Consider the following 57,671-nt stretch of genomic DNA (forward strand, 5'->3'; position numbering starts at 1 on the left):
GAGCTCCGCGACAAGGTCACCAGCACCGATGGCATGCGTGCGCTCGGTTTCTGCGTGTCCGTGCAGCACACGCACTACATGGCCGAGGTCTTCAACGCCGCCGGTATCGCTGCCGTCGCCGTGTCCGGGCAGACGCCCGACGACGAACGTGCGGCCGCGCTGTCGCGGCTCAGGAGCCGCGAACTGAACGTGATCTTCGCCGTCGACCTCTTCAACGAAGGTCTCGATCTGCCCGAGGTGGATACGATCATGCTGCTGCGGCCTACCCAAAGTGCCACCGTCTTCCTGCAGCAGCTGGGCCGCGGGTTGCGCCGGGCCAAGGACAAGTCTGTGCTTACCGTGCTCGACTACATCGGCCAGCAGCGCCGTGAGTTCCGCTTCGACGCCAAGTACCGCGCCTTGACCGGGCTCAGCAGGAAGGCCTTGGAAAAAGCCGTCATCGACGAATTCCCGTTCCTGCCGTCCGGCTCGCAAATTGTGCTGGACCGGGTGGCTCAACAGATAGTGCTGGCGAATATCAAAGCCCAGCTGAGGTTCAACCGGGCCCAGCTCGTTACCGACGTGCGCTCGCATGCCGAACTGCTGCTCGAAGACTTCCTGCGCGAATCGGGCAATTCGCTGCAGGACGTGTACAGGAAGACCGGCGATTCCTGGACCGCGCTGTTGCGCGACGCCGGTCTGCTCGAGGACGGCCGGATGGCCAGTGGCGATCAGCTTGCCTACATCGACCGTCCGGTACCGGTTGCGGCTGGGCCCGAACGTTCCATTGCCGAAGAACTTCTTGTTCTCAAGCGCATGACCCAATTGCTCTGTATTGACGATCCCGAACGGGCCGATGCTTATACCCGGCTCACCTCGCCCGGCGCTCAACGCTACGACGACCTTGGACTGCGCGAACAGACCTTTGCCCGGATGCTCTTCTTCGCGCTCTGGCCCGAAGCCGGCGGCTTCACCTCCTACGACGAAGGCATTGATTATCTTCGCCAGTTCCCGCATGCCTGCGCCGAAATCCAGCAGCTGGCAGCGCTGGGTCTCAAGCGCTCGCGGTATGCGCCCAAGGGCTTGGGGCATGGACTTCAACACATTCCGCTCTACTCCCACGCCACCTATCGCCGTGAAGAGATCCTCGCAGCCCTCGGATTTTTGTCCGTGCATGGCCGGAAAGCCCGGCACCGCGAGGGCGTTGCCTGGAGCGCGGAGACCAAGACGGACGCGTTCTTCGTGACCCTGGAGAAGGACGTCAAGGACCGCGCCGCGTCCATCATGTACAAGGACTACGCGCTCAGTGAGGACCTGTTCCACTGGGAATCACAGAACTCCACCTCGCCCGAAAGTCCTGTTGGGCAGCGGTACCTGGACCACAAGGCATTCGGTTCCCAGATCCTGTTCTTTACCCGGGCCCGCGAAAACGACGACACTGGCATGACCATGCCGTACACCTGCCTCGGGCAGGTCGACTATGTGCAGCACTCGGGATCAAAGCCAATCGCCATCACCTGGAAGCTGCAGCGGCCGATGCCTGCGGACGTGTTTGTATCGGCGAGTGCGGTGGCCCAATGACCCATACAACTTTCACGTGTCCCATTTGTGGCGCGGACTTCGACGAGAAGAAACTCGCAAATGTGCTACCGCAACACCAGGGGAACGACCTTGGCGACTGTGCGCTGTCCGGGATAGGCATCGAAAGAATTCGAGGGGCCCTTGGCGGCCGCGCTCGACCCAAAGAGGTCGTCGTGGATGATCTGACGGCCGTGGGCCGGTGTCCGGTTTGCGGAAAAACCAAGGAGCTCGCCCACCATTCTAGGCGGGTGGCTAACCATATGTTGCCCAATGGGACTCTGTCTGGGCAGTAAGTGGGAAGCCGAGAACATACGCGTCCGTTAGCCTCGTCAACCTCCCTACGGCACCGTGAACCGGGCTCGGACAGCTGGCAAATACGGCGTGATGGTACGGGTAGTCCGGGTAGGTGGTACCGCTGGTTTCAGGGACCCGGTACTGGCCAGAAAGCGTCGTCGTGGGTTTCTGGCCAGTGCCCGGTTGTGACCGTCACCGGTCGGGGTGGTGGTGTTCCGCCGGGGTGTTGTTGCTATTCCCAGTGGTCTTTGGCGTCGCGGGCTTCTTGGGCGTGCAGGCGGCGCATGTCGATGACGCCGACGTTTATCCTGCGGTCCCAGGTGGCGAGTCGGTTCACGATTGAATCGGCAGCATTTTTTCCGGCAGGCTCTCGATCCAGTAGCCTGGTCCGGATTGGCTGGCGATCATGGTTGGCAGGCGTTGGTCGCGGTTGACCAGGACGGTGAACAGGTCGTTCGCTGCTGTCTCATCGATGCTGATGGTGAGGAAGGCATCTAATGTGAAGCAAAAAATTGTGCGAAGTTCAGAAGTCCTGGCCCGTCGCCAGGACACGAGTAGTTAGTTTCACTTCGCATAACTCATTCCTTTTCCGCCGCAGTTTGTCTTGGCAGGATGTCAAAACCGATTTGGAGGAATAGTTATGAGACAGAACATTGACGAGGTTGCTTCCCAGGCAGACCGATTGCTAGCTGAATGGGGTTACAAGATCGGTACGATCCAGCATTACAAAACAACGTGGACAAGATCAAAGGGTGGTGTTCCGAACGAGGCATTGAGTGCTTCGACACTGACCTAGAAAACCAAGTCATCGAAGACATGGGGCTGAATGATAACCCGCTTCGCGGCTTTGAGTGTAAGTGGATGGCGTAGCTCATTGAGACCAATCGATCGCGACGAGACCCACGGCCTCGTCATTTGAGCCCCTCCTTTTCGCTGGGTCACATTCCCGCAAAGCGCATCAGGTGCGCCCGAGCGTCATTGGACCGGAAGCCTATAGGTTGAGCTGTCCGCGCCGGAGTGTTCGACGACGCCGCCGCCACTGAGCGCGGCCAAAGTCGGTTCCGTGGTCGAGATCTCTCTGTGATGGAATCCGCTCCAGCCAGAGTGCCGCGCCTCCCGCGAACAGCAGGCTTCGCAGCGCGGATGTCCAACGTACCGGCCAGCACGGCGTCCGGGATGGCAACGCGTCCACAGTCACCGCGCCTCCTGTGCGTCCCTTCCATGCGGGTCATGGCGATGGCTGCTGCGATCTGACTTTGTGCTCGCGGACACGTTCTGCAGGGATCTGATTGAACGAGTAGGACCTGCGCGGTAATGCTGCCTATGGTTATTCAAACACCAAGGTCTTTTGTGCAAGCTAGGGGGTAGTAAGTGGATGCGTTCGAAACTCGCTACCAACTGATTGACGGCTACGGTCCTTCAAGGAGGGCTTTGTCGACGGCGAGGACGGACGCATCAGGGACGGTCTCCGGCATCCAGCGAAGGAGCAGACCTCATGAGTGAGACGCAGTGGAAAGAGTTCATGAGGTACGCCGCCAGGTTCGCCGGCGCCGTCGATCTGGATGGTGAAGAACGGAATTACAAACTGGTACTGGCCGAACGGCTGAAGTCCGCCCGTCAGCTGTTCCTGGACCACAACCCGGACTGGTTCGAGCGGCTCCGTAAGGATCTTTCGTCGACTAATTTGGTTAACCAGTACTTCATGATGAAGTTCGTCGATCTGGGCAGGAGCCGCCCGGACGATTTGTGGCGTGTCCTTGAAGGGCTCTGGGGTGGGGATGCGGACGCGGTGCGGCTCGATGCCTTTGTTGAACAGTTGCGGCCGTTCAATCCTGCCCAGTTCTCTGTCGGCGGCATCGTTGGCCTCGGATCACTGCTGCTCATGTCTGAGAATCCGTGCAGCTTTCCGCCATACCGTGCGAGGGCGGTCAAGAAGTTCCTCAAACTGGTTGGCTGGGATGATCGCGGAGCAAACGGAACCCCTTCGCGCCGCTACGAATTGCTGCTCGAAGCCATGGACGAACTGCTGCGGCTCGCTCCCTTCCACGGAATCGAGTTGCGGGACCGCCTGGGCGCTCAAGGATTGATGTGGCAGGTGCTGAACGCAGAACCACCGGAGGATTGGCCGATGAATGATCAAATTGAGTTTCGGGTGTGGAGGGGGGAGACGCCGTCGACGGCTGCGGAATCGAATCCGGCGAGTAGGCCGTTCGGGCCCAACCCGGAGTTGGAAGCCGCGGCGCGCGCCATACTCGATGCCGGGCTGCTGTCGCTGTCGTCCCCGTTGGGCGGCGGCGAGACGACGTGGACCTCCGAGAACGCCGCGGAGATACTACATCGGGTGCTGGACAACTACGACGGCGGCGAGGGCAGTTTTCTGAGTAAGCTGGAAAAGCAACTCCACGGGGCATCTCCGGCGGTCATCCGGCTCACCGGTGAGCTCATCGCCCTGCAATCCTTGCCTCTGGTCAATATCACTCCATCGACCAAAAAAGCACGCGTCGAGCGGGTTCTGAGTTGGCTGGACGAAGATCAGGAAATTCCGGAGGTCATTGCTTCCGGACTGGCTGCTCGCGGGGCATTCAACGGCGGCACGGGGTTCAATATGAACCAATGGCGGCATCTGCGCTGGCTGGCCAAGTTCGTGGCCCACACACGGGAGTCAGAAGAAGCAGCTCATCAGGCCTTGCGCACGCCCGAAGCCTTCATCGACCTCACGGCCTCAACACCGGACGACGTTCCCGCCATTCGGTACACCGTGGAGTACCTTGCCTGGCCGTCCTATTGCGAACCGGTGGTCAACAAGGAGCATCGCCGGCGGATCCGCAACGCTTTCGCGCAGGAAGTAGGCGGGGCTAACGGGGACAGCGAACAGGAAATCGCCCGGGATCTTAATTCCATCCGCACGGCACAGGAGGCCGGACTTGGGCACGACGTTGAGTGGTACGACGAGCCCTTCTTCAGTCAATGGTCCGGTGCGAGGCCCAGCGGCGTGCGGGCATGGCTCGTCCGGCAGAATCAGGGTGGCATTGCCATGCTGGATTCATGGCTGGACGGTGAATTTATCTCGACCCGGGCCCAGCATCTTGGTTCGCCCGCCCCCGGGAGCGGCTACGACGAAGTTCAGGCCGCCGTCAATGGTGGTTACCAGCACATTGACTATTCTGAGCGAAAGGCCCGGGCACAGGAATATTTCCGGTTCCTGAGTCAGATGAAACCCGATGATTTTATTGTGACCGCCCATGGCGAAGACCTCTACTTGGGTGTCGTGACCGGGAGCGCTGAATATGTAGAGGTCGAATCTTCGCGTCTACGCCGCGACGTCCTTTGGCGCAAGCAGCCCATCAGGAACCTTGACCTCCCCGCACCTTTGCCGCGCCTGCTCGAAGAGCAGGGTACGGTGGTGGACCTCACCGACGCTCTGCCAACCATTAGAGGCTGGTTCGCCCAGGAACTCGAAGACGCGGACCTTCCAATCGTCGTCGTGCCACCCCTGCCGCAGCCCGCCGTCGTACCTATCTTGAGGCCAGCCTCCGACGAGCTGGCCTCTCGACTGCATCTAAATCGCGAAGATATCCAAGAGGTCATCGACCTGCTTCAAACACGTAGCCAAATTGTTTTCTACGGGCCACCGGGAACGGGGAAAACCTACCTTGCCGGCAAAATCGCAAGGTTCTTGGCTGGTGAAGAACACGGCGACCACGTCAAGACTGTCCAGTTCCACCCGTCCTATGCGTACGAGGACTTCTTCGAGGGCTACCGCCCGGCTGAGACAGAGGGAGGCGCCGTCGGGTTCAGTCTGGAGCCAGGGCCCCTGCGTCAGATTGCCGGTGAGGCATCGGCCGAGGGGAACAGGGACAAGCCGTACTTCCTCATCATCGACGAGATGAACCGCGGCAACCTCGCAAAGGTTTTTGGGGAGCTGTACTTCCTGCTGGAGTACAGGGATCAGAGCATCAGCCTGCAGTACAACCCCACGAAAACCTTTGTGCTCCCACCTAACCTTTTCATCATCGGCACCATGAACACGTCCGACCGGTCCATCGCCATGGTGGACGCGGCCATCCGTCGGCGCTTCGCCTTCGTCGAGCTCCACCCGGAGGACGGCATGATTTCCGGACTCCTCGAACGCTACCTCGCAGCCAACCACAAGCCGATGCTGCGAGCCCAGCTGCTGAACGCCCTAAACGCGGAGATCGAGGCCACCAACCGCGACCTAATGATCGGGCCTTCCTACTTCATGAAGGATCATGCCGAGACCGATCGCGGGCTGGAGCAGATCTGGAAGTACGAGCTGCTGCCGTTGCTCGAGGAGCAGTACTTTGGACGGTTGAGCCGTCAGAAAGTGCATGAAAAGTTTGGCCTGGGCGCCATGCGGAAGACCGTTGAGAGGCAGCTCGCCGCCGTCGACTTGATTGCCGCAGGGTCGGCCGACGTCGAATTTGGCGATGGGCTCAATGCGACGAAAATGAATCCGACGGACGCTGAGGACGCGTCCTTCTGATGCTGCGGCATCTGGTTCTTGACGAACTTCAATCCGACTCGGTCACGGTGGAGCTGGACGAGGAAACGATGGCCAGTCTGAGGGACACCGGACTGGTATCCGTCGCTCCGGCTCGCGGTGGCCGTTGGGTGATACTGCCCTGCGGCCCGGTAGGCGCGGTTCAGGTCGGTGAACTTCTGGTCGAGGTGAAACCCAAAGCCAAAGTTGGGCTCAGCCGATTGCTGTTCCTGCTCGGCTACGCAAGAAATCCTGGTTTCCGGCCGGACGATGTGACAGGCCTGGAGGACAAGGACCTCTTCTCGGCACTGGCCGAGTCATTGGTGCGTCAGGCCGAACGGGCCTTTAGCCAAGGAGTCCTCAACGGCTATGTCTCCGTGGATGACGCACTGAGAACTGTCCGCGGACGGATCCGGGTCGGGGATCAGATGACCCGGCGCCCCGGGATGCTGATCCCGTTAGAGGTCTCCTACGACGACTTCACTGTGGACATCCCTGAGAACCGGATCCTCCGTGGTGCGATCCGACTGATGCTGCATCTCCCACGGCTATCTGGGGATCTGCAGGCGCGGCTGGGTCATCTCGATGCCAAGCTCGACGGCGTCGCACTGCTCCGTCCGGGGAGGGCCCGGCCAGTCTGGCGGGAGACTCGGCTGAACGACCGCTACGTCCCCGCCTTGCGCCTGGCGGAAATCATCTTGCAGAACATGTCCGCCGAAGCCGGGCTGGGGAGGCAGACGGTCACTTCATTCGTCGTCAACATGGCAACGGTATTCGAGGACTTTGTCACGACCGCGCTAACGGAGGCACTGTCCAAGTATCCCGGACAGACGATGGCACAGTATGAAACCTATCTGGATGAGGAGGACGGACGCCCTAATGCTAAGCGCGTACAGATGTACGTCGATGTTGTTCACGAAATTGAGCGATTGCCGGCGCTGATATTTGACGCCAAATACAAAGCCGCATCATTCAGCGGGTATCCGAACGCAGATCACTATCAGATGCTCGCATACTGCACGGCGTTGAGGCTTCCCGTGGCGTGGCTTGTGTATGCGGGTTCCGGTCCCTCGAGGACGAGGCGGATCCGCAACTCGGAAGTATCCATCGTTGAGTTTCCGATTGACGTTTCCCAGACGCCGGAGATGCTGTTGGTGCGGGTTCAGCGGCTTGCTGACTCAGCGTTGAGATTCAGGGTAGGTTCGGCGTTAGCGGAACCGGTCTTAATGGACTGATTGTCTCTTCCGGAACGACCGAGGCTCCTTGGCGCCTGCCCTCCATAACTTTGTCCTCCGATTGAGGCAAAAAAATTCTCATCAACTAATTCACCACTTATGGTGCGTGATTGAAGTGGCTCAAGTTCGGTTCTTCCTCGTGCACCACCGCCGAAGCCAGTGACGGAATGGTGCTGGCCGCCTGCGGCGCGTGAGGTGAGCTCAGAAAGATGGCAGCCAGCACTTACTGACCACGGCAATACGCCGATAGTCCTGTTGACGCGTTGGACGTCGCCAGTGCGGTTCAAGCGGCTGCACTGTGTTCTTCCCCAGTTGTGATTTCGACAGGGATTTCATCCTTAGGAGACGCCGTGAAACACCGCAGTCCCGCAGCTCCGCTGCTTTTGCCCATCATCACGTTCGGCATCTATGCAATTGTATGGCAGGTCAAAACGAAGAACGAGATGAACAGGGCCGGGGCTGCGATTCCTTCAGCTTGGATGCTGGTCGTCCCGATAGTCAGCATCATTTGGATCTGGAAGTATGCGAGCGGCGTCGAAAAGTTCACCGGCGGCTCCATGGGTCGGCACGCTGCCTTCTGGCTTCTCCTTCTGCTTGGCGGGATTGGTGCCGCAGTCGTACAGAATCAGTTCAACGTAACTTTGGGACGACCCGAGTCTGCTATGGCCACCGTATAAACTCTGGAGTCGGCGCCGCTGTGCTCGTCGAAGCGGCCCACGGAAGCCAGCCCGGGTATTGATAGGTCTCCCTCATCGTCGACCGATGAGTCGGCGGAAAGTGCGCCGTGCAGGAACCATGGCGGCCGGTGGGGTGTTCTGCCGGTGGGGCGTGCTGCCGGGGTTCGTGCGTTGGCGTCGCCGACGAGGACATTCCCGCGGGTCCGCCGGTCAGTTTCACACCGTATGAACCGTCGTCGACAGCATCGACACCGGTCACGTCTTCCCGTGCACCGGTCCCAGCCTCATCACCAGCACGATCCACGCCGCTATCGCAGCGGCCATGTCATCGATGGTCCTGCGGTGCTTTTAATTGAATTTGGCGGCTTCGGGGCCGGAGGTCGCTGTCCTCTCCAGCGTCTAACGAACTATGGCGCACGAACTGCCCGAAGGCCCGGTCAGCAGATTTTAACCGGACCGACCAACGATGAGGCGCGGACGATGAGCTCCGGCTCCAGCGATTCAGAGTCGACGCTCCGGCCGGCCATGCGGTCAGCCAGCAGCTCCAAAGCGCGTCGGCCCATTTGGTGCATGGGTGAGCGAACTGTGGATAGCGGCACCGGCAATTCCGCGGCCAGCGGGGTGTCGTTGTAGCCGACCAGGACGACGTCGTTTGGAACCGTGAGCCGATGGTCGCGGAGGGATCCCAGGGCGCCGATGGCGGCGAAATCGTTGGTGGCGAAGATGGCGTCCGGGTAGGGTCCTGAGCGGAGTAATTCATCCGCCGCGGCCCGGCCGCCTGCGGCGTCGAAGGCGCTGTGAACGATGCGCTGCACCGGAATTTCGATGTTCGCTTCCCGGAAAACGTCGATGACGCCACGGGTGCGGTCCCGTGAAGTGGAGGTAAACGCCAGGCCGGCCAGGATGGCAACATTTCGACGGCCGATGGACAGTAGATGTTCGCCCACTAGCCGACCGCCGGCATAGTCATTTCCGGTCACCGATACGTGGGTTCCGGTGTGCCGGCTCACCAGGACGAACGGGATGCCCTGCTCGGCGATTTCGTCGAGAAAAGGATCGTTGAGGTGCGCGTCTCCGAAAATCAGCCCGCCCACCCTGCGCTCCAGCATCATCGCGGTCCTCGCCCGCCGGTTTTCATCCCTGTCCAGTGAGTTGGTCACGAACGTGGAGAGGCCGTTTTCAATCGCAGCTTCCTCGATGCCTTCGTACACGGTGGCCAGGACGTAGTCCTGTAATCGCGGCACGATCACTCCGACCAGATTCGACCTGGCGGTCCGGAGGTTGGCTGCGTAGACATTCGGGTGGTAACCGCGCTCCTTGGCCAGCTCGCGAATGCGCTGGGCGGTTTCGGCTGCCGCCCACTTTGAAGCGTCAGCGTCGACGGAGTTGAGCACGCGGGAAACTGTGGAGGCGTGGATGCCCAGTTCGTCGGCGATCATCCGCAGCGTGACAGAACGACCCCGGCGTTCGGTCACTGTGGCCTCCTTCTAAATCCGCCAAAGATGTCGGCAGTCCTGAAAAGTCTAGCGTTGCGGAGCGGGTGTTTGGATCGCGACCAACAGGAACGGCCGCGAACCCCTGTGCGGAGGGCCGACGTCAGCCCAATCGTTTGGGTGAGCTACACAAACGATTGCGTAATCGTGTGATTGGTGCTACTTTTTTGCGTAACGGGAGTCACATGTCATCCCACCGGCCCGGCCAGATTGTCGATGGCGGCGCTCGTACGGACCCGGGTATTTTCTTACGTTTTTCGAGAAAGGCATTTCCATGTCCCACGGACGCGCAGAGGTTCCGTTGCCGTCGTCAGGCTCCTCGCCCGCGGCCGCCCCCTCCAGGCCTCGGCCGAAGGGCGGGTTCCGGCCCAACTACCGGTACACGATCTTCGCCATGGTGGTGCTGATCACCGTGATCAACTACGTGGACCGCGGGGCCATTTCCTACGCGGCGAATCCCATGATTAAGGAATTCGGACTCGACAAGGCCCAGTGGGGTGAGGTCCTGGGGTACTTCGGCTACGGCTACATGGTCGGCGCCCTGTTCGGCGGCGCGCTGGCCGACCGCAAGGGTCCGCGCTGGGTGTGGACCTGGGCGGTGCTGCTGTGGTCCGTCTTCGAAATAGGCATGGCCTTTGCCGGGAACATCGGCGTCGCACTCTTCGGCGGCTCCGCACTGGTGGGCTTCGCCGTTTTCCGTATTCTTTTCGGTGTATCCGAGGGGCCCACGTTCTCCACGATCAACCGCACCATGGCCAACTGGGCCACGGTAAAGGAGCGGGGATTCGCCGCATCTCTGGGCCTGCTGGGCACCCCGCTTGGCGCCCTGCTCGCGGCCCCGATCGCTGTCTTCCTGCTCACGGTCACGGGGCAGTGGCGCTGGATGTTCATCATTCTGGGTCTGCTGGGCCTGGTCTGGCTTATTTTCTGGCGCCGGGTTTTCACCAACCTGCCCGAAGAGAACCCAAAGGTCTCGCCCGAGGAACTGAGCGTGATCCGCAGCACCGAGGGCATGCTCGCCGATGAGCGGAGCCTGTCCACCGAGGAAGAGCGCCTGCCGTGGTGGTCGTTCTTCCAGAGCCGCACCCTGGTGTTCAACGCCATCGGCTACTTCGCCTTCCAGTACGTGAACTTCATGATCCTGACCTGGACACCGAAATATCTGCAGGACGAGTTCGGCTTTAACCTGGGCTCACTGTGGTACCTCGGCATGGTTCCCTGGATCGGTGCATGCTTCACGGTCCTGCTCGGCGGCAAGATCTCCGACTGGCTGCGCCGCCGCACCGGCAGCCTCTGGATTGCGCGCAGCGGTTTCGCCGCCGGCTCGCTGCTGCTGACCACTGTGTGCTTCTGCCTCATTCCCACTGTCCACAGTGCCGGGGCGGTGCTGTTGCTGATGGCGATCGGAAACGCACTGAACTCGCTGCCTAACGCGGTCTACTGGATCGTCGTCATCGACACGGCGCCCACCCGGGCCGGCACGTTTGGTGGCATCAGCCATTTCATCACCAATATCGCGACCATCGTTGCGCCGACCCTCACCGGCTTCCTCGTGGCTTTGCATGGCTACAACTCCATGTTTATCGCAACCGGCGTCGCAACGGCGGTCGGCATGCTGGCCATGGTCTTTGTCCGGCCGGGTGTGCGGCGGGGGAAGAAGTTGACGACGGGGGCCGCTGTATGAGTGCAGGCGCGCTGTCCGGTGCCGGCCCGTTCGGCGGGTTGGGCATTGCAGAGCTGGCCCGGCGGATCCGCAGCGGCGAGAGCACCGCCGTCGAAATCACCGAGCAGGCGCTGGCCGCAGCGCACAGCGTTGGGGCAGAGCTGAATTGCTTTGTGACGGTGGACGACGACGGCGCGCGGCGGGCGGCGCAGCTCGCCGATGCGGAACTTGTCAGCGGGTTGGACCGGGGGCCGCTGCATGGAATTCCGGTGGGTGTCAAGGACATGATCGCCACCTCGGGGCTGGCCACCACAATGGGATCCCGGCACTTCGCCGGGGACACTCCCGCACAGGATGCGTCCGTGGTCAGTTCGCTGCGGACCGCCGGCGCCGTGATTCTGGGTAAGACGCAAACCCATGAATTCGCGTATGGACCTACCAGCGATCGGGCAGCCACCGGGGCCGCCCGTAATCCGCAGGACCTCTCCCGCATGACGGGCGGTTCCAGTGGAGGCTCCGCCGCGGCCGTGGCCGCCGGCCTCATTCCGCTGGCACTTGGCACCGATACCGGCGGCTCCGTGCGGATTCCCGCCGCGCTCTGCGGAGCAGTGGGGCTCCGGCCCACCCAAGGGTCCATCGACATGATCGGTGCCTTCCCGCTGTCGCCCACGATGGACGTGGTTGGACCGATCGCAGGCTCCGTTGCAGACACGGCCCTCGGCTGGTGGGCACTATCGACCCGCCCCGAGAGCTCCGGAGCCCATTGGTCACTGTGGACCGCGCCCCGGATTCCTGAGCCCGGGCGGGTCCGGGGAGTGCGCATCGGGCAACCGGTCTGCGACCTGGTCGATCGGGTGGACCAGAGCGCCCGAGGCGGCCAACAGGCCGCGGCCGATGCGCTCGCCGCATCAGGGGCGGCACTGACCGAGCTGGCGCTGCCGGAACTGGATGAAACCTCCGGCCCCTATTACGACATCCAGTCCGCGGAGGCGTATGAGATCCACGAAGAAAGGGTCCGCCGCGCGCCCGAACTGTTCGATCCGGAAGTCCTGGAGAGGCTCGAGGCCGCAGCGCGCGTGCCGGGCTGGCGGTACGTCCGGGCCCTCGACGTCCGACGGCGTTTGCGCGCGGGGATGCTGGACAAACTTGCCGCAGTGGACATAGTGCTGATGCCGACGGTCCCGCTGGAGGCTCCCGTCATCAACCAACGCGACCTGGACCCGAACACGGGGTGGAGCGGGGTCCGGGAAGCGTTGCTGGCATTGACCAGTCCGTGGAGCCTGCTCGGCTTTCCGGCCATCAGCGTCCCCGTTCCCATGGGCGGTGAAACCATGCTCGGTTCCGTCCAACTCGTGGCCAAACCCGGCCAGGAACACCTGCTGCTCGACACTGCCGCCCTGCTCGAGAACAGCCTTCCGGGGAGCCCGAAATGGGGATAGCCAAATGGGAGTGCCAGAACCGAGAGTGCCACCATCTGTGGTGGTAACCGGAACCCAACCTAGGAAAGGACCATCCATGGTCCGCAGGCTCGCCATCCTGGACGACTACCAGTGCGTTGCCGCCGGATTCGCGCCCTGGCACGAGCTCGAGGACATCGGCATTGAGACCACGTTCCTCACCGCCCATCTCGGCGGCGAGGATGCCGTCGTCGAACGCCTCCGCGGTTTCGAGATTGAAGTCGCGATGCGGGAACGTACGCCGTTTCCGCGGGATGTGCTGGAGCGCCAGCCGGACCTTCGGCTGCTGGTCACCACGGGGATGCGGAATGCGGCCATTGATCTGGGTGGCGGCGCACGAGTTGGGCATTGCCGTGAGCGGGACGGCCGGCTCACCGGTGCGTGTGCTAAGCCCTGGTAGGGAGGGCTAATGGATATAGGCTGCTCCTTTGCGTGGCGCACCTACCCAGCCGTCTACCGAAAATTGTCGCATTGTGTGCATCTCTGATACCCAGCGCGTTGACAGACTACGACGGGGGGCGTATTCCTGAGTCCAGATCAAGGAGGTCGCCCCAATGGCCACCGTCAGCGTGCGCTACATCGTCGATGATGTCGATGCCGCAATCAACTTCTATTGCGACCGTCTGGCATTCACGCTCGTCATGCATCCCGCCCCGTCCTTTGCCATGCTCGAGCGCGGGGATCTGAGGCTTCTGCTCAGCGCTCCGAGCGGCCAGGGCGGCGGAGGCCAGAGCATGCCCGACGGCAGCAGTCCCGCGCCGGGCGGCTGGAACCGATTCACGCTGGAGGTATCCAACATCGCGGCAACCGTGCAGACCCTCCGCGACGCAGGGGTGCAGTTCCGCAACGACATCGTGACGGGGGTGGGCGGCAATCAGGTACTGATCGACGACCCGTCGGGCAATCCGATCGAACTATTCGAGCCGAAGATTCCCGAGGCGCGCCTCGCGGCCTCCTGATCGGGGATTTGCCAGAAAAAGTGCCGGACCGTCGATCGACTCGGCCCAACTCAGGACCGGATGAAGAGCCATCGACCACTCCCGTGCCAGTACACAACCGTCTCGACGAGCGGTAGCAAGCCTTTTCCTACTCAAGTAGCAGTAGATGATGAAGCTCAGTATTAGCCTGCCGGATGACGACGTTTCGTTACTTGACGAATACGCCCGGACACAGGGATTGCCGTCCCGCTCTGCGGCAGTGCGACAGGCCGTCCGTCTCCTGCGGCACGTCGGGTTGGATGCTGCGTACGCCGCAGCCTGGGAAGAATGGGAGACAACTGGCGAGCAGGCTGTCTGGGACGAAGCGACAGGAGACGGGCTGACGGATGCGGCGAGGTGAGGTCCGGCTGGTCGACCTCAACCCTGTCCGGGGTGGCGAAGCGGACAAGCGGCGTCCGGCGGTCATCGTCAGCAATGATCGCGCCAATTCGACGGTGGAGCAGCTGGGTCGCGGGGTGGTGACGGTTGTCCCCATGACCAGCAACGTCAGCAGGGTATTTCCCTTCCAGATGTTGCTTCCAGTGGAAGTGACCGGGTTGCGGGTCGATTCCAAGGCGCAGGCGGAGCAGGTCCGGTCGGTGGCAGTAGAGCGGCTGGGACCTGTCCTCTGCCAACTCTCAGCGGCGACCATGCACGATGTAGATGAGGCGCTTCGGCTGCACTTGCAGCTGTAGCTTTGGGAGCGTCGGAGCCCTTTAGCAAGCGGGGGTACCCGTCCGGGCGCTCATGGCGGCGCCTGCGCTGCCCACAATGATCCTGGAAGAACTCGTCCTGTCGGTACTCGACACCGACCCGGTAGGCGGGTACCCGCGGGTGGGCTGACCGGTTAGCTCAGGAAGTCCTGGCGCTGCCGCCCCAGCCCCTCGACCTCGATCTCCAGCACGTCGCCGGCTTTCAGGTACGGGAAGCGTCCGGATAGCCCCACGCCCTCGGGTGTGCCGGTGCAGACCAGATCGCCCGGTTCCAGCACCAGGTACTGGCTGAGGTCATGGATGAGGGTGTCGACGTCGAACACCATGCCCGCCGTCGTCGAATCCTGCCGGGGTTCGCCGTTGATCCAGCTGCGCAGCCGCAGATTGCCGGCGTCCACTTCATCGGGGGTCACCAGGTAGGGGCCGGCGGGGCAGAAGCCGGCGAAGCTCTTGCCTTTGGACCACTGGCCGCCGGAGATGTTGAGCTGGAAGTCGCGTTCGGAAAGGTCGTTGACGGTGACATAGCCGGCAATGTATTCCCGGGCAGCTTCCTTGGAGTCCAGGTAGGACGCGGTCTTCCCGATGACCACCCCGAGTTCCACTTCCCAGTCGGTCTTGGTGGATCCGTGCGGAATGGTGACGGGATCATTCGGTCCTGACACCGTGTTGGGGGTTTTCAGGAAGATGATGGGCTGCTCTGGCGGCAGGGAGCCGGATTCGGCGGCATGGGCAGCGTAGTTCTGGCCGATGCCGATGACGGCGGACGGGCGGGCTATGGGGGCGCCGTAGCGGACGCCGTCGGCGGGAACTTCGGTCAGTTCGCCGGCGGCCAGAGCGGCGGCGGCCTTGGCAGGGCCACCGGTGGCGAGGAAGGCGCCGTCGATGTCCGCAGTCAGGGATTGGAGCGAAAACAGCCGCTGATCATGGACCAGGACGGGGATCTCGGCGCCACGGGGTCCGACTCGTGCGAATTTCATCTGGCTTCCTTTGGTTGCTGTCCGGCAGTCGATGGCCCACGGGGGAGCGGTTTGTCTATCCCCGCCCCACTCTTTATGGGATACCAAAGTGTAGGCCGTTGGGGTGTGCGTATTGCAAGCCGTATGGCTATTGTGTCGCGCATTAAGTCGAATCCATGGGATCGGTCCTGGATGGTTGGAAGAAAAAACCCGCGATGCAAATTCTTTTTTCAATTTTTGATTGACAGTGATCCACACCACACCGTAGGCTCACTTTTTGGGATCCCAAATCTGTACCTCACCGTCGAGGCGACGGCACCCGTACTCCGAGCTGTCAGTCCATCTAAAGGATTTCTCCAATGACTATTAATGAACCCACCGTTCAGGTTGAGGCCCAAAGGCCACCTGCCGATGAACCACTGATCAAACGCAGGCCCACGAAAATACGCTGGAAGCTCTTCGTCCTGCTCCTTGTCCTGGTCACACTGAACTATGTGGACCGCGGCTCCATTTCCGTGGCCATGCCGCTGATTCAAAAGGAATTTAACCTTTCCCCTGAAGTAATCGGCCTGCTGCTGTCGGCCTTCTTCTTCGCCTATGCGCTCATGCAGGTCCCGGCCGGCTGGCTGATCGACCGCTTCGGTGCCCGCAAGATGGTCACGGCGTCGTGTGTTGGCTGGGGCCTGGCCACCGCCGCCTGCGGGCTGGCCTGGAACTTTGCCAGCCTCTTCACCGCCCGCGCCGCCATCGGCATCACCGAGGCCGGCATCATGCCTTCCGGCGGCAAGCTGAATGCAACCTGGATGCCGCAGAAGGAACGCGGCCGCGGCGCAACCATTCTGGACGCCGGAGCACCCCTGGGTGCCGGTCTGGGCGGTCTGATCATTGCCAGCCTCATCGCGCTGACCGGCGGCTGGCGCGGTGCCTTCATCGCCGTCGGCATCGTCACCGCCGCCTTCGGTTTCGTCGCCTGGTGGTACATCCGCGACAATCCCCGGCTGCACAAGAGCGTTAACGAGGACGAACTCGCCTACATCGAGGCCAGCCATGCCGAAGAGGATGCGAAGGCGGAAGCTTCCAAGGGCGCCGGCCGGCGTGGCCTGCTGCCGTACATGAAATACCGCTCCTTCTGGTCCATGTGCTTTGGCTGGTTCGGCTTCAACGGTGTCTTTTACGGCCTGCTGACGTGGGGCCCGCTGTACCTCTCCCAGGCAAAGCACTTCAATCTCGCAGCCGTCGGCTGGGGAACCTTCGCGATCTTCGGCGCCGGCTTCGTTGGGGAACTTCTGGGCGGTTTCATCGCCGACTGGTGGCAGACCAAGGGCGCCTCCGCCAACATGGTGATGCGGACGCTGCTGGGCATTTCCAGCCTGATCGTTGTCCTCGGCCTGGTGGGTGTGACGCTCGTGTCTGATCCGCTGACCGCCGTCCTGCTCCTCTCCGCCGTCCTGTTCTTCCTGCGCTGGGTGGGCCTGTTCTGGAGCATCCCCGCACTCCTGGGCGGCCGGACCAATGCCGGCATCCTGGGCGGAGCGATGAACCTGAGCGGAAACATCAACGGATTCATCACCCCCATCGTCGTGGGACTGATCGTCGGAGCCACCGGTGGCTACACCTGGGCGCTGCTGTACTTTGTCGGCTCCGCCGTCATTATGGCCGTCTCCGTTCTGACCATGGACTACAGCCGCCGCCTCCCGGTCTAAACCAGCCGAAGCGGCGACGCCCATATCAACCCTCTTTAGTGCAGACAGGTACGTGCCATGAAGATTCTGGTCATCAACCCCAATATCAGCGAGAGCGTATCCGCGCTGATCCGCGCCGAGGCGGAGCGTGCTGCATCCCCGGGCACCGAGATCATCGTCCGTACCGCCGCGTTCGGCGTGGAATACATTGAAACCCGGGTTGAGGCGCTGCTCGCCGGCAACGCCGTGGCCCAAATCATCGCCGAGGAGGACGGCTTCGTGGACGGCGTCGTTGTGGCGGCCTTCGGGGACCCGGGAATGCCCGCGCTGAAGGAACTCGTCGATATTCCCGTCGTCGGCATCACGGGGGCGGCCATTCATACGGCGGCCCTGCAGGGAAGCCGGTTCTCCATCGTTGCCATTTCCCAGCGGATCCAGGCCTGGTACCGGGAATGCGTGGAGCGCAACGGGATGGGCAGCAGCCTCGCCTCTATCCGTTCGCTGCAGGATTCACTCGGCAGCATCGGCTCCGTCCAGGAGGATTTCAGGGACAAGCTGCTGCAGCTGGCCCACGACGTCGTCGAAAAGGACGGGGCCGACGTCGTCATTCTGGCGGGTGCACCGCTCGCCGGCCTCGCGCGGGAGATCGGCGGCCAAATCCCCGTCCCTGTGGTGGACGGTATCTCCGCGGGAGTGAAGCAGTGCGAGCTGCTGATCAGCCTCAACGGCGGTACCCACCGGAAGGGCAGCTTTGCCCGGCCGCCGCACAAGACCAACGCAGGACTCTCTGCGGACATCACCCGCACCCTTGACCGGGGCGCCAAAACCAGCGAAGAAAGTTCGGTAGCACCATGACCGTGGATCTGCTCATTACCAACGCCATCATCGTCAACGCGGACAGCACCATTGAGGGCCATATTGCTGTCAGCGGCGGCCGGATTGCCGCTCTATACGACTCCGCCACGTCCGCGGAGCTCCTGCCGGCGGCCGCCCGGACGCTGGACGCCGCCGGCCGCACCGTTATTCCCGGCGGAGTGGATTCCCACGCCCACGTGGAACAGGTGACCGGCGCCTATAAGTCCTTGGACACCTACGAAACCGCCAGTATCGCCGCACTCTGGGGAGGCACGACGACGATCATGGACTTCGGTATTCCGGCGGACTTGAGCGAAACCCCCCTCGCGGCCGCAGAGAACAAGATACGGCTCGCCGAAGTCTCGCGCTGTGACGTGGCCCTGCACGGAGCCGTGATCGACTGGGACGAGACCGTCCCAGCCCAGTTGGACCGGCTGGCGGAACTCGGCATCCGCTCCGTCAAGATGTACACCACCAACCGCGGCTCCACCATGGCCAACGGTGACACCATCGTGAAGGTGATGCGGGAAATGGTGCGCTTGGACGGTCTCACCTACATCCACGCCGAACACGATCCGATCATTGTCGACTGCCTGGCGCAGCATGGCATTAATGAACACGGTGTCGCGGGGCCGGTTCCCGCCGGACGCCTGCACCATACCCGCCCGGAACTGGCGGAAGCGGCCTCCGTAGCCGAGGTCCTTTCGATGGCCGAATACACCGGGGCGCCCGTCTACTTTGTCCATCAGACCATTCCGGAGGCCGTTGCCTTGGTCCAGGACGCCCGGTCCCGCGGGCTGGAGGCCTACTCCGAGACGTGCCCGCACTACCTCACCTTGGATGAAGAGGTCTACGCGTCCGAATTCCCGGAAAGTTTTTCCTGCTGCCCGCCTATCCGCAGCCGTGAAACAGTCATGGCCCTGCTGGAGCGGGTGAGGGCGGGGGAAGTGCACACCATTTCCTCGGACCATTCCTGCTACGACCTGACGCAGAAGCAGTCCCGGAGCGAGGACGTGCGGTTCATGCCGCACGGTCTGCCGGGCATCGAAACACGGATGCCGGTGGCCTTCACCACGCTGGTGGTGGAGCAGGGCATGGCCGTCCAGCAGTTCGTTGAGCTTTTCGCCGCCGCGCCGGCGCGGATCAATACGTTGCCCGGCAAGGGCATTATCGCGCCCGGTTACGACGCGGACCTGGTCATCTTCGATCCGGAAGAAGTGCGGACTGTGGATGGCACAGCGCTGCACATGGGGACCGATTTTTCCCCGTTTGACGGGATGGAACTGGCCGGCTGGCCCGCCACCGTGGTCATGGGTGGGCGGGTGGTGCTGGATGGCGGTGAATTCACCGATCCGGGACCCACCGGCCGCTTCCTGAATCGCTATGACACAGGCAAAACTGCCGCTTTGGCCGGAAAGGCTCTCTAATGTCCACACGCCCCATACGAATCGGCATGATCGTACCGTCCTCCAACACCTGCCTGGAACCGCAGACCTACCGGATCCTTGGCGACCGAACTGACGTCACCGTCCATTCCACCCGGATCGGCGTCACGCGCATCGCCCTGGATTCCGGTTCCAACCAGCAGTTCGACTTCCGGACCATGCTGGACGCGGCCGAGCTGCTCAAAACCGCCGAGGTGGATGTGCTGGCGTGGAACGGCACCGCCGGTTCCTGGCTGGGAGCGGACCACGATAGGGAAATGGTCCGGCAGATTACTGCGGCCACTGGCATACCGGCAACGACGTCCACGCTGGCGTACCTGGATGCCTTTGCGGCCTTCGGGATCTCCCGGATAGGGCTGGTCACCCCCTACACCCAGGACGTCAACGATGCCGTGATCACCAGTTACCGCAGGGAAGGCATTTCCATCGTCGGCGAGAGGCACTTGGGCCTGAGCGTCAACGAATCCTTCGCCCGGGTTGATCCGGCCGAGCTGTTGGCACCGTCGAAGGAACTCCTCAGCGACGCCGGCGCCCAGCCGCAGGCGCTGATCTACCTGTGCACGAATCTTTACGGCGCACCCGTCGTTGCCCAGATGGAAAGTGACCACGGTGTTCCGGTCCTGGATTCCGTTGCCGTGACCCTATGGAAGTGCCTTTCCATGGCGGGGGCAGCCGGCCTGGATCCGCAGTGGGGGCGCCTGCTGTCGTGATCACACCCTCCCGGCGTACTCATCCACACGCGGCAGCACTGGACATGGCTAACATAAAGAGCAAAGGACACATCACTACATCGGTACGCCAGGACAGGACAGTTTTGCCATCTTTGAGCGAAGGCACCCTCCGCGAACAGCCGCTACGCGAAACCGTCCGGGACCAGATCCGGCAGCGGATCTACAATGGCCGGTACGCACCCGGCATCCGGCTGATCGAACGCGATCTTGCCGCGGAGTTCGATGTCTCCCGGCTGCCCGTCCGGGAAGCACTGCGGATGCTCCGCGAGGAAGGCCTGGTAACCGAACGGCCCACCCGTGGCCTCGTGGTGCGGGAACTGACGCGCGCTGACGTGGAAGAGCTTTTCGACGTCCGTGAAGCACTGGAAGGCATGAGCTGCCGCCTTGCAGCCCAACGGGCCACCGACATGGACCTGTCGGCCCTGAAGCAGATCCTGGACCAAGCGAAGGAAGCCACCGCGCGCAAGGACGTCGGCGCCGCCCGGGAAGCCAACGGCAAATTCCACGACGAAATCCCACGCCTGGCACACAACGAACTGCTCCGCAATATCCTGGAACCCCTCCACGGTCGCCTGCAATGGCTCTTCCGCCAGACGGACGATCTGGAACTGCTCTGCAGCGAGCACGAGCAGTTGCTGGACGCCATCGCCTCCGGGGATGCCGATTTGGCAGCCAGGGTAGCCGAGCAACACGTGCGCTCCAGCCGGCACCGGACCCTGCACGCGTTGTTTCAGCGGGCGCAGTAGCAGCGCCGTCGATAGGCGTCGGAGCGTTGTAGCCTGGCTGGGCGGTGGGCGCAAATGACTGGGACATGATGGTCTCCTTCGGGTGCCGTCTCCATGGAGAATTTTTGTAGATCCGTAATTGTCCCTGCCGGGCGGTACGTTGTCCCCATGGATAACCAACAGCAGGCGCGGCCGACGGTCCGGGCGGCGCGGATCCGGAAGTGTCCGTTGTGTGGTCATGAAAGCTGGCGTCTGGCGTACGGAGAGATCATGCCCAACGAACAGGCCCTGATGCCGCCCAACACCGTCTTTGCCGGCTGCTGCCTGGACATGGTGCAGCGGACCAATGCGGTTACGGGGGAGCCCGAAATGGGGATAGCCAGGTGGCAGTGCCAGAACCCTGAGTGCCGCCATCTGTGGTGGTAATGGGAACCCAACCTAGGAAAGGACCATCCATGGTCCGCAGGCTCGCCATCTTGGACGATTACCAGTGCGTTGCCGCCGGATTCGCGCCCTGGCGTGAGCTCGAGGACCTCGGCATAGAGCCCACTTTCTTTACCGAGTACCTCGGCGGAGAGGACGCCGTCGTCGAACGCCTCCGCGGTTTCGAGATCGTTGTCGCGATGCGCGAACGGACGCGATTCCCGCGGACGGTGCTGGAGCGCCTGCCCGGCCTGCAGTTGCTGGTCACCACGGGGATGCGGAATGCCGCCATTGACCTGGCGGCGGCGGACGAACTGGGCATCGCCGTTAGCGGGACCGCCGGTTCCGCCGGCGCCGCGGCCGAGCTGAGTTGGGCGCTGCTGATGGCCACGGTCCGTGGCATTCCGGCGCAGGACGCCTCGCTCCGGGCTGGTGGCTGGCAGCTGCTGCCGGGCATCGAGCTGGCCGGCCGCACGCTTGGCATTTTGGGTCTTGGCCGGATAGGCCGGGCGATGGCCGGCTACGCGCACGCCTTCGGGATGGATGTGCTGGCCTGGAGCCCGCACATGACGGCCGAGCGGGCGGCCGGGGCCGGAGTGCAGGCGGTGGACCGGCAGGAACTCTTCGATCGCTCCGACATTGTCAGCGTTCACCTGCGCCTCTCCGGCGAATACCGCGGCATTGTAAGCGCGGATGAATTGCGCCGGCTGGGCCCGCACGGCTACCTAATCAACACTGCCCGCGGCCCGCTGGTGGACGAAGCGGGGCTGGTTGCCGCCCTGGAGCAGGGGCTGATCGCCGGCGCCGGGTTGGATGTCTACGACCGGGAACCGCTGCCGCCCGGATCGGCGCTGCTCCAGGCGCCGCGCACGGTGCTCACCCCGCACATCGGCTACGTCACCGAGGAGGCCTACCGGATCTTTTACGGCGAGGCGTACGACGACGTCCGGGCCTGGGCGGCCGGCACACCGCTGCGTGTGCTCACCTGACGCCGAATCTTCCCCGGTGATCCACCTAAGACCCGAGATAGTCGCGGGGTTCCCACTGACGACCATCGGCAGGGTGGTCTACGGAGACGATGCGGGCATGCAGGTTTGTGCCGGGGAAGTATGTGGGAAGGCGGGCGGATATTGACTGTACAGGACGACTTCGGGGCTCGATGCCTAAGTCGACGCGTTGACTCCGGAACGGCCTTCCACGAGTCGCTCATTCCGTAGGATTTCACAAGGCAGGGGGGCGCCGCTCCGGAGGGCAGCGCCCCCCACTGTCATCTACTTGGAACTCGTGGAGCTCCCCGAGCAGGAGGCCATCGCCGCATTGCCCGTGCCACTGTTCTTGGTAATGCTCTTGCCATCCACCAGGATCTCGCAGGTCACGGTGCTCGGAGTGCTGATGTTACCGGTGACGCTCAGGGTGCTGAAATCAAAACCCTTTGCGGTGAGGTCCTTCTTCCAATCCGCCGTGATGTCCTCCGAGGACATTCCACTGGCGGCCGTGTAGGAGACATGCGCCGGACCCGTCGTGGTTACAACGTACTCGATTTGATGTTCTTTATTCAGCGAGTCGCTAACACTGGTGGCCGCCGTGGCCACTACCGCAGTGACGATGATGGCGATAATAACTGCCACCACGCCTAAGACGAGCCCAGCCACCGAGGTACCTTTTTTTGCGAACTTGCGGGTCAGGCCGACAATTGCGAAGATGACGGCCAGAGGCCCCAGCACGAATGCAAGGAAGCCAACAATGGGGATGATTGAGAAAACGACGGCCACGATGCCCAAGATCAGGGCAGTGAGGCCGAATGCGTTCCCCTTGGCAGGTGCCGGCGGAATGTTGGCCGGTGGCGCGGACTGGTAAACCGGGGCAGTTGGTTCTGACATGCTGATGTTCCTATCGGTTGCGAGTAAATACAGTCACCAGCTCCCCGAACATTGCGCGCACAATACCTTTGTTACGCCAAGACGGGGATCTGCCGGTGGCTTTTAAGCCAAAGGGCGCCCCCGACAAAGTGTAGGAGAACGGGCCCGGGGTGATCACAGGATCGTCCCCCTATTACCATCGGCCGCTAATACGCATTTGTAATGACAAGCTAACCGTGCCGGTTCGTTATTTGCCGTTCGAAGACGTCCGGGCCTGGGCGACCGGCTCACCGGCGCGCCTGCTCACCCACAGCGTGGAGCGGTAGTGGATACCCGCAAGCTCAAGTACGTTCTCGCCGCCATCGACCACGACGTCGTCAGCCACTCCAGGCGCCGATAGGCCAATGGCGAGACCTCGCAGATGATCTCCGGCAGGACGAAGATGGCGGCCGATGTGTCCGCCAATGACGGGGCGAGGAACCGCGCCAGAGCGGCGACGACGAAGCAAACGGTTCCGAGCATGAGCAGGAATGAGAGCCATCTGCGGAACAGGGTTGATCGGTAACCGAGCAGCCCAAGGGCGAACAGTCACGACCAAGTGAACTGGGCGATCAGGTAGCCGTAGTGTTGCAGGTCCATCAGGAGCAGGACCAGCGCGTGGGAGCCGTCCGCTCCCAATGCGGTGACGTAGGAACTTTGCGTCGCTCAATTGAACTGGGGTCGCGAGGCTCTCGGCCCTGCTGCACCGTGATTCAGGTGAAGAGGGCATCGCGCCGGACGGCGGCTTCCAGAAGGTCCGCCTACTGCCGGGGGCCGCCTTCAAAAACGGGGCGTTTGGAGGGTCCGTCGTCAGCCCCGGTCTGAGCTCACACGGACGTCAACTGGCAATCAAACCGCGTGTGGTTCGACCCCAAAATCGATTATCCAGAGAACCGCGGCTAGCTAGATCGAGATCGATAGCGGCTGGCCGCCGGCTTTATCACCTCGAATTGTGTAGGAGTCGAAGTCGAGCCTGGTGTAGGTCCTGAGCATGCTGATCGGGACGTCATCTTCCGATTCGACGAAGTGTTTGTCGACAATGATCCCCTTCTCGTCGTTCCATAGGTCGACGATCTGGTCGGCGGCCTTGTTCGCGTCGGCCCACGCCGAAGGGTCGGCGGCCACGTCTTGGAGGATAGTGAACAGCAAGGTGACTGTATAGACCTCGTCGTCTTTGAGCTCCGCGTCTGCCACGTCGATGTACACTCCCGACAGGCTTGAGCCAAGCCGCTTTAGGATATTGTTGACGCGTTTGGATGACGGCTGGCGGCGGTTGTTGAACGCATCCGGGAAGAATGGCCGGGAGTACCGGCTGCCCAACCACTGAGCGAACGTGCGGGCCGACTTCTTGTCCAGGCCCCCGGCAGGCGTAACGTTTCACGTTGGCCCGGTGCCCGTCGCTCACTTATGGTCCCGCCATAGCGGAAACGATCGGCGGGAACTTCCACTACTAGCCAGGGCCAGCTGAGCGGCTATCGTTACAGGCGCTGTTATGGGAATGGTCGGGATGTTCAAAGGTTCCTGTAGACCCCTCGTCCAAGGCATCCTTGGCGGGAAAATAGCCCTCGTACTCGTCCAAATGCTGCGTTAGTACACCATGGTCAGTGTTGATCCAGGCGGATGTTCATCTGCAGCCTGTGGTTATTCCAGGAAGTTGCCCAAAGCGCATTTGGCCTCATCCTACGGTTTCTGCATCCCCCTTTCTTCACGCTGCTCAGGATCAGCCGCAACCCTTGACAACGCACACCGAAGCAGGTTGACTGACGGCTACTAAATCGATTTAGTGAATTCAGTCACAACAGTAGCGCCCGAGGTAGGTGAGAAATTAGTGGCAGTCACGATCAGCGACGTCGCAAGTGCGGCGGGGGTGAGCAGAGGTGCGGTCTCCCTCGCCCTCAACGGCCATGCGGGCGTGGGGGACCAAACCCGGCAGCGGATTCTTGAAACCGCAAAGGCGTTGGGCTGGACGCCGAACCTGCGTGCCAAGAGCCTGAGGTCAGCGAAGGCGTACGCCGTGGGTCTAGTGATTGCCCGCGAGGCTAAGTTGTTGGGCTCGGATCCGTTCTTCCCGTCGTTCATCGCCGGAGTCGAGGTGACGTTGGAAAAGCATGACTACACACTGGTGCTGACGGTCGCCACCGAGCCGGGGGCTGAGGAGCGCAGTTACCGCAGGCTTGCCGACGGGGGCAGGGTGGACGGGGTGATCCTCAGCGACGTGCGCCATGACGATTCGCGCATCGCCTTACTCCGCGGGCTAGGGCTGCCGGCAGTGACGCTGAACCGACCGGATACACCATCGCCATTTCCCGCGGTCTGCATGGACGACGCCGTCGGCATCACCGCCGCCGTCGAGCATCTCATTTCACTCGGTCACACACGCATCGGACACGTTGGTGGGGAGCAGGTTTACCTGCACGGCCGCAGCCGACGCCGGGCCTGGCAAAGCGCGCTGACCGCAGCGGGGCTGGGGACGGACCTGTTCGCGGAGGCGGACTTTACGGCACCCGGCGGCGTTGCTGCGACCGCAAGGCTGCTGGCGCGCAAGGACAGGCCCACAGCAATCGTCTACGCCAACGATCTGATGGCCACAGCTGGGCAGTCCTACGCTCAGGCGCACGGAATGAATGTGCCCGGAGACTTGTCCATCACAGGCTATGACAATGCGCAGTTCGCGCGGTATCTAAATCCGCCGCTGACCACAATCGCTGCGGATCCGCTGGCATGGGGGCGGCTGGCCGCCGCCATGCTGCTGGGTCAGGTGAGTGGAACGCACGACGGCGGCGACTTGATTCTCGGCCCGCCGCGCCTTGTGGTGCGGAGCTCCACCGGGGAGGTACCGAAGCACGCGGTACCTGCCGTCGCCGTCGACCGCTACGAGGACCTTTCGACAGCAGAACTTAGCCAGGAATCAATCCATTGTCAGGAGAAGCAATGAAGCGCACCACAAGTAGTGTCCGGATACTGTCCATGGCGGCAATCGCCGTCCTGGCTGCAGGGTTGGCAGCCTGCGGTAGCGGGGGCGGCGGCGGTAACGCCTCCGCGGCCCTTACGGCCAAGGGCCCGATCAAAATCTGGTACTCAAACAACGAGTATGAGGTCAAATGGGGCAAGGAGATGGTGGCTTCCTGGAACGAGGCCCATCCGGATCAAAAAATCGATGCGCAGGAGATCCCGGCCGGAAAGAGTTCCGAAGAAACAATCGGCGCTGCCATCACAGCGGGCAACGCGCCGTGCCTGGTCTTTAACACCGCACCGGTGGCCGTGCCGCAGTTTCAGAAGCAGGGCGGGCTTGTGGCCCTGGATTCTTTCCCGGACGGCGTTCAGTACGTCAAGGACCGCACCGGAGACTTGGCCGACCAATACAAATCGGCGGACGGGAAGCTCTACCAACTGCCGTGGAAGTCCAACCCGGTGGTGCTGTTCTACAACAAGGACCTGTTCACCAAGGCGGGCCTGGATCCGGAGAACCCCAAGCTGGGTACGGAGTCCGAGTTACTGGACACGGCCCGCACGCTGGTGAACTCCGGAGCCGCCCAAAAGGCCATCTGGCCATCGCCGGCAGGGGATTATTTTCAGTCCTGGTTCGATTTCTATCCGTTCTACGCTGCCAATAGCAAGGGAACTCAGCTGATCGAAGACGGCAAGGCGACCTTTGACGACAGCCAGGGCAAGCAGGTCGCAGCCATGTTCGCGACGCTGTACAAGGAGAACCTGGCCTCCAAGGAGGTCTATCAGGGCGATTCCTTCGCCGAGGGCAAATCCGCGATGGCGCTCGCCGGCCCTTGGGCCATAGCGTCCTACAAGGACAAGGTGAACTGGGGGACCGTGCCGATTCCGGGGACGCAAAAGCAGGATAAGTCCTATACCTTCTCTGACGCGAAGAACGTGGGGTTATACTCCGCCTGCAAGAACCAGGCCACGGCGTGGGAGGTGCTGAAATTCGCCACCAGCAAGGATGAGGACGGCAAGCTGCTCTCCGAAACCGGCCAGATGCCAATGCGCAAGGATCTACCCACCACATATGCGGACTATTTCGCCGCAAATCCGCTGTACAAGGACTTCGCAGACCAAGCTAGCCGGACCGTGGAAGTTCCCAATGTGACCAACTCGGTGCAGATTTGGCAGACGTTCCGCGATGCCTGGAACAAGTCAGTAATTTTCGCCAACCAAAGCATTGACGACGCGTTCAAGGCAGCGGCGGACAAGATCAATCAACTCGCGGCGCAGAAGTAAAGGGTGATTGGCCATGTCACTTCGTTCCGCCAGCGGCGCATCCCGCCGGGACGGCGCCGTGCCCCCGCCCGGCCCGGAGTCGGGTGCGCCGTCCTCGGGTAATAAGCAGCCGGCAGGCAGGAAGCCACAGCGGCGCAGACCCGGCCGCCCGGAGATCAAACAAAAATTCCGGCCACTGGGTAAGCAGCCGCTGGGCCTGCTGTTCAGTGCACCATATGTGATCTTTATTCTTGGCGTACTGGCATACCCGCTGGGTTATGCCGTCTGGATCTCCTTCCATCGGTTCTACTTCACCGCACCCGGCGTGCAGGTGGAACGGCCGTTCGTCGGCATCGAAAATTACATCACGGTGCTTTCCGATCCAGCGGTGCAGCGGTCCTTTTTGAACATTCTGGTGTTCCTGGTGATCAACGTCCCGCTGACCGTGGGCTTGTCCCTGATCCTGGCAAATGCGCTGAACCGCATTACCCGGCTCAAGACGTTCTTCCGGGTCAGCTACTACGTTCCCTATGTCACGGCCAGCGTCGCCGTGATCGGCGTCTGGCTCTTCCTGTTTCAGCAAAACGGGTTGATCAACTCGCTGCTGGGCCCGCTGGCGCCGAACCCGTCCTGGCTGGTCAATTCCTGGCTGGCGATGCCGACGGTGGCGCTGTACGTGACGTGGAAGCAGCTCGGATTCTTCATTCTGCTGTATCTGGCGGCACTGCAGAACATTCCGGAGGAACTCTACGAATCCGCGTCAGTGGACGGCGGCAACAAATGGGTGCAGTTCTGGAACATCACGGTGCCCGGGGTCCGCTCCGCCAGCGTCCTGGTGACCCTGCTGGCGACCATTACCGGTGCCAATCTCTTTACCGAGCCCTATTTGCTCACCGGCGGCGGCGGGCCCGATGGTGCCTCAAGTTCCCCGGTGTTCCTGATGTACCAGAAGGGCATTCTGCAGGGGAATCCGGACGTGGCGGCGGCGCTGGGCGTGGTGCTGGTCATCGGCGTTTTGCTGATTGCCCTGATCCAGAACCGGCTCGTCGGCGGCAAAAGCGGGGAGGAATAACATGTCGATCACAGCGAAAAAAGCGTCGGTGGAAAAACGCCGGAATCTGAGCGTGGGCAGTTTCTTCCTGCTGGCCCTCGGTGCCTTCGTGTTCCTCTTCCCCTTCTATTACATGCTGATCGGCTCGCTGCAGACCTCCCCGGACACCTCCGTGGGCGGGGCGTTCCCGGAGCCGGGCAACATCACGGGCGAAAACTACGTCAACATCAACGGCTCCATTAATCTGTTCAAAGGGCTGCTGAATTCCGGCATCTTTACCGGTGGTGTCATCCTGGCCACGGTGGTTTTCGGCTTACTGGTGGGTTACGCGCTGGCGCAGATGCAGTTCCGCGGCCGCGGCGTGGTGTTTGGCATGATGCTGCTGGTGCAGATGATCCCATTCCAGCTGCTGCTCATCCCGCTGTATGTGATGATCGTCCGGGACTACGGCCTGGGCGATAACTATCTGGGCATGATCCTGCCGTTCGCGATCAATTCCACCGCCGTTTTTGTGTTCCGGCAGTATTTCATGCAGCTGCCGTCCACGCTTTTCGAGGCGGCACGGATCGACGGCGCCAGCGAACTTCGGATCCTGTGGCAGGTGGCCATCCCATTGGTCCGCCCGGCCATTGTCACCGCGATTCTGCTGACCTTTATTGGTCCATGGAACGAGTTCCTGTGGCCGTTCCTGGTTACCAAGGACCAGGCACTGCAGCCCCTGGCGGTGTCGCTTGCTAACTACATCTCCAACATTGCAGCCACGGCGTCCAACCCGTTTGGCGCCATTCTGGCCGGCGCCTGCGTCCTCGCGGCGCCCGCCGTCGTGCTCTTCATCTTCTTCCAGCGTCAATTCATCTCCACCAATCTCGGATCCAGCGTAAAGGGCTAATCAGCATGAGTTCCTCACAATCAGCGTTGCCGGCAGTCCCCTTCAAGCTGACCCGCGCCGGCGTAATTATGACTCCGCAGGACGGTAACGAATTCGAGACAGCCGGCGTGCTCAACCCTGCCAGCGGGCGCACCCGTGAGGGCGAGCTGTATTTGCTGCCCAGGCTGGTGGCGGCCGGCAACGTTTCCCGCGTCGGCCTGGCCAAGGTGATCATGGACGACGACGGCGTTCCCGCTTCCGTGGAGCGCGAAGGTATTGTGCTGGCACCGGATGAGGGCTGGGAACGGGGCCTGCAGAACGCCGGCACCGAGGACCCGCGCGTCACATGGGTTCCTGCGCTGGACAGGCATCTGATGACCTACGTGGCATATGGGCCGTTGGGACCGCGGCTGGCGTTCGCCTGGTCAGAGGACCTACGTACTTGGCACCGGCTGGGTCCGTGTTTTTTTGAGTATCAGGCAGATTTGTCCATGGATCTGAACCTGTTTCCGAACAAGGATGCCGTCTTCTTTCCGGAACCGGTCAACGACCCCGACGGTGTCCCGTCCTACGCGATGCTGCATCGGCCGATGTGGGACCTGGGCTGGGTCCGCGACGGCGAGGGGGAGCACCTGCCCGCCGGTCTGGCGGATAACCGGCCGGGCATCTGGATCTCCTACGTTCCGGTGGCTGAGGTGGAGCGGGATTTCCGCAATCTGGTGCATATGGCTAAGCACCGGCTGGTTGCGTTGAGCGAATTCCCGTTCGAGGAACTGAAGATCGGCGCCGGCCCGGCGCCTTTAAGGGTCGACGAGGGCTGGCTGCTGATCCACCACGGCGTTTCCGGGGAAATGGCGAAGTCGGACTTCGCCCTCCAGCAGAAGGTCAACTATGCAGCGGCCGCCATGATCCTGGACGCCCATGACCCGTCCACGGTGATCGCCCGCAGCGCTGAGCCGCTGCTGGCGCCGGAAACGGCGGATGAAAAGTCAGGGATTGTGCCGAATGTGGTCTTTCCCACCGCCATCGAAGAGGTGGATGGCCAGCTCTTCGTCTTCTACGGCATGGCCGACTCCAAGATCGGAGTCGCCAGGCTTGACCGCATCTGACCCGCCGTCCGCCGTCCGCCGTCCGCAGGCAGACTCACTACTTAGTATCCTTCTCAGGAGGCCGACATGGTCCGCATAGCCACTATTCCACGACGATTCATCAGACCGGTGGCTATCGTCGCCGCTTTGTCGATGCTGCTGCTCGGGGCGGGAACGGCCGCCGCGACGCCCCCGGCACCCCAGTTGACGGCCGCGTCACCGGTAACTGCGCCGCCGTCGTCCGTCCCGTTGACCAACCTGGCCCATCTGAATTTTCTGCTGGACACGGTCCCGCTGAAACCCGTGAGCGGGCACACCACGTACCAGTTGGAGCAGCAGCCATCCGCGCAGGCGCCGTGGACATATGCCAACAAGAACACCGACGACAGCTACACGCGGCTGGGAGGCGGTTCCCTTGACGATGCCACCAAGTACTGGAGCCAGGGGGCCTTCAATGCCGACGATATTGCCCGCACGGCCGTTGTCTACCTGCGGCACTGGCAGCAGACCGGCGATGCCGACAGCCGGGAGCACGCCTTCCAGACGCTGCGCTCACTGACGTATCTGCAGACCACAACCGGCCCGAACGCCGGCAATGTGGTGCTCTGGCAGCAGGCCGACGGCACGCTGAACCCGAGCGCCAAGCCGGTGGAACTGCCCGATCCTTCCGATTCGGCCGAGTCCTACTGGCTGGCCCGGACGGTCTGGGCCCTCGGCGAAGGGTACGCGGCGTTCAAATCGGTGGATCCGCAGTTCGCCGCGTTCCTGGCCGACCGGCTGCACTTGGCTTTGGCTTCCCTAAATCGGCAGTCGCTGGCGGAGTACGGGCACTTCGATGTAGCCGATGGCGTGCAGGTACCGGCGTGGCTGATCACCGGGGGCGCGGACGCTTCCGGGGAAGCGGTACTGGGTCTCGCCGCGTACGTCACGGCCGCTCCCGGGGATGACGGCGCCAGCACGGCGTTGCGCGAACTGACTGAAGGCATCGCGGGGATGTCCTCAGGCTCCGTTAGGCAGTGGCCGTTTGGCGCCATCCTGCCCTCGGTCACTTCCCAAACGCTATGGCATGCGTGGGGCGGCATGGCCCCAGCCGCCATCGCGACGGCGGCCCCTGTGCTGCACCGGCCGGATCTGCTCACCGCGGCGGTCAGGGACTCCGCGCAGTTCACACCGCAGCTGCTGGCTGCCGGTGGTCCGGACAATGCGTGGAGCCCGACGCCGGGAGAGGCGCAGATTGCCTACGGCGTGGATTCGCGCGTGGAGTCTCTGGTGGCGACGGCAAAGGCCGCTAATGCGCCCGGGCTGCTGGACGTGGCGGCGGTTACGGCGGCCTGGTTTTTCGGCGCCAACCCCAATGGTGCCCCGGCCTATAACCCGGCCACCGGTACCGCTATTGACGGCATCGAAACCGACGGCCGGATCAACCCGAACTCCGGCGCCGAATCCACCATTCATACGCTCCTGAGCATGCTCACCCTCGACGCAAACCCGTCGCTGAAGGCAAAGACCCTTGCCATCACTAAGACCGTCAGTACCCGAGGTCTTAGTGTGGTGGAGGCAGAAGCGGGCAGTATTGCCGGCGGAACTGTGGTGAGACCGGTCTCCGTCTGGACCGGGGAGGCAAATATATCCGGTGGCGCATATGTCGCGTTGACGGCCGGTGGCACTGTTTCCATTCCCGTTCCAGCTGACAACCAGGCCCGTAACGTCTACCCGATCGTCAACCGCAGCATCGCCCCGGCGGGAGATACGTCGTGGACTTCCGGCCGGACCGTGCTCGGCACAACCCCCAACGGCTGCGCCGGAGCCCAGGGAGTTACCGGCGCGGCGGGAATCCTCTACCCGTTCGCGCTGGCTTCGTCGCTGCCGGCTGGAAAACCCGCCGTCGTCGTTGGGGGTTCCAGCGGGGCCGCAGCCATTGATGCGCTGCTGCTTCAGCCGGAAATCTCTTCCGTATCCGTCAGCGGACCCGGTGGGGACTCGAGTCTGTATGTCAGTGCATCAGCGCGCACAGCTATCCAGCGTGTTGACCTGCCGAAGGGCTTTAAGCTTCAGCAGCAAGCGTTCGACTCCTCCGGCCGCCCTATCTCCGCCGGACCGAACGGCGACGGTGCCGACCACTCCGGACGGGTCGCGGTGGCGCCCGGTGGATTTACCTGGGTGACGCTGGTAAGAAAGTAGCGCCTCACCCTGCCGGAAAGGGCGCGGCAGGGTGACGTTCAGAGATCCCCGTCCCGAGGCGCTCCTCCCAGAGTTTTCCGAGCACGCAGTGCACAGGGATCCCGTGTTTGAACAAGCTGATAGCGTCCCTGATCCGGAGCTGGCTGCCCGCAGACGGTACCGTCGGTGTGAGTCGGTTCAGCGCTGCCAGTTCAGCCGCTGTGGCCTCCCAGCGCTGGGCGTGCAAGCGGACCTGCCCATCGGCGACGATGTTCTCGGTGGTGGCGGATAATGCTCGGTACAGGTTGGGCATGATGCCGAGGTGTCGGTGCAGGGTTGGGAGAAGCTCCGGGTTGACGTTCAATTGCCGGCACGTCTGCTGCACCATTTGCAGAATATCGGGGGCCAGGGCGTCTGGGGGAGCGGGCGGATCCAGCTCCGCTTCGGCGTTGGCAGGCAAATCCACGGACGTTTTGTGCTCCGCCGGGGAGGAGGCGTCATTCGTCCACTGTTGGGCGTTGGGGTTCTCCAGGTGGTGCTGCATGACCTGGAGTACCACTAGGTTCCTCGGGTTCGACCAGTTGTAGACGTGCAGAATTTCCAGGGCCCGGTGCCGGTCCTTGTCGTCCACCCCGTGCTGGTCCCAGTACTGCGGCGCCAGCGGCGGGAGCAGTGGAACGGGTGTGGCTGCAAGGGACTGCGCCGCAGGGTCCAGAAAAGCCTGGGCCTTGAGTTCCTTAACGATTGAAACGGCCCACGGCAGAGCGTCCGGTATGGTCGCGAGGTGGCGGTAAATGAGGTTTATGGTGCGGACCGGCAGCGCAGCCTTCAAGGCTTGGTAACAGTCCAGCGTTTCTCCTTCGGCCTCGCCTTCCGGGATCTCCGGTAACAAGGTCACGAGGACCGCCGGGCTGCCGCATGGGAGCGCAGGATCGCCCGGGACCGTTCGACGATTGGTTCGTCCACCATTTGTCCGTCGAATTCAACGGCTCCAATTCCAGCTGCAACAGCTGCGTCGAATTCCGAGAGCATCCGCTGTGCCCGGTCAACCTCCTCGGCGGTTGGCGAGAATCCCTCGTTGACGATGGGCACCTGGCTGGGATGGATACAGCTTGCGCCAACAAATCCCTGCTGCCGGGACGCTGTGACCACGTTCCGAAAGGCGCCTTGGTCCCGATAATTGGCAATGGAGCCCACCAGCCCCAGCGGCAACACCCCGGCGGCACGGGCGGCCAGCACGGTCATCTGGTTTGCCACCAGTTGCAGCTGCGGGTCCGGCGGGATCCCGGTGGAGGCGGCGAAGTCCTCCGAGCCCAGAGTCAGGGCCACGATCCGGGGTGAGGCAGCTGCGATCTCCTGCAACCGCCAAAAACCGGCCGCCGTCTCCACCATGGCGATGAACCGCACCGAACCGGAGGCCATCCCGGCAGCGGCCTCGATCTCGGTGACCACCTCGTCGATCATCCGCACGTGGTCCGCACTGGCTATTTTCGGCAGGGCCAGGGCGCGCACACCGGGCCGGACGGCAAATTCGAGGTCGCGCACCGCCATCCGCCACGGCCGGTTGATCCGCACCACAACATCCATCCCGCGCCCGGCCAACAAATCGACGGCCGCGGGCAGGGCCTGCCGTGCCTGGTCCTTTTCGCCGGGCGGAATGCTGTCCTCGATATCCAGCTGGATGGCGTCAGCCCCGCGGGTATGGGCCTTGTCCACAAATCGCCGCGAGGTGACCGGCACGTAGAGCAGGGACCGCCAGTTGATGTTGTCCGCAATTGACGTGGTATTCATCCGAACACTCCCTGTTTTTGCAGTTCTTCCCAGCGTTCGTGCGGCAGCAGTTCCTGCAGGATCTCCCTGCTGTGCTGCCCCAGCCCGGGGGCAGCAGCCGCAACGCTGCCCGGGGTTCCGTTGAGCCGCGGTACCACGTCGTGCATCGGAACCGAACCCATACCCTCCGGGCCCGGTCCGTCGATTACTACGCCGCGGGTCTTGAAATACTCGCTTTCCATGAGGTCGCCGATGTCCATTACCGGGGCAGCGGTTACACCGGCGGTGCGCATCGCAGAGAGGGTTTCATCGAGATTGTGAGCGCCGAAGTAATCCCCGAGAATGGCGTCCAGCTCCAGGACATGAGCCAGCCGGGCTGTGTTGTCCCGGAAGCGGAGGTCATCCACCAGCTCGGGCCGGCCGATCGTGCGAAAGATCCGTTCGGTCATCATCTGGGTAGAACCGGACAGAGCCAGCCACTGCCCGTCGGCGGTGGCATAAACATTGCGGGGGGCGGAGGAGGATGACCGGCTTCCGCTGCGCTGTGGCGCATCACCGGTGAGCCGGTAGGTGCCGGCCTGTGGGCCGAGCACCGAAAACAGCGGTTCGAAAAGGGACAGGTCGATGACTTGGCCCGGCCCACCCGCCTCGGCGTGCCGCACGGCCGCCAGTACGGAGAAGGCACCGTAGGTTCCGGCCACCATGTCAGCCAGTGCCCCCGGTGGCAGCACCGGTTCCCGGTCAGGAAAACCATTCATCGCCGCCAGCCCGGACATCGCCTCGATCAAGGTGCCAAATCCAGGTTCCTGCGACATCGAGCCGGTCTGTCCCCAACCCGAGATCCGGACCACCACTAGTTTGGGATTGCGCTCGTGCAGGGTCTCCGGGGACAGTCCCAGACGCTCCAGGTTTCCCGGCCGGAAACTTTCCACCAGAACGTCGGATTCCCCGGCCAGCCGAAGCAGCAGCTCTCTGGCCTGTTCGTTCTTCAGATCCAAAGCGATGCTGCGCTTGTTCCGGCCGTAGACCTTCCAGTACACCTCGCTGCCCTGCACCACCCAATTGCGCAGCGTGTCGCCGTGGCCAGGTTGCTCCACCTTAATCACGTCAGCGCCAAAATCCCCCAGCAGCATGGTCAGCTGATTTCCGGCGACCAACCTGGAGAGGTCCAGCACCCGGATGCCGGCCAGCGGGCCGCTCACAGCCCGTCCTCGACGTCGCTGGCCAGCCGTGATGGCGGGATGTCTTCAGCAAAGACGAACAACCCATCCTCCGGAACAATCAGCCACACCTGCTGTTCGTCGAGTTTGTGCTCACCCTCGGCGAAGATGAGCTGACCTGCTGCCATCAGCTCGAACTCGTAGCGGGCGCCCACGTAGGACGCCTTCTTCAAGTCCGCGGGAATGGCGTTGACGGAGATCGCCGGGACATCATCGCGCGGTTGGCTCACCTTCACCAGCTCGGACCGGACGCCAATTGTCACGTGCGTCCCTGCGGCGAACGCCGTAGCCGACGTGACCCGCAGTGTGCCTTCACCGTCGACCAGATCCACCACCAGGGTTCCCGCACCGGTCTCCAGCACTTTCGCCCGGAAAAAGCTGCACCTGCCAATGAAATCCGCCACAGCCAGACAATTCGGGTGATCGTAGATCTCGTTCGGCGTGCCCACCTGCAGCATCTTCCCCTCACCCATCACAGCCAGCCGGTCCGACAGTGACAGGGCCTCCAGCTGGTCGTGCGTGACATAGATCGTGGTGATACCAACGCTCTGCTGCAGTTCCTTCAGCCAGGCGCGGGCGCGGTCCCGAAGCTTCGCGTCCAGATTGGACAACGGTTCATCCAGCAGCAGGACGCTCGGCGAATACACCAGCGCCCGGGCCAGCGCGACACGCTGCTGTTGCCCGCCGGAGAGCTCGTGCGGGTAGCGCTTGCGGTAGGGCAGCAGGCCTACCTGGTTCAGCGCATCGCCAATGCGCCGGTTCTGCTCGGCCTTGGACGCCTTGCGGATCTTCAGCGGCATAGCCAGATTGTCTTCCACCGTCATGTGCGGCCACAGGGCGTAAGACTGGAACACCATACCCAGGTTGCGTTCCTCCGGGGTGAGGAAGCGGTGTTTTGCCGCATCGACAAAAATCTCCGGGCCTACCCGGATGATCCCTTTCGTGGGTGTCTCCAGCCCCGCGATGGTGGACAACGTCGTCGTCTTCCCGCAGCCGCTGGGGCCCAGCAGCGTAAAGAACTCCCCATCGTTGACGGTGAACGTGACGTCGTCAACAGCGGTTTGGCCGTTGAATTCGACGGATAATCCTTCAACGATCAGATCAGGCATATGAACTCACCTTGAGTACCTTTCCGGCAATGATGACGAAGACCGCGGTGATCGCAATCTGGATGCATGACAGTGCCGCCACCGCTCCGCTGTTGCCGTTGAGCCACAGCTGCAAGGTGGTGGTGCCGATGACCTGGGAATCGGCGTTGGCCAAGAACACCGCCGGGGTGTACTCCTTGAACATCTGCACGAACAACAGCACCAGCGCGGAGAACATTGCCGGTACGATCAGCTTGAACAGGATCCGGCTGAAGGTCCGCCACCAGTCGGCTCCCAAGGTGCGGGCGGCGTCGTCGAGCTCCTCGCCGATCTGCATCACCAGCGGGGCGATGGCGCCGAACGCTGCCGGCATGGATCGGGTACCGAACGCGATAATCAGCGCCAGCAGCGTGCCGTTCACAGCGTTCAGGGGCCCGATTAGGGCAAAGGCCCAAAAGAAGCCGATGCCGATGATCAGCCCGGGAATGACCTGCGGCGTCAGGGTCCCGAACTCGAGCACCTTGTTGAACCGGAACGTCGAGCGCCGGGCCACCAGCACCACCACCGAGACGAACAAGGTGGTCACGACGGCGCCGACCAGGGCGATGAACAGTGAGTTCCGGATGGACGCGGTGTAGGCCGGGTAATCGAACACCAGGGTGAAGTTGTCCAGCGTCAGCAGCGTCATTGGGTTCACCAGCGGGGTCAGCAGCTGAGTGAAGGCCCGCAGCAGCAGCCCGAGGATTGGCAGCAGCGGGCCGAAAATGATGTAGAGCACGGCGATCACAAACCCCACCCAGCGCAGGGCGCCGAGTTCAAGCAGCCGAGGACGGGAGGCCTTGCCCCGGACAGCGACGAACCGGCGCGCGTTGCGCAGCGAGACGCCCTGGATGACGATCAGGATGGCCATGACCCCCAGCGTCACCACCGACGCTGCACCGACCAGGCCGTAATCGGGGTTGGCCTGCGCCAGCCCATTAATGTAGATGAAGCTGGAAAACAGATTGATGCCGGCCGGCCGGCCGAGCAGCAGCGGAATGCTGAGCTCCTCGATCGAGGTGCTAAAGATCAGTAGGGCCGAATACAGGATCGCGGGTCGCACCATCGGCAGCACCACCGACCAGAGGATCCGAAGCGGCCGGGCACCGCAGGTCCGCGCTGCCGCCTCCAGCGAGGGGTCCGCGAGCTTGAGCGCACCGGAACAGTACAGGAACCCGATTGGCACCAGCGTGACGGCCTCGGCCAAAGCCATCCCGGGGATTGAATACAGGTTCCACGGCACCACGCCCAGCAGATTTTCGACGGCAATACTGACGAATCCGGCCGGTCCGTACATCAGGATGAAGCCGAACGCCATCACAAGAGGGGAAATGTAGATCGGCCAGAGCAGCAATGATCCCAGCGCCCGGCCGCCGGGCATCCGCACCCGGACCACCAGCACCGCCAGCAGCAGCGAGAGCACGACCGCAAAGACGGTGGTCAGGGCGGCGAAGTACAGACTGTCCAGCACCACTTTGCCAAAGCCTGCCGTGGTGAACAGCTTGACGTAGTTCTCCGGCGTCAGCAGGCCGCCCTCTGCGTAGAGCGGCCGGTCGATCAGTGACTGGTAGAGGGTGGGCAGCAGCGGGGCCAGGACCAAGGCAATGGCCGCGATGAAGATGGCATACTGGATCCACGTCGCTTTGCCGTGTCCGAACAGCCGTCGGTATTTGGGCGGCGGCAGTTCCTCGGTGCGCCTTGGCTGTGCTTTTGTCTCGGTGGTCACGCCCGCCGCCCCTGTTTCCCGGGGACGGCGGCCCGCAGCATGGAAGGCCACATGCTATTTCCCCATGCCGGATTTCCACTTGGCTTTGAATTCCTTGGCCTGTGCATCGGTGATCGGATCGTAGCCAACCGTGACGATCTTGTCCTTGCCTCCCACCTTCTTCACGATGGAGTTGTAGTTGCGCGGCGCCTCCTCGTCCGTGATATCGCTGCGGTACGGTGTGAATCCACCGTTGTACACCGCGATCTGACCACTGTGCGAGAGCAGGAAGTCCAGCATGAGCTTGGCGGCGTTCGGTGTGGGGGAGGTTTTCGGGATCGCCATCCCGCGAAGAAAGATCGGCATCCCGTCGTCAATGTAGCCCCAGCCAAGGATGGCGCCGGTCTTTTCGGCCTGCGGGATGACCACGGTGGAGGACAGGAAGAAGCCGGCCAGGTATTCGCCGGAGTTAATCTTCTCCACCATCGGCCCGGAGGACTGCTCCGCGCGGACAAAGGGCAGCAGCTTGTCCAGCGTGTCCCAGGAATCCGGGCGGGCATTGGCCCAGCTGTATTCGATGGCATAACCGAAGCTGTTCTCCACGTCGTAGGTGGTGATCTTGTTCTTGAACTTGCCCGGGTCGCTCTCCACCAGCTTGACCAGCGAGGCCAGCCCCGTGGGGTACTGCTCCTTCTTGAGCAGCGTTTTGTTGTAGCCCATCAGGATCGGGTCGGCGGAGAAGGTGTACAAACCCGGCAGCGGGTGGCCGAAATCGGGAAGTTTGTCCGTTTCCGGGGACTTGTAGTCGGAGGCGGACTTCTTGTTGATGAAATCTATCCAGCTGGTGGGATCACCGGAGACCATCAGCGCAGCCGGCGAGGTGCCGCTGGCGGACTCGGCGTAATACTTCTGAAAGACCTCGGCACTGTCGAGGTTGTTCGTCGAAACCGTCATCCAGGGGTACAGCTTGGTGAAGGCGTCGGAGATCGGCTTCCAGTTGTACTCGGCCATATTCGAGTAGATGGTGAGTTTCTTTTCCGCCTTCGACCCCTCGACTATCGAGTCGTAGTCGGAGGGGTAGTAGGAGGGTCGGGACTCCACCGGAACGGTCCCCTTTGCGTCGGAGGACCCGGAGGACCCGGAGGAGCTCCCGCAGCCGCTCAACGCGCCTATGCCAGCCAGCGAGGTCCCCGCCAGCAGGGCACCGCGCATGAAAATGCGCCGGTCAAATGCTGCCTGGATATCCGAGATGCTTCTCTTGCGTGCCGATTCCTCAATCATCAGGTTGCCTTTCGCTGCGGTCGTTCTGGCTGTGGTTGTACCAACGGTGCTTGCGGTGGGGACTTGGGGTGGTGCCAGCTGGAATGTGGAGTTATTGCCGGAGGCCCGACGGCGTCTGATTAGCCGGGCGGTGCCGTCCCCCCTGCGGTCTGGCCGACGACGGCGCCCGCTGGCCGTCGTCGTCGGACTTGGCGTGGGCCAACTGCCGAAGTCCGGGCGTCATGACCGGGGAGAGGGAGGGACGCGGGCGATCCGCGCGGGCGTCCTGCCCGATTGCTCCGGCTGCATCTCATGCACTGCTTCTCCCGCCTCACCTGCCGTCATTGGAAGGTGATCTACAGGAGAGACTTGTCCCTATTTTATAAAAAGTCAACGATTTAGTATCAAAAAAATAGACAGCGCTCCATCCCGACCTAGGCTATTGCCATGGCACTTGAACCGATGGTCGTCCGCACGAAGAGCGAGGCTGCCTACGCTGCGCTGCGCGAGGCGATCCTTGACCAGCGGCTGGCTCCGGGACAACGGGTGACTTTGACCAGCCTCGCCTCGGAGCTGGGCATGAGCCTGACCCCGGTCCGGGAGGCGCTGCGGCTGCTGGCTACGCAGGGACTGGTGCGTCAGGACGCGAACCGCGGAACCTGGATCACCGAGTACTCACCGGCCCGCGCCGAGGAGGTCTATCAGCTCCGCCTGCTGCTGGAGCCCTACGCCATGCAGCTGGTCGCGGTGGAGAGCACTGATCAGGACCTGGCCGACATCGACGCAGCGCTCGCCGACTTTGATCGGGCCTGTGCCGAGGAACGCTACAGCGAGCTGCCGGAGCTCAACGCCGCGCTGCACCGGCGTATCTACAGCGCCGCCAGAGCCGGTGTGCTGCTGGGTTTTATTGACCGGCTCTGGCAGAGCATTCCTTATCAATCCATGAACGTGATCAGCCATCACGACAGGTCCGCCGAGGATCATCACCAGATCGTTGCTGCCCTGCACCGGCGGGACGGTGCCGGAGCTGCGCGGGCGCTCCGGAATCATATTGAGCATGCGCACGCCGAGACCAGCCATCGCATGGAACGCTCTTCGGAAAACACCGGTTCCACCCCGCCAGCTGCCCGCGCGGGCAATCGACCGAAATGAGGATATTCAATGTCAAAGGTGACAATTGTCGGTGCAGGAGCCATGGGCTCTGTCTACGCCGGGCTCATGCAGGACGCAGGGCACGAGGTACATGGGGTTACGCACTGGCCCGACCATGCCGCCGCCGTCACCAAAAACGGTCTGCGGGTCCATGGCGCCAGCGGCGACCGCACCGTCCGGCTCGCATCTATGACGACGACGACGGACGGCATCGGACGCTCGGACCTGGTCGTCATTGCGACCAAAGCCTTCGACGTCGAAGCCGCAGCATTATCTGCCCGTTCCCTGATCGGTCCGCACACCGTGGTGCAGACCATCCAGAACGGACTTGGTTCCGCGGACCGGGTCGCGTCCGTGCTGGGCGCTGATCGGCTGGCCGTCGGCGTGGTCGGTGGCTTCGGGGCCTCCGTACCCACCCCCGGAACCGTGCACCACAATGGTATGGAAATGGTCCGGTTCGGCAGTTATTCGACCCTGCCCCGCGCGGAGCTGGCCGCGTCGGCCGAGGTCTGGACCTCGGCTGGATTCCAGGTCAGGCTCTTTGACGACATTGCGCAGATGGTGTGGGAAAAGCTCATTATGAACGTGGCCTTTTCCGGCACGTGCGCCCTGACTGAACTGACTATTGGAGGTGTGATCGCGGACCGGAACGCCTGGCAGGTGGCATCGGAATGTTCGCGCGAAGCCGTGGCAGTGGCGCAGGCCGCGGGCATCACTCTCGACGTCGGCGACCCTATTGAGCACGTACGCACCTTGGGCGGCAGGATTCCGCACGCCCGACCCTCCATGCTTATCGACGCTTCACTGCGTCGACGCGGCGAAGTCGACGCCATCAATGGCGCCATCTGTGCGCGGGGGAAGGAACTCGGTGTTCCCACACCGGCGAACGATACGGTGGTGGCGCTCGTCAAGGCGCGCGAGGCGGCGTACCTCTAACGCCAGTGGGGAACCAGAATGTCCACGTTCCGGCCCGCGGCACCAAGTCAGCGCAGGAGCCGCTCCAGCGCCCAATCCCAGCGGATGAGTTCCTGTTCCAGCCGGACGGCCGGGCCGTATTCATTGCTTCCCAGCGCCTTGTAGACGGCGGATTCGGCCTCGGTCAGCCGGGTCAGCGTGGCCCGCGAGGGGGAGGGCTCGTGTCCCCAGGCGTCGCGGTGGGCCAGCAGCGTCTCCTTGTCCATCAGGAGACTGACCACGTGTGGATGCACCGCCCGCAGCTGGTCCAAAATGCGGAAGCCGTGAGTGTCCAGGTCTCCCCAGTAGAGGATTCCGCAGTGCCTAAGCCATTGCGCTTCCCGCAGGGCCGAGAAGCCGTAGCCGCGGCCAAAGAGGGCAAGCGTCCCGGGGCGTTCGGGCAGGGCCAGGAAGTTCACCAGGTTTTCCGTGATTATGACGGTGTGCACGGGCAGGCGGAGGGAGGCGAAAGCGTCGGCCGTGACGGTAATGTCCCGCGCACTGCCCAGGGCGGGCATGCCGGGGTCCAGGACGCGGAAGCGGACCTGCTCGGGCGGATGCAGGAACCCGTGGCGGTCGGCGAAACGTGCTGCCGGGGTCCGCGCGGCTGAGTCTTCGAGGAGGGCATTTCCCGCGGGTTCGCAGGTCAGACCTGCACCGGTCAAATCTTCGTCGATAGCTTGCTCGCCGGTCACGTCTTCCCGCGCCCCGGTCACGTCTTCCCGCGTCCCGGCGTCCCCTTCCACCGCGTCAGCCCTCGCCAGCGCTGCGGCCATGTCATCGATGGTCCGGCGGTGCGTTTCGATGAATTTGGTGTGCACGCCGGGGAGGCTGAGCTGGCGGACGTAGATGCCGGGCGCGGGGTTGTCCCGCAGCCAGCGGGCGGCGCGGGCGGCAGTCAGCGCCGCGCCGTCGAGCTCCAGCAGCTGCAGCGGGCGCTTGGCACCCCAGCTGGCCAGCCCAGGATCGAGTTCGGTGAGCTCCGCAGCCAGTTTCCGGAACCGTACGGCGTCCTGGGTCCTGCCGGCGAAGGCGATTTCGTCCTCGACGGTGGCGAAGACAGCGGCGGAGGGGAGTGTGTTGGGCCCGATGGTGGTGCGCCCGGCCTCCGTGGTTTCCAGAGAAAATTTCCGGGCCGCGGCGAACAGCTCGGCGGCCCAAGTGCGGGCAGCGGGGTAGTCATTGCGCAGTTCGGTGGCCGTGGGCCGTTTCAGTGGGCGACGACGGGGATAGGCTCCGGTGGGCTCCACCAGTTCGCGCAGCAGTTGGCCTCGGTCCCAGGAACCCTCGGACAGGGCGCGCAGCCGGGCCACGGTGGTCCAGGAGTGCCGGGGTTCAGCCCGCATGTATGTCCTGCGCGGCATGTACGTCCCGGTCCGCCCGCTTGTCCCGCTCGGCACGGTATTCCTGGATGGTCATATTCCGCAGCTGGGAATCATTGCCGTTGGGATTGGCCACGAAGCCGACATGGGAGACGAACGGCTCAATTACGTGGATTTTCTGCAGCGGCGTGACGATCAGCAGCTGCAGCTTCATCCGCTGGAAGAGCTCCAGACCGTATCTGGCGGATTCGTCGGATCCGCGGCCAAAGGCCTCGTCAATGACCACGAAGCGGAAGCTGCGGCCGTTGTCCACAGCCCGTCCGGCGCCAGCCCGTCCGGCACTAGGCCGTCCGGCACCGGACCTCTTGCCCGCGCCGAGCCCGAATTGGAAGGCCAGAGCAGCGGCCAGGATGGTGTACGCCAGTTTCTCCTTCTGGCCCCCGGATTTGCCGCCGGAATCGGTGAAGTGCTCGTATTCCTCGCCGGTTTCCGTCCACTTCTCCGAGGCGGAGAAGGTGAACCAGTTGCGCACGTCCGTGACCTTGGCGGTCCACCTCTCGTCCAGGGTGGTGAAGCCGTCGCGCCCGCGGAACCGTTCGATCAGCCGTTCCACCTGCAGGTATTTCTGTTCCGAGTACTGGTCGTCGTCCCCGATGGTCCCTTCCGAACAGGCCCGCAGATCGATGCCGAACTGGCGCACATCAAGGTCCGTGGTGTTCTGGTGCTCCAGCTGGATGTGCCGGCCCGGGTTGTACTCGATGCCGGCCAAGGAGACATTGATTTCGCCGATCCGGTTCACGATGTCCTGCCGCCGGCTGTCCAGGAAGGCGTTGAAGGCCACCACCTCGTGGATGGTGTTCTGGTTCAGTGACTCCTTGAAGTGCGCCTCGAAACGGGGCAGATCGTTGCTGACCAGCTCTGCCAGGAGTCTGTTGAAGTCGCCGGCGGATTCCAGCGACGCGTCGATTTCCGTCGTTTCGTTCGGGTATTTGTTCCGGAAATCGGCCATTTGCCGCACCGTGCTCTCCGCTGCCCGGGCGATGCGTTTGGTCAGCGCATCGATGGTTTCCGTCAGCCCGGTCCGCACAGTACTCTCCACCGTTGCGGTGTTCCGATACGTGAGCGGCTTGCCGGTGAGTTCAGCGGCAGCAAGCCTGGCGACGGCGGCCAGCACGCCGCCGTCCTCCGTCAGGGGACTCGAGGCGAGGACCGTACGGCATTCCTCGATTGCCTCGGCAATGTCTTTGCCGTCTTTTTCGTTGGCGCCCAGGCGCTGCTGGATTTTCCCGGTCTGCTCTTCCAGCCGTCCCAGCCGGAGCAGGGTATCCGCTTCCTTGGCCGTCAGCTGTGCCAGGATATCGCTGGCGGATTCAAGCTGACGTTTTTCCTCCTTGAGTTCCTCGATGCGGCGGGCCGTGAGCTGCCAGCCGATCTCGTCGAAGTCCGCGACGGAGCGCAGGCTGCCGAGCTGCTGATTCGCCCGGCCAAGCTTCCCCAGCGACGCGTCCACCGTGGCCAGCTGCGCATCCGTGCCGGCCAGCTGGCCGGTGACATCGTCGAGTTCCGCGTGGAAGCGGCTGACCTTGTCGTGATTGTCCCAGCCGAGCACGAAGTTTTTGCGGTCCGCCAGGTCCTTGCGGTCATCCTTCTCATGCCTGCCGCGGCCGCCCTTGAGCTGGCCGTTGGCCGTCAGCGCCTTGGGATGACGGCGGAAATCCTCCATACTGGCGGCGCAGAAGTGGTCAAAGCGGCCGGAGAGTTCGTCGAGCAGGAAGTCGCGGAACGGCGTGCCTGCCTTAATGGCAATCTTGGCGGCGAGGGTTCCCGGCGCGGCGGCCTTGGGCGAGTAGGTGTCCTGGATCCGCAGATAGACCAGCCGGCCGCGCAGGTTGTTGCCGTCCACCCAGTTGCTGACGGCCGCGTAGTGCTCGTCCGGAACCAGCAGGGACAGGGCGAAGCCGCGCAGAGTTCGTTCCGCGGCGCCCTCCCACAGGGACTCGCCGTCGCGCACGCGCAGCAGCTCGCCGGCGTACGGTAGAGCGCTTTCGGTGATGCCGGTGCCCTCGGACAGCCGATGGCGGAGCTCCAGTTGGGCCCGGGGGAGCAGATTGGTTCGGGCCTGCAGGCTGGTCAGGTCCGCCGTAAGCTCCGCTGCCCGTCCGGCCAGTTCCGCCCGGGTGACGGTCAGAGCGGTGCGGCTGCCGTGCAGTTTTGCCGTTTGGCCGCCCAGGTCCGCCTCCACCGCCTCCAGCCGTGCGCGGTTGGCGTCGAAGACGACACGGTTTTCGGGTGCCTGCAGGCCCAGTTCCGCGGCCGCCGAGGCGTAGGTTTCGAAGCGCTGCCGCTGCGTCCGGGATTCACCGGCAAGCCGCGCCACCTCGGCGGAGATGGCCTCCAGCCGGCCACCGCCGTTGCTGCGGATGTCCTCCTGAATAGCGGAGAGTTCATGCCGCAGCGCGGTGATGTCCGTGGTCAGCTTATTGCTGTCCGCTTCCAGCCGGTGGCCGGTGCGTTCCAGCTCGCCCTGGTGTTCGCGGCTTAGCGCCAGCCTGCGGTCGGTAAACCAAGGATGCAGCTGGTCCCGCTGTGCACGGGCCAGCTCGTCCTCGGCGCTCAGCCGGGCGTGGGTTGCGGCGCCGTCTTGGATGGGCGTCAAAAGCGTGATCTGGTGCTTCGCGCGCAGCACCGCGTCGTGTGCCTTCTTCAGGTCATCGAAGTGGTGGATCAGGGTACGGATCCGGCTGCCGGCGTCGTCGTCCTGGAGCATATTGGTGCGCACAAAGGAGGTGATGTTCTCCACCTGCTTCATCGACACCGTGCGGTGGAACAGGTCCATGGCCTGGTTCCCGCTAATGCCAAACTGCCGTTTGAACGCGGCGGCATAGGGGTCGAAGGAATCATGGACGGATACGCCCTGGGCCCGCAGCTTCTTCTTGAGCCTGGCCGGATCCTTGCCGAAGTGCGAAAAATCCGCCACGATGGACTGATTTGTTTCGGCGAGGGAGTAGAAGCGGTTCGGCTGGCCCGCCTCCTGCGTTGCCCAAAGGGTGATGGCCAGCGTGACGGACTTGCCCAGGACAGCGTTATGGAAGACGCCCAGGACCACGCTCAGCGCGCCGGTTCCGCGCAGCGCGACCGGCTTGGAGTGCTCGCCGCCGGTGCCGCGGGTGCTCTTGTGGAAGCCGCGCACGTAGGACATCAGGCTGCGTTCCTTCTTCTGCGCGCCCGCGGCCTTGTTGTACTCGATACGGTTCGCCGGCAGCAGCAGTGTGGTGATGGCGTCCACCACTGTCGATTTCCCCGAACCGATGTCCCCGGTCAGCAGACTGTTGTCGCCCTCCAGCCGGAACACGCGCACTCCCTCGTGGAACGTACCCCAGTTCAGCAGTTCCAAACGGTGCAGTCGGAACCCCGGCTGTATGCCGCCGTCGTCCGGTAAATTCTCGGGCTCTTCAAGGGTGAAGAGGCTGTCCTGCAGCTCGGTGGTCATCGGCCGTGTACCTCCATGGTCCCGTTGGTGGCAGTGTCATTGGTGGCAGTGTCGTCGGGAGCGGTGTCAGTGTCGGCGGTCTGCGACGGGGTTTCGGGTGGACTTTCTCCCACGGCTGGACTTTCTCCCACGGCACCGCCGAGCGATGCCCGGTAGTCCGCCAGCCGGGCGTCAAACTCTTCGAGCCACTGCGCATCCACGTAGGCCTTGAGGATGCGCGCCACCTCGTATGTGCCAAGCTGTCCGCGCAGTTTCCGCAGGAAGCCCAGCTCCGCCACCTTTTTGATGTTGGTGCCGAGCTGGTCAAGAATGCGGGCCTCATTGCTCGCTTCCGGAAGGAAAACCGCGACCATATCCGCAATCTCCTGTTCGGTCATGATCAGCCGCAGTTCGCTGCTGTTCGTGTCGAATTCAAGCATCCGCCCGCGCAGCAGCGCCAGCAGCAGGCTGACGTTGAAGGTCAGCTGGCGGCGCGGAATCAGCCGGGGCAGCGTGCCGTCCGCATCCTCGCGGGACCGCAGGAACGCGTATCCCTCCGACTCATCCAGGATCAGGTCTAAACCCAGCACCGCAACGTAGTCCCGGACCTGGGAGAGAAGCCCCAGCAGCGACTGCCACAGCTTCTCGTCGGCCTCGGCGTAGACCACTCCCTTGAACAGCCGTGTGACGACGACGGGAAGTTCCTCGGGCGTGCGGGTACCCTGCTCGGTGTTTCCGTGTTGCCCGGTGCTGCTCATGCGGGCCTTCCAAACACGATCTGGTCAACGGTGGCTTCCCGGATGCTGCCATCCGGCAGGGTCCAGGACAATTGCTGCACGGTTTCGGGGTCGATGCTGGCCCAGTCCGAATCCGTGGCCAGCTGGTAGTAGGCCACGATTTCGGCCAGGCCCTGGGACAGCGGATGTGCGGAGGTGATTTCCCCGAGGGTCGCCTGGCCCGCGTCGGCAAGGACATCGTTGATGTAGGCCTGGAGCCGTTCCGGGTCCACGTGGAACTGGCTGAACAACGCGCCCGCGTCCACGTCGGCGTCGTCGGCGGTCACAACATCGTCGTCCACCACGGTGCGCCGGCTCGGCTCATACAGCGGGCGCTCAAACGGCAACGCGACTTCCACCGTTGGCGCCGGGAGTTCGGTGAACACGCCGGCCGGCGTCTGCATGCGCAAGGCAAGGGCGCCGGATTCGATGCTCCGTACCAGCTGCATGATCCGCTTGTTTTCCAGGAACACCTTGTCATCCAACAGGCGGCGCATCTGTGCGGACAGCTGCCGGACGGTACCCTGGGTCTGTTCCACGGCCGGCAGCCAATCCTGATGCAGCGTGGTTACCGCCTGCAGGTTCTCCACACCGGCGAGGGCCTCGATTTTAGTGGCGCGTTCCAACAGATCCCGCAGCTCTGTGCGAAGCTGCGGGGACATGAGGTAATCCCAGAAACCCTGAAACGTGCGGCCCTGCAGCGAACTGTTAATGTCCTGCTGATTGGCGAAGATGGACGCCAGCAGCTCGCCCTGGCTGCCGTTCCAGGTGGCAATCTGTTCCCGGACCTGGCGGTCCAGCCTGCGGAAGTTCTGCTCCACCTCACGGAAGTCCGAGAGCAGGTCCTTGGCCAGTGTGGTCAACTGCTGGAAGTGGTCCAGGGCCTCCGGGGCGCTCATCACGCGAACGTTGCCGCTGCGGATCCGTTCCATCTCCGCGTCGATGCCGTCGCGCTGGCGTGCCAGCTCGGCAAGGCGCACCTCCGGGTCCGTCTCGGACTGCTGGACCAGGGTCTTGAGCACCGCAAAGATGCTGGTGAGGCGTGACTGGGTGGCCACGAAGTCACGGCCGCGCAGGCTCTCCACCCACCGGACCACGTCCTCGGACGCGGCGGTGAGGTCATAGCGCGGCTCATCCTGACCGGGCAGATAATATTTTCGCAGCCACGCCCGCTCCGGTGCCGCCCAGTCGTCCAGATACTCCGACGCCGGGCGGGGAAACCGGTCCTCGCCGAAGGAGTCACGGAGGCCAAACAGCAGGTCGTCGAGGACATCGATCAGCTGCTGGCGGCCGATGTTGCGCTGGTTCGGCCCGGTGAAGGCCGTCATAAAAAGACACACCGCCAGCGGCGCGTTTTGGGCGCGGAGCAGGGACCACCCGGCGTGGTTTTCACGCAGCGCATTTATCGCGTAGTAGTCCATTTTGTTCCTCCGCTGCGGCCGCCCGGTTCCCGGCTCTGTGCCTGCTTCCATGCTAATGGACACCCGCTGCGGCACCGCGGTCACCATGGCCGCACCCGCAAAGACCGTCGCACCCGCTGTAGCAGCCCCGTCCGTCTGAAACGGGTGTGGCCATCAAGGACGACGCGTCGGACCTTGCCGAGATTCTGGCGATCCAGCAGGACATAGCCTCGTTGCATGAAGGGTGAGGTCTACCGGCTGCCTGCGCCGGGCAAGGGCCACGAACAGAAGGGCCGGCGCTACGCCGTCGTGCTGCAGGCTTGGTTCCTTTCAGACGATCGATGAACCCGCCAGCGGAACCGCCTACCGGAGCGTCAGGCAGAAACAGACGCCGCATTCGAGGGGCCGGCCCCGGCAGATTTACCGCTCCCGCCGTCGCCGGCGCCCGACGTGGCGTTTTCCTGCAGCCATCGCCGGTGGCCAATCAGCGTCACCGCGGAGGCGAGCACGGCGGAGATGGCCAGGCCCATCCACAGGTGCAGGTGCAGTGCGGCGGCTCCGGCCACTGCCCCGAGCATGATCAGGCCGATGGCCAGCGCCCGGCGGACCCAGTGCGGGCTTTTCCCGCCGGCAAGACGGGACTCGGAGGCCAGGCCGGTGATGGTGGAAGTGACCACAACGGTGGTGATTTCGGCAACCTTGAGCCGCTTGGCGGTAGCAGCCTGGATACCCATCGTCAGGGCAAGAACCGAGGTGGTGATGCTGCCGAGAATTTCATTGCCCTGCACCGGGGCAAAGCCGACGAAAAATGCCAGGGCCGTGATGCCTGCTGCCGTCATCAGCAGGGCTACGGACGTGCGGTGCGACCAGCCTTCGGGAGCCTTGCGCAGGGCACGCCCGGCCAGCGCCGCTCCAAGCATGAAGAAGAGCAGTGCCAGCGCGGGGCGGAGGATGGGCAGGTTGGCGCCCCCGGCGAAGGCCATGCCGAGCAGGACGACGTTCCCGGTCATGTTTCCGGTGAAGACGCGGTCCAACCCAAGGTAGCCGACGGCGTCCACGACGCCGGTGGAAAAGGTCAGGGTGAGCATCAGGCACAAGTGCAGACGCTCTGTGGAGACGGAAAATTTCGGTGTCACGGCAGGATCCTCACTCAAACTCTTGTAATTGCAGAATACAAAGTCTAGGTTCTAAGGAGCAATTGTATGCAATGTCACACATCTCAGACCGATCGGGGCCCGTATGCCGCTCGCAGAGCACCACGTTCGCCGCCGCCTTCCCGGTGCGCGCACCCTCCTTACCCTGGCCGCCGCCGTGACCCTGGCCCTGGGCACCAGCGCCTGCCAGCCGATTCAGCAGCCGGAGGCGGCGCCGGAGCGGGCCGATGTTACGTCCGTACCGCTGGCCGGCCAAAAGATCACCGAGGGCGGGAACCTGGTGATGGCGCTTTCTGCGGAACCGGACCGGCTGGATCCGACCACGTCCTCGTCGCTGTACACCCGCTACGTCATGCAGACCATGTGCCAGAAGCTCTATGACATTGACGCCCACGGCAGGATTGTCCCGCAGCTGGCCACCGCGCTGCCGGTGATTTCCCCGGACGGGCTAACCGTCACCATTGCGGTGCGCGGCGACGCAACCTTTGCCGACGGCACGAAGTTCAATGCCGAGGCGGTCCGCGTCACCCTGGACCGCGGGCTGAATCTGAAGGGCTCCGGCCGCAAGAGCGAATTGGGGCCCATCGCGGGCATCACCACGGTGGACGACACGCACGTGCAGATCACCTACAAGAAGGCGTTTGCCCCGCTGACCGCCGCGCTCGCGGACCGCGCCGGCATGATCCTCTCACCCAAGGCGCTCGCGGACAATGGTGCCGCGTTCGGGGATCATCCGGTCTGCGTCGGACCGTTCAAGTTCGTCAATCGCGTTCCGCAGACTTCCATCACGGTCCAGCGTGATCCGCTGTACTACGACTCGAAGAATGTCCATCTGGACAGCATCACGTACCGGATCATGACCGATTCAAATATCCGTGCGGCAAACCTGCGCTCCGGGGACGTGCAGGTGGCGGACTCCATCTCGCCGCAGGACGTGGACGCGCTGATGCAGCAAAAAGATGTGGGTGTGCTGCAGGTAGGTTCGCTCGGCTACCAGGGGCTTACGGTCAATATGGGGAACACCAACGGAGTCGGTAAGCCGTACGGCACCATCGACACTCCCCTGGCCAAGGACCCGCTGGTGCGTCAGGCGCTGTCGCTGGCCATTGACCGCAAGGCGTTGGTGAATACGGTCTTCAACAACTGGTACCAGGGCGCCTGTTCGCCTATTACGCCGTCGAGCCCTTTCACGTCAGAGGCGTCCGAGGCCTGCCCGGAATTTAACCCGGTGAAGTCCAAGGAATTGTTGAAGCAGGCAGGTGCGCAGACGCCGTATCCGCTGAAGATGTTGGTCAGCAACACCCCGGATACGCTGCGCTTTGCGCAGGCGCTGCAGGCGGCCGTCGCCGAGGGCGGCTTTGACCTGACCATCCAGCCGGTGGAGTATTCCACGCTGCTGGATGTGCAGAACCGCGGTGACTTTTCGCTGCTTCAGTTGGGCTGGTCCGGGCGCGTTGACCCGCACGGGAACATGTTCAACTTCCTCTCCACCGGAGGGGGCAACAATGTCTCCGGCTACAGCAGTCCAGAGATGGACAAGCTGCTCACGACGGCGTCGCAAACGAACGACGACGGCCAACGGGCCGCGCTGTACGGGCAGGCGGTGACGAAGGTCCAGCAGGACAACCCGATCATCTACCTGTACCGGGTGCGCAGCCTGACCGCTTACACGACGAATGTGGCCGGAATCCAAACCTATGCCGATGGCGTGGTGCACCTGAGCGGTGCCGCGTTTGTTGACCAGGCGCTGGCCAATAAGAAGAAGGGATAAAGCGGACATGATCCGATACGTAGCCACCCGGCTCTGGCAGTCGGCATTGACTCTGGTGCTGGCCTCCATAGTCGTTTTCGTCGGCGTCCGGGCCCTTCCCGGGGACCCCGCACTGGCCATGGCGGGGGAAGAAGCGACTCCCGCACAGCTGGCCATTGTCCGCGCGCAGCTGGGCCTGGATCAGTCCGTTCCCCATCAGTACTTTGCCTTCCTGGGCAAGCTGCTGCACGGAGATTTCGGTAATTCCACCCGCACCGGCACCCCGGTGACGGACCTGATAGCCACCACGCTGCCGGTGACCCTTTGGCTGTCCGCCTACGCGATCGTGGTCGCCGTCATCGTCGGCATTGTCTTTGGCGTCATCGCCGAGCGGTTCCGGGGACGCTGGCCGGAATGGATTACCAACGGCTTCGCCCTGATCGGGCTGTCCGTGCCAAACTTTTGGCTGGGAATTTTAGCCATTCTCTACCTCGCCGTCACGCTTGGGTGGTTCCCGGCCTCGGGGTATGTCGATGTGGTGGCCAATCCACTCAAGGGGCTGTACTACCTGACGCTGCCGGCCGTGATCCTGGGGACGTCGCTCGCGGCGGTGATTATGCGGCAGACCAGGGCCTCAATGATCGAGACCATGAAAACGGATTACGTCCGCACGGCCAATGCCAAGGGACTGGGCGCCGGGCGGGTGCTGTTCCGTTACGGGCTGCGCAACTCCCTGATCGTGGTGGTGACAATCGTGGGCCTGCAGTTGGGCGGCCTCATTTCCGGAGCCGTCGTCACCGAGCGGATCTTCGCGCTGCCGGGCTTCGGGAAATTGACACTGGATGCCGTCTTCACCCGCGACTACCCGGTCATTCAGGCCGTCGTGCTGGTTATCACCCTCAGCTACATTGTGATCAATCTGGCGGTGGACATCCTGTACTCCGTCGTCAATCCGAAAATCCGTGTCGGAGGAAGTAACTGATGGCTATTACCGTTGTTGACCCACGTACGGACGCCAGCGCGGCGGGTTTAGGTTCCGCACGCGGCCGGATCTGGCGATCACTGCGCGGTAACGCGCTCGGCATGGTGGGCGCAGTGCTGCTGGTTCTGGTGGTGCTGGTGGCCATCTTCGCGCCGTTGATTGCCCCGTATGGCCCCGCGGAAGTGCACTTTGCCACCCCGTTCCAGAAGCCCGGCACCGTCGGATTCCTGCTGGGCACCGATGATCTGGGCCGGGACATCTTCTCCCGGATGGTCTTTGGCGTCCGCGCGTCGCTGGAGGTCGGAGCGCTGTGCGTGGTGCTCTCCGTGGTGATCGGGACGCCGCTGGGCCTGCTGGCGGGCTATTGGAAATGGCTGGATGCGATCATCTCGCGGCTAACCGACGTCACGTTGGCTTTCCCGTTCCTGATCATTGCCGTCGGGCTGGCCGCCATCAGCGGTCCGAGCCTGACCAATGCCGCCATCGCACTGGGCATTGCCCACATTCCGACCATGATCCGGGTGGTACGCGGTGAAACGCTGCGGATCAAGGAGAGCGATTTTGTGCTCGGAGCCATGTCCATGGATGCCTCGGGCCTGCGGATAATTTTCCAGCATGTGCTCCCGAATGCGGCATCGGCGATCATTGTCCAGGCCACCGTAATTATGCCCGTGGCCGTGATTGGTGAGGCCCTGCTGTCTTTTCTCGGGCTGGGCATCCAGCCGCCCACGCCAAGTTTGGGCATTATGCTCTCCGACGCGCAGCAGTACATTTTCCGCTCGCCGACGGCCGCGATCTTCCCCGGTATCGGCATCGCGGTGATCTGCCTGGCTTTCAATCTCTTCGGGGACGCCCTGCGCGACGCCCTGGACCCCACCAATACCAGCCGAAAGTAACCTTAATGACCTTCACAACACCTGATTCCTTCACCACACGTCCCACCCTGCAGGGCACCTTCGGCATGAGCGCCTCAACACACTGGCTGGCGACGGCGACTGCGCAGGCTGTGCTGGAGCGCGGCGGGAACGCCTTCGATGCCGCCGCAGCGGGCGCCTTTGTGCTGCACGTGGTGGAGCCGCACCTGAACGGACCCGGCGGAGACATGACGGCGGTCTTCGCCACGGCGGAGAATCCCGCCGAGCCCACGGTCCTGATGGGGCAGGGGCCGGCTCCGGCGGCCGCCACGCCGGAGCACTATCTGGCCCAGGGCCTTGACCTGGTCCCCGGCGCCGGTGGTCTCGCTGCCGCGGTGCCGGGAGCGGTGGAGGGCTGGTTGATGCTGCTGCGGGACCACGGCACCTGGGAACTGGCTGACATCCTGGCCTTCGCCACTGGCTACGCGCGCAATGGACACCCGGCGCTTGCCCGGGTGGGCAGTACCATCGCGTCAGTGGCGGACCTCTTTACCGAGCACTGGCCCACCTCGGCCGCGCTCTGGATGCCGGACGGGCGCATCCCCGAGGAGGGCGAGATCCTGAAAAATGAGGCCTACGCGCGGGTGCTGGACCGCCTGGTCGCGGCAGGAACGGAAGTGACCACGGCATCGCGCGAGGCGCGCATCGACGCGGCCCGGACCCAATGGCGGGAGGGTTTCGTGGCCGCAGCAGCGGCCGCCTTCACGCAGATCCCGCACCGGCACTCCTCCGGCACGGACCTGGCCGGTGTGATGACGGAAGCAGACTTCGCGGGTTTCACCGCCGGTTACGAGCCCGCCACCGTGCTCGAATTCCGCGGCTACACGATTGCCAAGACCGGTCCTTGGGGCCAAGGCCCCGCGCTGCTGCAGACGCTCGCCATTTTGGATGGTTTTCCGGACGAATATCTGGACCCCTCTACGGCGTTGGGCGCCCACACCATCCTGGAGGCACAGAAACTCTCCATCGCGGACCGGGAATCCTATTACGGCGATTCCAACGTGAGCATGGACCGGCTGCTGAGCCCGGAATACGCGGCCATCCGCCGCTCCCTGATCGGCGAAAAAGCATCCCACGAGTTCCGCCCCGGGTCGCTGCCCGGACAGACCGTTTTCACCCCGCCGCTGCGCGTTGAATACCTGCCGCCGGTGCCAGTTGGCACCGCAGGCGCGGCGAACGGCAGCGACACGACCTTTGCCGGCGTTGGCGAACCGACGGTGATGGATACCGGGGAGACCCGCGGCGACACCTGCCATATCGATGTGGTGGACCGCTGGGGGAATATGATCTCCGCGACCCCCTCCGGCGGCTGGCTGCAGTCTTCCCCGACCATCCCCGAGCTGGGCTTTGCCCTCGGATCGCGGCTGCAGATGACCTGGCTGGAGGAGGGCTCACCCTCCACGCTCACCCCGGGAAAGCGGCCGCGGACCACCCTGACACCTACCTTGGTGCTCAAGGACGGCCAGCCGGTCGCGGCGTTGGGATCACCGGGCGGCGATCAGCAGGACCAGTGGCAGCTGCTGTACCTGCTGCGGACCATCGTCGGGGGTTACACCCCGCAGCAGGCTGTGGACGCCCCCGCCCTGCACACCACCAGCATCCCGGGTTCATTTTTTCCCCGCACCTGGACCCCCGGTGGAGCCGTGGTGGAGGACAGATTGGGCGAAGACGTCATCGGGGAGCTGGAGCGCCGCGGGCATCTTGTCACCCGGGCCGGCGACTGGGCCCTCGGGCGGCTCTCTTCCGTTGTCCGGGATCCGCACACGGGCGTACTGAAGGCGTCCGCTAATCCAAGAGGAGCGCAGGGATATGCAGCAGGACGCTGAAACACCACGGGACGTCGAAGCCGGGAGCGGCGGAACTACACAGGGCACTGAAAGGACAAACCGGCGGTCAATTCTGCAGGTCAGGAATCTGGAGGTCAGCTTCGGCCCAGCGTCCTCCCCGGTGCTGCACAACGTCAGCTTTGACCTGCGGGCCGGTGAACGCGTGGCGATCGTGGGGCAGTCCGGCTCCGGCAAATCCACCACCATCGGGGCCATCCTGCGGTTGCTGCCCGGCAGCGGCCGCATTTCCAAGGGCCAGATCCTTCTCGACGGCGACGATCTGGCTGCGATGTCCGAATCCCGGATGCGGTCCATCCGGGGCCGGCGGATCGGCTTGGTGCCGCAGGATCCGATGTCCAACCTGAACCCCTCCATGAAGGTCGGTGCGCAGATTGCCGACGCTTTGGCAGCTAACGGGCTGCGGGGCGGGGCGGACATCAAGCGGCGGACCGTGGAACTGATGTCAGAAGCAGGAATTCCCGATGCGCAACGGCGTTACGGGCAGTATCCGCATGAATTTTCCGGTGGGATGCGCCAGCGCGTCCTCATTGCCATCGCGCTCGCGGGCGAGCCGGAACTGTTGATTGCCGATGAGCCGACCTCGGCGCTGGACGTCACGGTGCAGCGGCAGATCCTGAACCACCTGCAGACGCTGGTCGACGCACGTGGCACCTCCCTGCTGTTCGTCACGCACGATTTGGGGCTCGCCGCGGACCGCACCGACCGCATCATCGTGATGTCCGAGGGGCGGATTGTGGAGGTCGGCACGCCGGCGCAGATCCTGCTGGCACCCCAGGAGGAGTACACGCAGCGTCTGGTCGCCGCGGCACCGTCGGTTGCCGCGACTGCAGCGGCGACCGTGGCGCCCTCGTCGTCCGTTCCGGCCGCGGTACTGAACACCGGCGCGCCCAGACAGGTCGCCGTCGAACCGATTCTCTGCGTACGGAACCTGCGCAAGGAGTTCCGGCTGCGGGGCCAGCGAGGCTCCCTGGTGACGGCGGTCGACGACGTCAGCTTCACCGTAGCGCGCGGCACGACGACGGCGATAGTCGGCGAGTCCGGATCCGGTAAGACCACGGTAGCCAGGATGATTTTGGGGCTGGAGAATCCGACCGGCGGCGAGGCCCTGATTGAGGGCAAGAGCATCACCGGCAGCAATGCCAGCGACCGGAGGGGGCTGCGGCGGAGGGTACAGCCGGTTTTCCAGGATCCATACGGGTCGCTGGACCCGACGTTCAGCATCGAGCGGCTGATCGACGAGCCGCTGCGCATCTTCAAGGTCGGCGGTAAGCAGAGCCGGCTGCAGCGGGTGGCGGAACTGCTGGACCAGGTGGCACTGCCGCGGACCGTGGCCCAGCGGCGTCCAAATGAACTCTCCGGCGGACAGCGCCAGCGCGTTGCGATTGCCCGGGCCTTGGCGCTGGAGCCGGAGCTGATCATCTGTGACGAGGCCGTCTCCGCCCTTGACGTTCTGGTGCAGGACCAGATCCTGTCACTGCTGGCAGATCTGCAGCAGCGGCTGGGGCTGACCTACCTCTTCATAACCCATGATCTGGCCGTCGTCCGGCAGATTGCCCACAACGTGGTGGTGATGAAATCCGGTAAAGTGATCGAAAACGGCGATGTGGATCAGGTGTTCCTCGCGCCACAGGACGATTACACGAAAGAGTTACTTGGAGCGATCCCCGGTGCCGCATTCGCCAGTTAGGGACGCGCCCGCACCGAAGCAGCGCGTCCAGGACGAGATCCGCCGGGATATTATTTCCGGCGCGCTCTCGGCCGGAACACGCATCACCGAGGCCTCGCTTGGTGAAAAATACGGCATCTCCCGGGTGCCGGTCCGCGAGGCCCTGCACGCACTGGAGGCCGAGGGTTTCGTCGAGTCCAAACCATATGCCGGTTCCACCGTCGCGGCCATTCCGGTGGACGACGCCGACGACCTGTTTGCCGTGCGGGAGGCCCTCGAAGCGGCAACCGCGCGGCGGGCCGCCAAGCAGGCGGCGGCCCAGTTTTCTGTCGGTGTCCCCGACAGCCACTGGTGGAAAACGCGCAAGGACATCGCGGAGATCCTGGATTCCGGTGACGCCGCCATCGAGGCGGACTCCCTGAACCTCCTGCCTGAGCTCAACGTCCGTTTTCACCTCGGCGTCGCCGAGTTGAGCGCAAGCGCATCCCTGACCGCGCTGCTGCGCCAGATTGCCGGAAAAATTGAATGGCTGTACGCCG

At 63.4% G+C, this 57,671-nt stretch carries 49 protein-coding genes (2 of these 49 cut by a window edge); 31 read left to right on the forward strand and 18 right to left on the reverse strand.

What is annotated here, in order from left to right:
* A protein-coding gene (locus IV500_RS03790; RefSeq protein WP_281063978.1) for a DEAD/DEAH box helicase crosses the window boundary here: on the forward strand, window positions 1-1,560 show its 3' portion. Its footprint begins 1,587 nt before the window's first position; only the last 1,560 of its 3,147 coding nucleotides appear in the window; its start codon lies off the left edge, out of view; it ends in the stop codon at window positions 1,558-1,560.
* A gap of 65 nt (window positions 1,561-1,625) precedes the next feature.
* Here the strand turns inward: IV500_RS03790 and IV500_RS03795 are convergent, their stop codons facing one another.
* Window positions 1,626-1,799, reverse strand: coding sequence for a hypothetical protein (locus tag IV500_RS03795; protein WP_196395488.1), 174 nt, complete (start codon window positions 1,797-1,799; stop codon window positions 1,626-1,628).
* 388 nt (window positions 1,800-2,187) lie between these two features.
* Window positions 2,188-2,406, reverse strand: coding sequence for an ATP-binding protein (locus IV500_RS03800; RefSeq protein WP_196395489.1), 219 nt, complete (start codon window positions 2,404-2,406; stop codon window positions 2,188-2,190).
* A 943-nt stretch (window positions 2,407-3,349) separates the two neighbouring features.
* On the opposite strand from IV500_RS03800, the gene IV500_RS03805 reads away from it, so the two are divergent.
* The 3 genes from IV500_RS03805 (at window position 3,350) to IV500_RS03815 (ending at window position 8,267) form a co-directional block, all read left to right on the forward strand.
* The gene (locus tag IV500_RS03805; RefSeq protein WP_196395490.1) at window positions 3,350-6,358 is read left to right on the forward strand and encodes an McrB family protein; all 3,009 of its coding nucleotides are present in this window, start codon (window positions 3,350-3,352) and stop codon (window positions 6,356-6,358) included.
* Window positions 6,358-7,590, forward strand: coding sequence for an McrC family protein (locus IV500_RS03810; RefSeq protein WP_196395491.1), 1,233 nt, complete (start codon window positions 6,358-6,360; stop codon window positions 7,588-7,590). Before IV500_RS03805 ends, IV500_RS03810 begins: the two co-directional genes overlap by 1 nt.
* 350 nt (window positions 7,591-7,940) lie before the next feature.
* Window positions 7,941-8,267, forward strand: coding sequence for a DUF4234 domain-containing protein (locus IV500_RS03815; protein WP_196395492.1), 327 nt, complete (start codon window positions 7,941-7,943; stop codon window positions 8,265-8,267).
* A gap of 437 nt (window positions 8,268-8,704) precedes the next feature.
* Here IV500_RS03815 and IV500_RS03820 read toward each other — a convergent pair whose 3' ends face one another.
* Window positions 8,705-9,742 (reverse strand): LacI family DNA-binding transcriptional regulator, encoded by a 1,038-nt coding sequence (locus tag IV500_RS03820; protein ID WP_312875819.1) that lies wholly within the window; start codon window positions 9,740-9,742, stop codon window positions 8,705-8,707.
* Window positions 9,743-10,034: 292 nt separating this feature from the next.
* Between IV500_RS03820 and IV500_RS03825 the strand changes: the two genes are divergently transcribed.
* The 6 genes from IV500_RS03825 to IV500_RS03850 all read left to right on the forward strand — a co-directional run bounded on the left by IV500_RS03825 (window position 10,035) and on the right by IV500_RS03850 (window position 14,552).
* Window positions 10,035-11,444, forward strand: a complete 1,410-nt coding sequence (locus IV500_RS03825) for an MFS transporter (RefSeq protein ID WP_230854432.1) — start codon at window positions 10,035-10,037, stop codon at window positions 11,442-11,444.
* Window positions 11,441-12,862, forward strand: a complete 1,422-nt coding sequence (locus IV500_RS03830) for an amidase (protein ID WP_196395493.1) — start codon at window positions 11,441-11,443, stop codon at window positions 12,860-12,862. Before IV500_RS03825 ends, IV500_RS03830 begins: the two co-directional genes overlap by 4 nt.
* Before the next feature lie 76 nt (window positions 12,863-12,938).
* A complete protein-coding gene (locus tag IV500_RS03835) occupies window positions 12,939-13,280 on the forward strand; it encodes a Rossmann-fold NAD(P)-binding domain-containing protein (protein ID WP_196395494.1) in 342 nt (113 codons plus the stop codon).
* Window positions 13,281-13,434: 154 nt separating this feature from the next.
* The gene (locus IV500_RS03840; RefSeq protein WP_196395495.1) at window positions 13,435-13,839 is read left to right on the forward strand and encodes a VOC family protein; all 405 of its coding nucleotides are present in this window, start codon (window positions 13,435-13,437) and stop codon (window positions 13,837-13,839) included.
* A gap of 145 nt (window positions 13,840-13,984) precedes the next feature.
* The gene (locus tag IV500_RS03845) at window positions 13,985-14,218 is read left to right on the forward strand and encodes a ribbon-helix-helix domain-containing protein (RefSeq protein WP_230854433.1); all 234 of its coding nucleotides are present in this window, start codon (window positions 13,985-13,987) and stop codon (window positions 14,216-14,218) included.
* Window positions 14,205-14,552 carry a type II toxin-antitoxin system PemK/MazF family toxin gene (locus IV500_RS03850; RefSeq protein WP_196395496.1) on the forward strand — a complete coding sequence of 116 codons (348 nt, stop codon included), beginning with the start codon at window positions 14,205-14,207 and terminating at the stop codon, window positions 14,550-14,552. Before IV500_RS03845 ends, IV500_RS03850 begins: the two co-directional genes overlap by 14 nt.
* A 152-nt stretch (window positions 14,553-14,704) precedes the next feature.
* Here the strand turns inward: IV500_RS03850 and IV500_RS03855 are convergent, their stop codons facing one another.
* On the reverse strand, window positions 14,705-15,547 hold the full coding sequence (locus IV500_RS03855; RefSeq protein WP_196395497.1) for a fumarylacetoacetate hydrolase family protein: 843 nt from the start codon (window positions 15,545-15,547) through the stop codon (window positions 14,705-14,707).
* A 338-nt stretch (window positions 15,548-15,885) separates the two neighbouring features.
* On the opposite strand from IV500_RS03855, the gene IV500_RS03860 reads away from it, so the two are divergent.
* From IV500_RS03860 to IV500_RS03890, 7 genes are all read left to right on the forward strand, one after another.
* A complete protein-coding gene (locus IV500_RS03860) occupies window positions 15,886-17,229 on the forward strand; it encodes an MFS transporter (protein WP_196395498.1) in 1,344 nt (447 codons plus the stop codon).
* Between the two features lie 57 nt (window positions 17,230-17,286).
* Window positions 17,287-18,063 carry an aspartate/glutamate racemase family protein gene (locus tag IV500_RS03865; protein WP_196395499.1) on the forward strand — a complete coding sequence of 259 codons (777 nt, stop codon included), beginning with the start codon at window positions 17,287-17,289 and terminating at the stop codon, window positions 18,061-18,063.
* Entirely contained in the window at window positions 18,060-19,490 is a 1,431-nt protein-coding gene (locus IV500_RS03870; protein WP_196395500.1) for an amidohydrolase family protein, read from the forward strand. Before IV500_RS03865 ends, IV500_RS03870 begins: the two co-directional genes overlap by 4 nt.
* Window positions 19,490-20,218, forward strand: a complete 729-nt coding sequence (locus IV500_RS03875; RefSeq protein WP_230854434.1) for a maleate cis-trans isomerase family protein — start codon at window positions 19,490-19,492, stop codon at window positions 20,216-20,218. The genes IV500_RS03870 and IV500_RS03875 overlap by 1 nt, the downstream gene beginning before the upstream one ends.
* A gap of 113 nt (window positions 20,219-20,331) precedes the next feature.
* Window positions 20,332-20,985: a GntR family transcriptional regulator gene (locus tag IV500_RS03880; protein WP_230854435.1), complete on the forward strand. Its 654-nt coding sequence runs from the start codon at window positions 20,332-20,334 to the stop codon at window positions 20,983-20,985.
* A gap of 147 nt (window positions 20,986-21,132) precedes the next feature.
* Window positions 21,133-21,390, forward strand: coding sequence for a hypothetical protein (locus tag IV500_RS03885; protein ID WP_196395502.1), 258 nt, complete (start codon window positions 21,133-21,135; stop codon window positions 21,388-21,390).
* A 29-nt stretch (window positions 21,391-21,419) separates the two neighbouring features.
* Entirely contained in the window at window positions 21,420-22,376 is a 957-nt protein-coding gene (locus IV500_RS03890; protein WP_196395503.1) for a D-2-hydroxyacid dehydrogenase family protein, read from the forward strand.
* Between the two features lie 282 nt (window positions 22,377-22,658).
* Here the strand turns inward: IV500_RS03890 and IV500_RS03895 are convergent, their stop codons facing one another.
* The 3 genes from IV500_RS03895 to IV500_RS03905 all read right to left on the reverse strand — a co-directional run bounded on the left by IV500_RS03895 (window position 22,659) and on the right by IV500_RS03905 (window position 24,605).
* Window positions 22,659-23,267: a hypothetical protein gene (locus tag IV500_RS03895; protein WP_196395504.1), complete on the reverse strand. Its 609-nt coding sequence runs from the start codon at window positions 23,265-23,267 to the stop codon at window positions 22,659-22,661.
* 282 nt (window positions 23,268-23,549) lie between these two features.
* Window positions 23,550-23,834, reverse strand: a complete 285-nt coding sequence (locus IV500_RS03900; protein ID WP_196395563.1) for a DUF4386 family protein — start codon at window positions 23,832-23,834, stop codon at window positions 23,550-23,552.
* Window positions 23,835-24,188: 354 nt separating this feature from the next.
* Window positions 24,189-24,605 carry a hypothetical protein gene (locus IV500_RS03905; RefSeq protein WP_230854436.1) on the reverse strand — a complete coding sequence of 139 codons (417 nt, stop codon included), beginning with the start codon at window positions 24,603-24,605 and terminating at the stop codon, window positions 24,189-24,191.
* A gap of 463 nt (window positions 24,606-25,068) precedes the next feature.
* On the opposite strand from IV500_RS03905, the gene IV500_RS03910 reads away from it, so the two are divergent.
* From IV500_RS03910 to IV500_RS03935, 6 genes are all read left to right on the forward strand, one after another.
* On the forward strand, window positions 25,069-26,220 hold the full coding sequence (locus tag IV500_RS03910; RefSeq protein ID WP_312875821.1) for a LacI family DNA-binding transcriptional regulator: 1,152 nt from the start codon (window positions 25,069-25,071) through the stop codon (window positions 26,218-26,220).
* Window positions 26,217-27,518, forward strand: a complete 1,302-nt coding sequence (locus IV500_RS03915; RefSeq protein ID WP_196395506.1) for an ABC transporter substrate-binding protein — start codon at window positions 26,217-26,219, stop codon at window positions 27,516-27,518. The genes IV500_RS03910 and IV500_RS03915 overlap by 4 nt, the downstream gene beginning before the upstream one ends.
* A gap of 13 nt (window positions 27,519-27,531) precedes the next feature.
* A complete protein-coding gene (locus tag IV500_RS03920; protein WP_196395507.1) occupies window positions 27,532-28,569 on the forward strand; it encodes a carbohydrate ABC transporter permease in 1,038 nt (345 codons plus the stop codon).
* 1 nt (window position 28,570) lies between these two features.
* The gene (locus IV500_RS03925) at window positions 28,571-29,437 is read left to right on the forward strand and encodes a carbohydrate ABC transporter permease (protein ID WP_196395508.1); all 867 of its coding nucleotides are present in this window, start codon (window positions 28,571-28,573) and stop codon (window positions 29,435-29,437) included.
* Window positions 29,438-29,442: 5 nt separating this feature from the next.
* Window positions 29,443-30,525, forward strand: coding sequence for a glycoside hydrolase family 130 protein (locus IV500_RS03930; RefSeq protein WP_196395509.1), 1,083 nt, complete (start codon window positions 29,443-29,445; stop codon window positions 30,523-30,525).
* 66 nt (window positions 30,526-30,591) lie between these two features.
* Window positions 30,592-32,685: a hypothetical protein gene (locus tag IV500_RS03935; protein WP_196395510.1), complete on the forward strand. Its 2,094-nt coding sequence runs from the start codon at window positions 30,592-30,594 to the stop codon at window positions 32,683-32,685.
* A 4-nt stretch (window positions 32,686-32,689) separates the two neighbouring features.
* On the opposite strand, the gene IV500_RS03940 is transcribed toward IV500_RS03935, so the two are convergent.
* The 6 genes from IV500_RS03940 to IV500_RS03965 are packed head-to-tail and all read right to left on the reverse strand — an operon-like array spanning window position 32,690 to window position 39,767.
* The gene (locus IV500_RS03940) at window positions 32,690-33,562 is read right to left on the reverse strand and encodes a hypothetical protein (protein ID WP_196395511.1); all 873 of its coding nucleotides are present in this window, start codon (window positions 33,560-33,562) and stop codon (window positions 32,690-32,692) included.
* Window positions 33,559-34,455 (reverse strand): HpcH/HpaI aldolase/citrate lyase family protein, encoded by an 897-nt coding sequence (locus IV500_RS03945; protein ID WP_196395512.1) that lies wholly within the window; start codon window positions 34,453-34,455, stop codon window positions 33,559-33,561. The genes IV500_RS03940 and IV500_RS03945 overlap by 4 nt, the downstream gene beginning before the upstream one ends.
* Window positions 34,452-35,636 carry a CaiB/BaiF CoA transferase family protein gene (locus IV500_RS03950; RefSeq protein ID WP_312875822.1) on the reverse strand — a complete coding sequence of 395 codons (1,185 nt, stop codon included), beginning with the start codon at window positions 35,634-35,636 and terminating at the stop codon, window positions 34,452-34,454. Before IV500_RS03950 ends, IV500_RS03945 begins: the two co-directional genes overlap by 4 nt.
* Window positions 35,633-36,763, reverse strand: a complete 1,131-nt coding sequence (locus tag IV500_RS03955; RefSeq protein WP_196395513.1) for an ABC transporter ATP-binding protein — start codon at window positions 36,761-36,763, stop codon at window positions 35,633-35,635. The genes IV500_RS03950 and IV500_RS03955 overlap by 4 nt, the downstream gene beginning before the upstream one ends.
* Entirely contained in the window at window positions 36,756-38,507 is a 1,752-nt protein-coding gene (locus IV500_RS03960) for an ABC transporter permease (protein ID WP_312875823.1), read from the reverse strand. The genes IV500_RS03955 and IV500_RS03960 overlap by 8 nt, the downstream gene beginning before the upstream one ends.
* Window positions 38,508-38,561: 54 nt before the next feature.
* Entirely contained in the window at window positions 38,562-39,767 is a 1,206-nt protein-coding gene (locus tag IV500_RS03965; RefSeq protein ID WP_196395514.1) for an ABC transporter substrate-binding protein, read from the reverse strand.
* 426 nt (window positions 39,768-40,193) lie between these two features.
* On the opposite strand from IV500_RS03965, the gene IV500_RS03970 reads away from it, so the two are divergent.
* Both IV500_RS03970 and IV500_RS03975 read left to right on the forward strand, forming a co-directional pair.
* A complete protein-coding gene (locus tag IV500_RS03970) occupies window positions 40,194-40,898 on the forward strand; it encodes a GntR family transcriptional regulator (RefSeq protein ID WP_196395515.1) in 705 nt (234 codons plus the stop codon).
* Window positions 40,899-40,907: 9 nt separating this feature from the next.
* On the forward strand, window positions 40,908-41,834 hold the full coding sequence (locus IV500_RS03975; RefSeq protein WP_196395516.1) for a ketopantoate reductase family protein: 927 nt from the start codon (window positions 40,908-40,910) through the stop codon (window positions 41,832-41,834).
* 47 nt (window positions 41,835-41,881) lie between these two features.
* On the opposite strand, the gene IV500_RS03980 is transcribed toward IV500_RS03975, so the two are convergent.
* The 5 genes from IV500_RS03980 to IV500_RS04005 form a co-directional block, all read right to left on the reverse strand.
* Complete coding sequence (locus IV500_RS03980) at window positions 41,882-43,198, reverse strand: Wadjet anti-phage system protein JetD domain-containing protein (protein WP_196395517.1); 1,317 nt, start codon at window positions 43,196-43,198, stop codon at window positions 41,882-41,884.
* On the reverse strand, window positions 43,188-46,664 hold the full coding sequence (locus IV500_RS03985) for an ATP-binding protein (protein WP_196395518.1): 3,477 nt from the start codon (window positions 46,662-46,664) through the stop codon (window positions 43,188-43,190). Before IV500_RS03985 ends, IV500_RS03980 begins: the two co-directional genes overlap by 11 nt.
* Window positions 46,661-47,401 (reverse strand): DUF4194 domain-containing protein, encoded by a 741-nt coding sequence (locus IV500_RS03990; RefSeq protein WP_196395519.1) that lies wholly within the window; start codon window positions 47,399-47,401, stop codon window positions 46,661-46,663. Before IV500_RS03990 ends, IV500_RS03985 begins: the two co-directional genes overlap by 4 nt.
* A complete protein-coding gene (locus IV500_RS03995) occupies window positions 47,398-48,840 on the reverse strand; it encodes a DUF3375 domain-containing protein (protein ID WP_196395520.1) in 1,443 nt (480 codons plus the stop codon). Before IV500_RS03995 ends, IV500_RS03990 begins: the two co-directional genes overlap by 4 nt.
* A gap of 353 nt (window positions 48,841-49,193) precedes the next feature.
* The gene (locus tag IV500_RS04005) at window positions 49,194-49,955 is read right to left on the reverse strand and encodes a YoaK family protein (protein WP_312875824.1); all 762 of its coding nucleotides are present in this window, start codon (window positions 49,953-49,955) and stop codon (window positions 49,194-49,196) included.
* Between the two features lie 103 nt (window positions 49,956-50,058).
* Here IV500_RS04005 and IV500_RS04010 point away from each other — a divergent pair, with 103 nt between their 5' ends.
* The 6 genes in view from IV500_RS04010 to IV500_RS04035 are tightly spaced (at most 7 nt apart) and all read left to right on the forward strand, a layout consistent with a single transcriptional unit that may run on beyond the window.
* On the forward strand, window positions 50,059-51,744 hold the full coding sequence (locus tag IV500_RS04010) for an ABC transporter substrate-binding protein (protein ID WP_196395521.1): 1,686 nt from the start codon (window positions 50,059-50,061) through the stop codon (window positions 51,742-51,744).
* 7 nt (window positions 51,745-51,751) lie between these two features.
* Window positions 51,752-52,705: an ABC transporter permease gene (locus IV500_RS04015; RefSeq protein ID WP_196395522.1), complete on the forward strand. Its 954-nt coding sequence runs from the start codon at window positions 51,752-51,754 to the stop codon at window positions 52,703-52,705.
* On the forward strand, window positions 52,705-53,601 hold the full coding sequence (locus IV500_RS04020) for an ABC transporter permease (RefSeq protein ID WP_196395523.1): 897 nt from the start codon (window positions 52,705-52,707) through the stop codon (window positions 53,599-53,601). Before IV500_RS04015 ends, IV500_RS04020 begins: the two co-directional genes overlap by 1 nt.
* Window positions 53,602-53,606: 5 nt before the next feature.
* A complete protein-coding gene (locus IV500_RS04025) occupies window positions 53,607-55,445 on the forward strand; it encodes a gamma-glutamyltransferase family protein (RefSeq protein WP_196395524.1) in 1,839 nt (612 codons plus the stop codon).
* The gene (locus IV500_RS04030; RefSeq protein WP_196395525.1) at window positions 55,429-57,153 is read left to right on the forward strand and encodes a dipeptide ABC transporter ATP-binding protein; all 1,725 of its coding nucleotides are present in this window, start codon (window positions 55,429-55,431) and stop codon (window positions 57,151-57,153) included. The genes IV500_RS04025 and IV500_RS04030 overlap by 17 nt, the downstream gene beginning before the upstream one ends.
* On the forward strand, window positions 57,134-57,671 hold the 5' portion of the coding sequence (locus IV500_RS04035; RefSeq protein WP_312875825.1) for a GntR family transcriptional regulator. The gene runs 152 nt beyond the window's last position; 538 of the gene's 690 nt are visible here — the first part of the coding sequence; its start codon is at window positions 57,134-57,136; its stop codon lies off the right edge, out of view. The genes IV500_RS04030 and IV500_RS04035 overlap by 20 nt, the downstream gene beginning before the upstream one ends.

It is taken from the genome of Arthrobacter terrae (genome assembly GCF_015708085.1).
Lineage (GTDB): Bacteria > Actinomycetota > Actinomycetes > Actinomycetales > Micrococcaceae > Arthrobacter_M > Arthrobacter_M terrae.

Coding starts and splice junctions, on each gene's coding strand:
- IV500_RS03795 (WP_196395488.1), bottom strand. CDS start 1,799: ATGGTGGGCGAGCTCCTTGGTTTTTCCGCAAACCGGACACCGGCCCAC.
- IV500_RS03805 (WP_196395490.1), top strand. CDS start 3,350: ATGAGTGAGACGCAGTGGAAAGAGTTCATGAGGTACGCCGCCAGGTTC.
- IV500_RS03810 (WP_196395491.1), top strand. CDS start 6,358: ATGCTGCGGCATCTGGTTCTTGACGAACTTCAATCCGACTCGGTCACG.
- IV500_RS03825 (WP_230854432.1), top strand. CDS start 10,035: ATGTCCCACGGACGCGCAGAGGTTCCGTTGCCGTCGTCAGGCTCCTCG.
- IV500_RS03830 (WP_196395493.1), top strand. CDS start 11,441: ATGAGTGCAGGCGCGCTGTCCGGTGCCGGCCCGTTCGGCGGGTTGGGC.
- IV500_RS03835 (WP_196395494.1), top strand. CDS start 12,939: ATGGTCCGCAGGCTCGCCATCCTGGACGACTACCAGTGCGTTGCCGCC.
- IV500_RS03840 (WP_196395495.1), top strand. CDS start 13,435: ATGGCCACCGTCAGCGTGCGCTACATCGTCGATGATGTCGATGCCGCA.
- IV500_RS03845 (WP_230854433.1), top strand. CDS start 13,985: ATGATGAAGCTCAGTATTAGCCTGCCGGATGACGACGTTTCGTTACTT.
- IV500_RS03850 (WP_196395496.1), top strand. CDS start 14,205: ATGCGGCGAGGTGAGGTCCGGCTGGTCGACCTCAACCCTGTCCGGGGT.
- IV500_RS03855 (WP_196395497.1), bottom strand. CDS start 15,547: ATGAAATTCGCACGAGTCGGACCCCGTGGCGCCGAGATCCCCGTCCTG.
- IV500_RS03860 (WP_196395498.1), top strand. CDS start 15,886: ATGACTATTAATGAACCCACCGTTCAGGTTGAGGCCCAAAGGCCACCT.
- IV500_RS03865 (WP_196395499.1), top strand. CDS start 17,287: ATGAAGATTCTGGTCATCAACCCCAATATCAGCGAGAGCGTATCCGCG.
- IV500_RS03870 (WP_196395500.1), top strand. CDS start 18,060: ATGACCGTGGATCTGCTCATTACCAACGCCATCATCGTCAACGCGGAC.
- IV500_RS03875 (WP_230854434.1), top strand. CDS start 19,490: ATGTCCACACGCCCCATACGAATCGGCATGATCGTACCGTCCTCCAAC.
- IV500_RS03885 (WP_196395502.1), top strand. CDS start 21,133: ATGGATAACCAACAGCAGGCGCGGCCGACGGTCCGGGCGGCGCGGATC.
- IV500_RS03890 (WP_196395503.1), top strand. CDS start 21,420: ATGGTCCGCAGGCTCGCCATCTTGGACGATTACCAGTGCGTTGCCGCC.
- IV500_RS03895 (WP_196395504.1), bottom strand. CDS start 23,267: ATGTCAGAACCAACTGCCCCGGTTTACCAGTCCGCGCCACCGGCCAAC.
- IV500_RS03915 (WP_196395506.1), top strand. CDS start 26,217: ATGAAGCGCACCACAAGTAGTGTCCGGATACTGTCCATGGCGGCAATC.
- IV500_RS03920 (WP_196395507.1), top strand. CDS start 27,532: ATGTCACTTCGTTCCGCCAGCGGCGCATCCCGCCGGGACGGCGCCGTG.
- IV500_RS03925 (WP_196395508.1), top strand. CDS start 28,571: ATGTCGATCACAGCGAAAAAAGCGTCGGTGGAAAAACGCCGGAATCTG.
- IV500_RS03930 (WP_196395509.1), top strand. CDS start 29,443: ATGAGTTCCTCACAATCAGCGTTGCCGGCAGTCCCCTTCAAGCTGACC.
- IV500_RS03935 (WP_196395510.1), top strand. CDS start 30,592: ATGGTCCGCATAGCCACTATTCCACGACGATTCATCAGACCGGTGGCT.
- IV500_RS03945 (WP_196395512.1), bottom strand. CDS start 34,455: ATGAATACCACGTCAATTGCGGACAACATCAACTGGCGGTCCCTGCTC.
- IV500_RS03955 (WP_196395513.1), bottom strand. CDS start 36,763: ATGCCTGATCTGATCGTTGAAGGATTATCCGTCGAATTCAACGGCCAA.
- IV500_RS03965 (WP_196395514.1), bottom strand. CDS start 39,767: ATGATTGAGGAATCGGCACGCAAGAGAAGCATCTCGGATATCCAGGCA.
- IV500_RS03970 (WP_196395515.1), top strand. CDS start 40,194: ATGGCACTTGAACCGATGGTCGTCCGCACGAAGAGCGAGGCTGCCTAC.
- IV500_RS03975 (WP_196395516.1), top strand. CDS start 40,908: ATGTCAAAGGTGACAATTGTCGGTGCAGGAGCCATGGGCTCTGTCTAC.
- IV500_RS03980 (WP_196395517.1), bottom strand. CDS start 43,198: ATGCGGGCTGAACCCCGGCACTCCTGGACCACCGTGGCCCGGCTGCGC.
- IV500_RS03985 (WP_196395518.1), bottom strand. CDS start 46,664: ATGACCACCGAGCTGCAGGACAGCCTCTTCACCCTTGAAGAGCCCGAG.
- IV500_RS03990 (WP_196395519.1), bottom strand. CDS start 47,401: ATGAGCAGCACCGGGCAACACGGAAACACCGAGCAGGGTACCCGCACG.
- IV500_RS03995 (WP_196395520.1), bottom strand. CDS start 48,840: ATGGACTACTACGCGATAAATGCGCTGCGTGAAAACCACGCCGGGTGG.
- IV500_RS04010 (WP_196395521.1), top strand. CDS start 50,059: ATGCCGCTCGCAGAGCACCACGTTCGCCGCCGCCTTCCCGGTGCGCGC.
- IV500_RS04015 (WP_196395522.1), top strand. CDS start 51,752: ATGATCCGATACGTAGCCACCCGGCTCTGGCAGTCGGCATTGACTCTG.
- IV500_RS04020 (WP_196395523.1), top strand. CDS start 52,705: ATGGCTATTACCGTTGTTGACCCACGTACGGACGCCAGCGCGGCGGGT.
- IV500_RS04025 (WP_196395524.1), top strand. CDS start 53,607: ATGACCTTCACAACACCTGATTCCTTCACCACACGTCCCACCCTGCAG.
- IV500_RS04030 (WP_196395525.1), top strand. CDS start 55,429: ATGCAGCAGGACGCTGAAACACCACGGGACGTCGAAGCCGGGAGCGGC.